Here is a 56,013-nt window from a genome sequence, read left to right on the forward strand (position 1 = left end):
GCGAAGCCGGCCGGGGCGGCGCCATCGTCAACATCGCCTCGATCCTCGGCCATCGAGTCGCGGGCGGCGTCGCGGCCTATGCGGCGTCCAAGGCGGGTGTCATCCAGCTCAGCAAGGCGCTCGCGCTCGAATGGGCGCGCGACGGCATCCGCGTCAATGCGCTCTGCCCCGGCTATATCGAGACTGACATCAACCGCGACTTCTTCGCCACCGAGCCCGGCCAGCAACTGATCCGGCGCATCCCGCAGCGCCGGCTCGGACAGCCCGAGGAACTCGATGGCGCGCTGCTGCTGCTCGCATCGGCCGCCGGCAGCTACATCACCGGCTCGACCATCGAGGTCGATGGCGGCCATCTCGTTTCGTCCTTGTGATCCTGCCCGTGAGCGTGCCGATGAATTTCGAGATATCCCCGCGCATCGAGGACTATCGCGGGCGCATCGCCGCCTTCGTCGAGAGCGAGATCATGCCGCTGGAGGCGGACCGTGCCTCCTACGACGAGCATGGCAACATCACCTTGCCCCTGCTGGACAGGATGCGGGCGAAAGCGCGGGCCGAAGGGCTCTGGTGCCTGCAGCTCAAGCCGGAGAACGGCGGGGCGGGCCTCGGCCGGATGGGCATGGCGGTTTGCTACGAGGAGATGAACCGCTCGATCTTCGGCCCCGCCGTCTTCAACTCGGCCGCGCCCGACGACGGCAACATGATGGTGCTGGAAGCTCTCGGCACGGACTATCAGAAGGAACGCTGGCTGAAGCCTATCGTCGAGGGCAAGGTCCGCTCCGCCTTCGCCATGACCGAGCCGCATCCCGGCGGCGGCTCCGACCCGTCGATGATCCTGACCCGGGCCGAGAAGCGCGGCGACCGCTATGTCATCAGCGGCCGCAAATGGTTCATCACCGGCGCGGAGGAGGCGAAGCACTTCATTATCGTCGCTCGCACCTCGGACGATCCGCGCAACGGCCTGACCGCCTTCCTCTTTCATGCAGACCAGCCCGGCTGGCGCATTACGCGCCGCATCGAGATCATGGGCCCGGAGGAGCATGGCGGCCATTGCGAGCTCGAATTCGATGGGCTCGAGATTCCGGCCGAGGATGTCTTCGCCGGCGAGGGCCGGGGCATGAAGATGACGCAGGTGCGGCTCGGCCCGGCGCGCCTGACCCATTGCATGCGCTGGCTCGGCCTCTCCAAGCGCTGCATCGAGATCGCGCAGGCCTATGCGGCCGAGCGCTACGGCTTCGGGGTGCGCCTCGCCGACCGCGAGAGCATCCAGGTCAAGCTCGGCGATCTCGCCATGCGCATCGAGATCGGCCGGCTTCTGGTGATGAAGGCGGCCTGGGAGTTGGACCGCGGCGGCTTCGCCCGCAAGGAGGTGTCGATGGCGAAAGTCCAGGTCGCCAATGTCCTCCACGATGCCGCCGACGTCGCGATCCAGGTCAACGGCGCGCGCGGCTATTCGAAGGACACCGTGCTGGAATGGATCTACCGCTATGCCCGCCAGGCGCGGCTGGTGGACGGTGCAGACGAGGTCCACAAGATGGTGCTGAACCGCTTCCTCACGGAGGAGGGGCGGGAGTTCTGGCGCTGGCCGGTCGCCGGCGCGGCGCAGGGCTGAGGCGATGGCGTCGGAGGGCAGGCTCGATTTCGACCCGGCCGCGCTCGCGGCCTTCCTGCGCGAGCGCCTCGGCGATGGCGAGCTTTCCGTCGAACGGATCGGCGGTGGCCAATCCAATCCGACCTATTTCGTTGGCTATGGAGCGCAAAGGCTGGTGCTGCGCAAGCAGCCGGCGGGGCCGATCCTGCGCGGCGCCCACGCGGTTGACCGCGAGTTCCGCGTCCTGCAGGCGCTGGCGGAAACCGATGTGCCGGTCCCTCGCGCCGTGCTCTTCCACGCCGAGCCCGAGCCGCTCGGCACACCCTTCTACCTGATGGAACGGCTGGAAGGCCGCGTCTTCTCGGATGCCGCGCTGCCGGGCCTCGAACCCGCCGAGCGGCGAGGCATCTATCTCGGCATGGCGGAGGCACTGGCGAAGCTCCATGCCGTCAGGCCCGAGACGGTCGGGCTCGGCGATTACGGCCGGCCCGGCAATTATTTCGAGCGCCAGATCGCGCGCTGGACGAAACAGCTTCGTGAATCGCCGGGCAACCGGATCGAAGCGCTGGAGACGGTCGCCGATTGGCTGCCGGCGCAGATGCCGCCCGATGACGGTCATGTCGCCATCGCCCATGGCGATTTCCGGCTCGGCAATCTGCTGTTCCATCCTGACAGGCCCGAGGTGGTCGGCATCCTCGACTGGGAGCTCTCGACGCTCGGCCACCCCCTCGCCGATCTCGGCTTCTGCGCCATGCCCTGGCACACCGCACCCGACGAATATGGCGGCATCCTCGGCCTCGACCATGTGGCGCTCGGCATCCCGACGGAGGCTGAGTTCCTCGCGCATTACTATGCCCATGCCGCGCCGACCGCGCCGCTCCAGCGCTTTCATCTCGTCTTCGCGCTCTTCCGCTTCGCGGTGATCTTCGTCGGTATCGCCGACCGGGTGCGTGCGGGCACAGCGGCTGCGGCCGATGCCGCGGATTATGCGCCGCTGGCCGAACGCTTTGCGCAGCGCGCGCGGGAGGCGATGGAGGGCGCGTAGGCTCGGAATGACGGCGTATTCCTGAAGCCCTACGGGGCGGCCAACCGAGGGCTCGTGCTGCTCGCGCTTTCGTCCTTGAGCGCGACGCCCGACAACCCGCGCGAAAGCGAGGCCTCGATCAGCCAGGCGGCGCGCGCCGCGGCCTCCGCCGGGCTCAACCCCGCACCATGGATGTTCGAGACGCAGTTGCGCTCGCCGTCGTTGCGGCCGGGGCGCGGCGCATGGGTGATGTAGAGTCCGAGGCTGTCGGGCGAGGACAGGCCCGGTCGCTCGCCGATGAGCAGCAGCGTCAGCCGCGCGCCGAGCAGCGCGCCGATCTCGTCCCCGATCGCGACCCGGCCCTGCGAGACGATCACCGCGGGCGAGAGCGACCAGCCATGCTGTTTCGAGAGCGGCAGGAAAGATGCGAGGAACGCCTCGGTCTGCGCCGTGACGGCGCTGGCCGAAAGCCCGTCCGCGATGACCAGCGCGATATCGCAACCTGCCTTCACTCTGGCTTCGACCGCAGTGCGGCTGGCTGCATCGAGGCTGCGGCCGAGATCCGGCCGCAGCAGGTAGGAGGCGCGCCCCGCCGCCCGGCTCGCCACGCGCAGACTGTCCAGCCCGAGCGTCCCGAGTTCGGCAGCCAGCCTGTCTTCGTCGAGCGCGGCATGGACGGCGTCGCGCGCCTGCGCATGGGCGAGCGCAAAGCGCAGCGTCTCATGCGTGCCAAGCCCTGATCCTGCACGCCCTAGGCCGATCCGGGCCGGCGTCAGCGCCGAAAGCCGCCCCCAGGGCTCGGAACGGGTATCGGGGGCGCTCACGCTACCAGCTCCGCCAGCGAGGATACGAGGCGCGGCGCGCCGGCCTGCGACAGCAGGCGTCCGTCGGTGCCGGTCAGGCCCTGCTCCTGCAGCCAGCGTTCGAATTCGGGCGCGCGCTTCAGGCCCAGCAGGTCGCGGATATAGAGCTGGTCGTGGAAGGAGGTGGACTGGTAGTTCAGCATCACGTCGTCGGCGCCGGGCACGCCCATGATGTAGGTGACGCCGGCGGCAGCGAGCAGCGTCAGCAGCCCATCCATGTCGTCCTGGTCGGCCTCGGCGTGGTTCGTGTAGCAGACGTCGCAGCCCAGCGGCAGGCCCATGAGCTTGCCGCAGAAATGGTCCTCGAGGCCGGCGCGGGTGATCTGCTTGCCGTCATAGAGATATTCCGGGCCGATGAAGCCGACGACCGTGTTGACCAGCAGCGGGTCGAAGGCGCGGCAGACCGCATAGGCCCGCGCTTCCAGGGTCTGCTGGTCGACGCCGTGATGCGCCTCCGCCGAGAGCGCCGAGCCCTGGCCGGTCTCGAAATACATCAGGTTCTGCCCGATCGTGCCGCGCTTCTGCGAAAGCCCGGCCTCATGGCCCTCGCGCAGCACGGCGAGGTCGATGCCGAAGGAGCGATTGGCAGCCTCCGTTCCCGCGACGGACTGGAACACCAGATCGACCGGCGCGCCGCGCCCGATCAGCTCGATCGAGGAGGTGACATGGGTCAGCACGCAGCCCTGCGTCGGGATGGCGTAGCGCTGGATCACCTCGTCGATCAGCTTGAGCAGGTCGGTCAGCACGCCGAGATTGTCCGAGACCGGGTTGATGCCGATCACGGCGTCGCCGCAGCCATAGGACAGCCCGTCGATGAGCGAGGCGGCGATACCGCGCTGGTCGTCGGCCGGATGGTTCGGCTGCAGGCGCACGGCCATGGTGCCGGGCAGGCCGATGGTGTTGCGGAAGCGCGTGACCACCCGGCACTTGCGCGCGACCGCGATCAGGTCCTGCAGCCGCATGATCTTGGAGACCGCCGCCGCCATCTCCGGCGTGATGCCCGGCGCAATCCGCGTGAGCGTCGCGCTCGTGGCCTCGTCCGAGAGCAGCCAGTCGCGGAAACCGCCGACCGTCAGGCTCGCGATCGGCGCGAAGGCCGCTGCATCATGCGAGTCCATGATGAGGCGGGTGACTTCGTCGGCCTCGTAGGGGATCAGCGCCTCATCGAGGAAGGTCTTCAGCGGCAGGTCGGCGAGCGCCATCCGGGCGGCGACGGATTCCTCCGCCGAAGCCGCTGCCAGCCCGGCGAGCTGGTCGCCCGAGCGCAGCGGCGTCGCCTTCGCCATGAGGTCGCGCAGGTCCTCGAAGACATAGCTCCGCGAACCGATGATATGGCGATAGACCACGCGCTTCACTCCCTACGGCCGGCGGTGGCTATGTCCGCCCGGCATCGGGATTTCCAGCACGAATCGTGCCGCCCGGCAAAGGCCGGGCGATGCCCGCGACTTACGGCCGGATTCCTGGCCGGAATGCTTCGAGCGCAACGCCGATCCAATGTTCGCGGATCGCGAATCCGGGCGAATACAAGAAAATCAGAGTATTCCTCTATTTAGAACAATTAAAAACAAGGAGATTTGCTTTGATGGTGGGGCGAAGATCGTGTTAGCGCGAGGGGCATTTCTCGACATGGACGGCCCAAAATGTTCGCTCTGTCCCGGCTGACGCGCCTTATCCCTGCTGTCGCGCTGTCTCTGGCGGTCCTCGCCGCCCCTCCCGCCCATGCTGAAACGATCGAGGTCACCGATCTCGCTGGCCGCGTGGTCAACGTCACGCGCGACCCCCAGAAGATCGTGCTCAGCGAAGGCCGGCAGCTCTACACGCTGGCGATGCTGGACCGCGACGACCCGTTCAAGCGCGTCGTCGGCTGGGGCAATGACCTGATCGAGAACGATCCGGGCGCCTGGCAGAAGTACCTGGCCAAGTTCCCGAAGGCCAAGGATGTCGCGAATATGGGCAACCCCTATGCCGCCGACGTCAGCATGGAGAAGATCGCCTCGCTCGGCACCGAGGTCTACATTCTCGATCTCTCCAACTACTTCAAGGCGCAGGAGACGGGCCTGCTCGGCAAGCTGGAGAAGGCCGGCATCACCACGGTCTTCGTCGATTTCCGCCAGGACCCGACCCAGAACGTGCTGCCGAGCGTCCAGCTGCTCGGCCGCATCCTCGGCCGCGAGAAGGAGGCCAATGCCTTCTCCGACTACTATATGCGCCAGACCCGCAGCATCTATGCCCGCGTCGGCGCGATTCCCGACAAGCAGAAGCCGATGGTCTTCGTCGAGCGCGCCGCCGGGCTGCTGCCCTGCTGCGCCACCTTCGGCCCCTTCAATTTCGGCCGCTTCATCGAGGAGGCGGGCGGGCGCAACTGGGGCAGCCAGTTCTTCACCGGCTTCCAGGCGCAGGCCGCGCAGGAGAAGGTGCTGACCGACAACCCGGACGTCTATTTCCTCACCGGCGCCAACTGGTACGGCAGCAATCCGGGCAGCAATGCCGTCAGCCTCGGCTATGACGCGACGCCGGAGAAGGTGCAGAAGGAAATCGCGGCGCTGATGCAGCGCCCCGGCTTCCCGCAGCTCAAGGCGGTGCAGGGCAAGAAGGTGATGGCCTTCTACCATCAGTTCTACGATGCGCCCTATTACTTCATCGCCGAGCTCGCCATGGCGAAGGAGTTCTATCCGGACCGGTTCAAGGACGTCGACCCGGAGGCGGTGTTCAAGGAATTCCACGAGAAGTTCCTGCCGATCACCTATTCCGGCGTATTCTGGGCAAAGCTGCAGTAAGGCGATGACGGCTGTCCTGCCCGTGCCGGCAAGCGCCACCGCGGATTACCGCCGGCGCAATGCGAAGCGGCTGAAGCTCGTCTTCTTCGGCGTGTTGGCGCTCGCCTTCGCGCTGTCGCTCGATGTCTCGATCGGGCCGGGCAACCTGCCGCTCGCCGATGTGCTGCGCACGCTCGTCGACCCGCAATCGGCGGCGCCCCGACTCTCCGTCATCGTCTGGGATCTGCGTCTCCCGATCGCGCTGATGGCGCTGGCGGTCGGCGCCATGCTGGGTCTCTCCGGCGCCGGCATGCAGACCATTCTCGCCAATCCGCTGGCCGACCCCTTCACGCTCGGTGTCTCGGCAGCCGCGACGGTCGGCGCTTCCGTCGCCATCGTCTTCGGCTGGAGCGTCGTGCCCGGCGCCGGGCCGTTCATCGTCACCGCGAATGCCTTCGTCTTCGCGCTCGCCGCCTCGCTCGTGCTGTTCTTCATGACCAAGCTGCGCGGCGTCAGCGCCGAGACGATGATCCTCGTCGGCATCGCCCTGCTCTTCACCTGCAACGCCATCACCGCATTGCTGCAGTACCGGTCCAACGAGGTGCAGCTCACCCAGATCGTGTTCTGGACGCTGGGCAGCCTCGCCCGCGCGACCTGGGGCAAGGTCGAGGTCGCCGCCGTCCTGATCGCGGTGGCGCTGCCCTTCTTCCTGATGCGCGGCTGGCAGCTCACGGCGCTGAGGCTCGGCGACGAGCGGGCCGAGAGCCTGGGCGTGCGCGTCGACCGGCTGAGGCTGGAAATCCTGGTCGCGACCTCGCTGCTGGCGGCGGTCTCGGTGTCGTTCGTGGGCGGCATCGGCTTCATCGGCCTCGTCGGCCCGCATATCGCGCGCCTCCTCGTCGGCGAGGACCAGCGCTTCTTCCTGCCGGTCGCGACCATCGCGAGCGCCGTCCTGCTCTCGCTCGCTTCGACGATCTCGAAGGTCATCACGCCGGGCGTGATCTATCCCATTGGCATCATCACGGCGCTGATCGGCGTACCTTTCTTCATCAGCCTTGTCATGTCCATTCGCAGCAGGGCGGTCTGAGCATGGCGCTTGCGATCCACGATCTCGATTTCCGCTATGGCGCCACGCCGATCCTGCAACGGCTCGGCACCGGCGAACTGCCGCGTGGCGAGCTGGCTGCGCTTGTCGGGCCCAATGGCTCCGGCAAGTCGACGCTTTTCCGCTGCGCCGCCGGTCTGCTGCGGCCTCAATCGGGCAATGTCAGCCTCGACGGGACGAGCCTCGCCGGGCTTTCGCAGCGGGAGCGGGCGCGCAGGGTCTTCTATCTCTCGCAGGACACCGAGGCGCGCGTCGCGCTCTCGGTCTTCGACATCATCCTGCTTGCCCGCAAGAGCCTGCATCGCGGCTTCGCACTGGCAGCCTCCGCTGAGGATACCCGCGCCGTCGAGGCGGTGATCGAGGAGCTCGGCCTCTCACCCTTCGCCTCGCGCGACATTGCCACGCTCTCCGGCGGCCAGCGCCAGCTCGCGGCCATCGGCCAGGCGCTGGTGCGCGAGCCCGACGTGCTGCTGCTCGACGAGCCGACCAGCGCGCTCGACGTGCGCCGCCAGCTCGACGTGATGGCGACGATTCGCGAGGCCACACGCCGGCGCGGCATCGTCACCGTGGTGGCGATCCACGACCTCTCCCTCGCCGCCCGCTTTGCCGACCGGGTCCTCGTCATGAATGAAGGGCGCATCGCCCAGGCCGGCGCGCCCGAGACAGTGCTTGCGCATCCCGCCGTCTCGGAGACATATGCGGTCGGCGTGCATCTGGAGCGCTCAGCCCGGGGCACGCTGCTGGTCGAGCCCTACATCCAGGTTCCGTGAGCCATGTCCTCCGCCGCTCCGCACGATAATTTCACGCTCAAGGAAGAGATCCGCGCCTATTGGTCGGCGCGCGCCGAGAGCTTCGATCTCTCCTATGGCCATGCCATCAAGTCGGACCGCGAGCTTCGCGCCTTCCAGCGCCTGCTCCGCGATTCCTTCGGGGCCGAGCCGCTCGACGTGCTCGACCTTGCCTGCGGCACCGGCGAGATCACCCGCGCGCTGCTCTCGCTGAAGCACCGCGTCACGGCGCTCGACTTCTCGGAGACGATGCTGGAGCGCGCCCGCGCCAAGCACGGCAAGGCGGCGCGCTTTCGGCTCGGCGATGCCGAAAACCTGCTCGACGCGGATGACAGCTATGATGCGCTCATCACCCGCCATCTCGTCTGGACACTGACCGATCCGGAAGCCGCCTTCACGCAGTGGTTCCGCGTGCTGCGGCCGGGCGGCCGGCTGCTGGTCATTGACGGCGACTGGGTCAACCGCAGCCGCTGGCAGGCACTGGTCAACCGCTTCGGCACCTGGCTGCGGGACCGGCGCGGCGCTCCGGCCCATCAGATCGACGCCGACACCCATGCCTCGATCACCAAGCGCTTCTATTTCAATGAAGGGCTCAGCCGGCAGCGCCTCGAGGACATGCTGACGGCCGCCGGTTTCACCGACATCGCCCCGGCCGATTACGGCCAGGTGGTGCGCGCCCAGCAGATGACCGCGCCGCTCCATGACGCGATCAGGCTCGGCTCCTCGACCCGCTTCGCGCTGCTCGCCCGCAAGCGGGCCTAAGCCTTCGCCATCTCCGCCTTCTTCGCGGCGGCGTGCTCCTCCTCGGCCACGCCCCGGCGCCAGTAGCTCACGACGAGGTGCTGGTCCCGCTCCGGCCTGAGCTTGGCGCGCGCGCCGGCACGGATCTCGCGGAAGGCGGCGTGCTCCATCGCGGCCCAGAGATACACGCTCGGGCCGTCGGCCGGCCATTCGAGCCTGGCGAAGACGTCCTGCAGCAGCGGCAGGCTGCCGGGCTCGGCCTCGCCGCGATGCAGCCAGGTGATCGAGATGCCGGGAGGGTGAGGCAGCCTCTGCTCCTCGCTCGCATCGGCGACCTCGATGAAGACCTCGCCCAGGGCCTCGGCGGAGAGCTTCTCCAGCATGCGCGCGACGGCGGGGATGCCGGTCTCGTCGGCGAGGAAGACATAGCGCTCGGCCGGCTTCAGCCCGCGCCCGCCCGGCCCGGCCATGCCGATCCGGTCTCCCGCCTTTGCGCGCATCGCGAAGGCCGAGCCGGGGCCGGCGTCCTCATGCAGCACGAAGTCGAGCGCGACGGTGCTGGCGGCGCTGTCGATCTTGCGGATCGTGTACTTGCGGACGACGGGCCGTTCCTCCGGTGGCGGCATGACCAGCAGCCCGTCCTCGCCGATCATCGGCCATGCGGGCTCGGCCAGCCCCTCGGGCGGGATGAAGAGCCTGACATGCAGCGCCTCGGTCTGCTCGAAGCGCGCGAGGTTCTCACCCCGGAAATGGATGCGGCGCATATGCGGCGTGATCGTCTCGACGCCGGCCACGGTCAGGACGCGGAAATCGGGGGGCAAAGCGGGGCCGGTCCCGTCGCCGCTCCAGCGGATCTGTGGAGCCTCGTCTTTCGGGGCGAATTCGACGACATGGCTCGCGATGGCGCGCTTCATCGCCTGCAGCGCCGAGACGTCCGGCGCCTCCACCACGACGTCGAGCGCTGCGGGCAAAAGGTCGAGGCGTGCTTTGGCTCCATCGAGCAGGATCAGGGTCACCCCCTCCTCCTCGGTGATGACGGCCTCATGCTCCGCGAGGTGCTCACAGAGCGGCCTGAGCACGCTTTGCGGATAGGCCAGCGCAATCTGCGTCCGGGTGGCGAGCATGCGGTCTTCCTCAGGGCTTCCCGGTCGCGATCCAGAGCGTGCCGTCGAGCGGAATGGCGGAGAAGCGCGCGCCTTCCGCCAGCGTGGCAGCCGGGTCGACATCGGCGAAACGCTCGGGATGCAGCCATTTCGCCAGCACCTCGATGGCGACGACATGCAGCGGCGTATCGTTGAACAGGTGCCAGAAGCCAAAGGCGCGGCGCTCGCGGATCGCGCCCAGCATCGAGAGAGTGGGCGTGGCGAGCAGCTTGGCGAAGCTCGCCTGCGCGTCGCTTTCGGTGACGCCAAGGCCGAGCACCAGCCCGCCCAGCTTCGTCAGATGCGTGCCGCCGGTGGCGATGTAGAGGTCGGGCTCGGCGGTGAGGAGCTGTTCCAGCCCGATCTGCCCCGTCGCGCCGGGCAGGATTGTCGCGCCGATGTTGCGGCCGCCTGCGGCATTGACGAACTCGTTGAAGGTGCCCTGGCCCGCCGTCATGCAGCAGTCGTAGCCGCCCGCATGGGCGTGGATGAAGACGGAGGGGCGCGGCGCGCCGGCGACGCGGCTCGCGATCCGGCGCATTCGCTCCTCGTAAAAGGCGATCAGCTTCTCGGTCTGGGTGTCCTGCCCGATGAGGCGCCCCAGCGCACGCAGGCTCGGCACGGTGTCGCGCAGCGGCTCCAGGTAGAAATCGACGACCGCGACCGGGATGCCGGCCGCCTCCAGCTTCTCGACGAGGTCGCCGGGGCCGCGGCGGGTGCCGGCGAGCGAGCGGCTGAGCACCACGAGATCGGGGCCGAGCGCGACCACCCGTTCCAGGGAGAAGCCGTTGGCCGTGTTGCCGTCGCCGATGATCGGCACGTCCTTGACCGCCGGGAAGCGTGCCTGGTAGCGCGCCAGCGCGTCGGCATTCTGGCGCTCCATGTCGTTCGCCCAGCCGGCCAGGATGCTGATGGGGTCGGGGTGGATCAGGCCCAGCGCGTTGATCTGGCGGCCTTGCCCCAGGACGATGCGCTTCGCCGGTGCCGGCAGCGTGACCGTTCGGCCGAGCACATCCGTTGCGGTGATCGGCCCGGCCGCCTTCACCGGCAGTGCGGCGCAGGCGAGCCCGGCCAGCAGCAGGGAGCGTCTGTCGATGGTCATGCGGCCGCGACCTTGTCCTGCGCCGTGCCTGCGAGAGCGAAGGCCACGGCGCGCGAGAGCATCGGCGGGATCACCGAGACATGGTTCTCGCCGGGAAACTCCACGAAGCTGCAGGCGACGCGGCCAGAGGCATCGAGGCGTGCCGCCATCTCGGCGGCATTGTCGCGCATCCGCGCCATGGCGAGTCGCTCGGCCCGCTGTGGCCGGATCGGAAGGCCAGCCTCCTGCTCGAGGCCGCCGACCGTGATCAGCAGCCGCCCGCGCTGCGCATCGCCTGCCCGGTGGAAGGCCTCCTCTCTCGCGAGGATGGCGCGATCCTGCCACCAGATCGAGGGGCTGCCGGCGACGTAGGCCTCGAACAGCCCCGCCCGGCTGAAGAGCGCGTTCAGCGTGAAGAGCCCGCCATAGGAATGGCCGGCGAGCGATCGCCTCGCCGGATCGAGCGGAGCGAGCTTCTCGACCGCGGGCAGCACCTCGCCGGCGAGCATGTCGAGGAAGCGCTCGGCTCCGCCCGGCACCGGCAGCAGGTCGCGCTGGCGGCGCTCGGCGTCGAAGGGCCGTTCGCCCGGATAGCCGATGCCGATGATGACGGCCGGCCCGATGCCGGTCGCCTCCGGCCGTTGTGCCTGAAGATGGGCCGTCGCCGTGGCGATCGGAAACAACGCATGCCCGTCGACCAGCAGCATCGAGGGGAAGCCGCGGGCCGGCGCCGGGCCCTCCGGCACGGAGATCAGCAGCCGGTAGCGCGAGCCGTCCTTCGCCGTGAAGTCGCGCTGCCAGGCTTGCGGCAGCGTGACCGGCTGGAGATCGGCGTCGGACCCGTTCGGCTGCGTCACGTTTCCCTCACCAGCGATAGGACAGCGTCGCCAGCACGGTGCGACGTAGGCCAAAGGAGCACTGCACGTCGCCATAGCAGCCCGAGACATACTCCTTGTCGAAGAGGTTCTGGGCGTTGACCTGCACCTTCCAGCCCTTGAGCGCCGGGTTGGCCACGCCGAACTCGTAGCTGATGGCGGCGTCGAACAGCGTGTAGTCGGGCGTAAAGAAGGTGTTGCCGGCGTTGCCTGCTCCCTCGCCGACATAGCGCACGCCGCCACCGAGCCCGAGGCCGGCGAAGAGGCCGCTCCTGAACGTGTAATGCGCCCAGAGCGACGCCATGTGGCGTGGCACCACCGGCGGGCGCTTGTGCAGGTCGACGCCGTTGCTCTTGGTCACTTCGGCGTCGGTATAGGCATAGGCCGCCACCAGATCGAGGTTCTCGAAGATGTTGGCGCGGGCTTCGAATTCGGCGCCGCGCGAGCGAACCTCGCCGGTCTGGACCTGGAAACCGGGGTTGACGGGGTCCGTCGTCAGCACGTTCGTCTGCGTCAGATCGTAGAGAGCGGCCTGCAGCGAGATCTTGCCGCCCGGCGGCTCGTATTTGAGGCCGACTTCGTATTGCTCGCCTTCGCTGGGCTTGGCCAGCCCGCCGCCGAAAAGAGCGCCGCTCTGCGGGTCGAAGGAAGTTGAATAGCTGGCATAGGGCGCGAAGCCATTGTCGAAGTTATACATCAGCGCCACGCGTCCGGTGCGGGCCGTGTCGTCCTGCTTGGTCGTCACGCCGGTAATCAGCGAACGGCTGTTCGTCTCGGCCCGGTCGAAGCGGCCGCCGACGAGCAGGGAGAGCCGGTCGAGCTTGATCTGGTCCTGCAGATAGACGCCGTACTGCGATGTCGTCTGCTTCACGCTCAGCGACAGCGGCGGCAGGGCGAAGGGCAGCCGGCCATAGATCGGGTTTGTGAAGTCGAGCGTCTGCACCGTGCCGCCGGCGCCGGTGAGGGCGGTGCCGTCCGTCCAGTAGCCGTCGACGCCGAACAGGACCTTGTGGGTCAGCGGCCCGGTGTGGAAATCGGCCTGGAGCTGGTTGTCCATGCCGGCGGTGCGCGCGGTTTCGTTCGACATGGTGACGCGGCGCGTCAGCGTCTTCTGATCTGCGCCGATGCTGGCCGCGGCGACCGTCCTGAACCGCGATTCGAGGTCGGAGAGCCGGACGTTCTGCCGGAAGGTGAAGATCTCGTTGAAGCGATGCTCGAAGGCCCAGCCGAGATTGGCCTGGTTGCGGCTGTAACCCTCGAAGCGCGGCTCGCCGGGGAAGAACTCGCTGCGGATGCGGCCGGCGCGGCTCGGGAGCACGCTGCCAATGGCCGGGATGAAGCCGTAGAAGCCGGTTTCCGGGTCGCGCTGGAAGGAGGCCATCAGCGTGAAGCTCGTTGCCCCGTTCGGCCGGTAAGTGACGGAGGGCGCGATGAAGATGCGCTCGTCCTTCGTGTAGTCGACCTGCGTGTCGGCGGTGCGGCCGAGGCCGACCACGCGATAGAGCCAGGTCTTCTCGGGATCGACGGGGCCGCCGATGTCGAAGGCCATCTCGGCACGCTGCCTGTTGCCGAACCGGAGCTGGACCTCGCCGTGCTTCTCGTCGAGCGGCCGCTTGCTGATCATGTTGACGAGGCCGCCGGGCTTGACCTGCCCGAAGACCACGGAGGAGGGGCCGCGCAGCACCTCGACGCGCTCCAGCCCCCAGGGCTCGAAGGACGGCACCAGGAAGTTGACGCCGCGCAGATAGCGCAGCCCGTCGAGGTTGTTGACGAAGCCGGCGCCCGATCCCGCGCCGCCGAAGCCGCGGATGAAGACGCTGTCGTAGCGGCCGCCGGAGGAGAGGCGCGTCTCGCCGAGCACGCCGGGCGTGTAGCGCAGCGCCTGGCTGACCGTGGTGGCGGCCTGGTCGTCCATCTGCTGGCGGGTGACGACGGAGACCGATTGCGGCGTCTCGATCAGCGGCGTGTCGGTCTTGGTGGCCGTGTCGCTGCGGCGGGCGACATAGCCGTCGACCGGTCCGCTGGCGCGTTCGCCCTGGACCTCGATCGTGTCGAGGCCGATGGCCGGCGCCGCCGGCGCGTTCTGGGCCAGGGCCGCGCCGGACCAGCCGGCGATGACGGCCGCCAGCGCCACGCCGGCCTTATGCGTCACGCGATGGGCCGCGCGGTTGCCGATGATGATCTGCGTCTTGGCCACGTGCTCAAATCCTGCCCCGGCGCCGTTGCGCGCCCCCTTTCGGGTTCTTTCAGGAAGGGCGGTCGCGCGGCAACGCGCCTGGCTTTCGATTCCCGCAGTATTTCTTTCGGACGAGTTTCGAATGCGTCCAAGCAGGATCGCCCAGCGGAAAACGCCCATGAATCAGCGCAGCGCGCTGGGCGCGATGCCGAAGCGCTTGCGGAAGAGACCGGAGAAATGGGCAGGGCTGTAGCCGACCCGGAAGGCGGCGACGGAAACGCTTACCTCTCCGCTCGCGATCATCGCATGAGCCTGTTGCAGGCGATGCTCCTGCAGATATTCGAAGACGCTCGCTCCGAATTCGGTGCGGAAAGCGGAGGTCAGCTTGGTCGGGTTGAGGCCGCTTAGCCTTGCGAGTTCCGCCAGGCTCGGCGGCTCCTGCACCGATTCCAGCAATCGGTCGCGCACCGCGTGGATCTGCTCGCGCAGGCGCGGATTGAGTCTCGCCGACCGGGCGGGCCTTTCGCCCAGCACCTCGTCGAGCACGAGGGCGCCGAGTTCCAGGGCCTTGCCGGCAAGGTAGAGCTGGCGCAACGCCGGGCCGACCGGGCATTCGGCCATCTGGAGCGCCAGCGCCCGGATCGGTGCGCTGGCCGGGCGCACCCACAGGCCAGCATCGCCCGAGCCGGCGAAGCGCGCCGCCCTTTCCGCGCCTGCGCCGAACTCGCGCGCGACGAAATCGAAGTCGAACTGCATCAGCGCATAACGCTGCGCCCCGTCGATAAGGGCCGTGCGCCGCTGAACATGCTCGCCGCCATTCGCCGCGACCAGAACGGTGGGCCCGTCGAGCAGCACGGGAGGCCGGTCGTCCAGCTCCACCGCCTGTCGGCCTTCGAGTATGACGGCGACCTTTAGGCCCAGCCGCATCGGCCCGACGACGCGCGCGCCCTGCTGGAGCGCGAAGGTGCCGGCGGAGAGGGTGAGTTGGCGCGAAAACAGTTCCAGGCTGGCAGCAGGCAGATGGGCTGAACCGGACGGCATCGCGACCTCTGTGAAGACGGCGAGACGTTACCGGTCGGAAGAAAGAAAAACAAGCAAAATCAATAGTTTATATGAATTCTAAGGTGTAGCCCGCCGTCATTCTCAAGCTTGCGCCGGGAGCTTCATGACCGGGCGGAGCCAGCCTCACAGATAGGGCGGCGAGCAGGCGCTCACGACGACGCAGCGCGCCGTGCCGATATTTCGGAAGCGATGCGGCACGCGGCTGTCGAAGAGATAGGCGTCGCCGGGCTTCAGCACCTTGATCTGCTCGCCGACGGTGATCTCGAGCTCGCCGGCCAGAACCACCCCGCCTTCGTGCGAATCGTGCTTCAGCATGGTGACGCCGGTATCGGCGCCCGGCTCGTAGGATTCGTGCAGGATCTGCAGGTTGTGCGCCTGCGCGTCACCGACCTGGCGGAAGGACATCTGCCCCCGGCTTCCCCCGCCATTGACCTTGTGCAGGCGTGAGGTCAGGTCGAGCAGATCCCCGGCCTCGAAGAAGACCTTGTCGAGGGGCGCGCGCGCTTCGTCAAAAAAATTGACCATCGACATCGGGATGCCGTCGAGGATTTTGCGCAGGGAGGCGACGGAGGGGCTGTTCCGGTTCTGCTCGATCAGCGAAATCAGGCTGTGGGTAACGCCGGAGCGGGTGGCGAGTTCGCGCTGGGAAAGCCCCACAGACAGCCTTATTTCCCGCAATCTGCCGCCCACGTCGAAGCCCATCGCCACCCTCCCCTTGTGCGCTTGCATACGTCCCGCAGAACCCCTGCGCCTTGCACGGGTGGTTCCTGCTTCGCGGCTCTTGCGCTGCTCAATATTCTGAGCAATGCTAGCACGAAGCCAGTAAGAAAAAAGTGGCAGGGGAACAGCGGAGCGGACCAATAATCGCGACCGGATCGTTGCATTTCGTGTCGAGAATCCAATCCGTTGAGTGCAGCAGTGTAGAATCGCATTGTCGGTTCTGCACTTCGATCGGCGTTGCCGGTCGTTACTTGACGACGGCGTCTGTGGCGTCAGTTGTTTCGTGAGAGCAGGGGTCGATGACGCGCGCCGATACTGTTTTGTTGAATGGCCGGATTTTCTGCGGCCTGGCGGAAGGATTCGTCGAAGCTCTCGCGATCGGTGACGGTAAGGTGCTCGCCGCGGGCTCGGTCGAGGAGATCGCTGCCCTGCAAGGCCCCGGCACGCAGGTCGTCGACCTTGCCGGCCGTGTCGCCATCCCCGGCCTCAACGACGCTCATATGCATCTGCTGCCGCTCGGCCTGGGCATGAGCGAGGTCAACCTGCGCCCCGAGGAGGGCGTGCGCAGCATCGACGAGATCCTGCGCCGCATCGCGGCCGCCGCGAAGGCCAAGAAGCCGGGCGAATGGGTCTTCGGCCGCGGCTACGACCACAACGAGCTCGCCGAGGGCCGCCATCCGACTGCTGCCGAGCTCGACCGGGTCGCGCCCGACAATCCGGTCTACATCAAGCGCACCTGCGGCCATGTCGGCGTCATCAACGGCAAGGCCATGCAGGCTGCCGGCATCGGCCACAACACGCTGAGCCCCGATGGCGGGCTGATCGAGCGGCGCGACAACCAGCTGACCGGCCTGCTGGCCGAAAGCGCACTGCGCATTGTCGTCGAGGCCATGCCGCGCCCGAGCCATGCCGAGCTGAAGGCCGCGATCGACAAGGCCGGGCACTATATGCTGGCGCAGGGCTTCACCAGCGTGATGGACGCTGGCGTCGGCATGACGGCCGGCATGGACGAGATCAAGGCCTATGAAGAGGCCGCCCGCGAGGGCGCGCTGCCGCTGCGGACCTGGGTCTGCATCTATGGCAACGCCGACGGCATTGGCGACGAGGCCCATGCGGCGGGCTATCGCTTCGGCCGCGAGGTCGGGCTGCTGCGCTATGGTGCGATGAAGGTGTTCGGGGACGGCAGTGCCGGCGGCCTGACGGCGGCGATGAGCGAGCCCTATATCGTCGGCGATCCCGACAACCGCGGCATCTTCATCTATTCCGACGAGAAGATGCACGGCTATCTCGCGCATTATCACCAGCTCGGCTACCAGCTCGCTATCCACGCCATCGGCGATGCCGCGATCGAGCAGGTGCTCTCCGGCATCGAGAAGGCGGAGAGCGCCGAGCACCCGATCCGCGGGCGCCGCCACCGCATCGAGCATTGCGGCTTCCTGACAGACGGCCAGCTCGCCCGCATGGCCGCTGCCGGCATCGACCCGGTGCCGCAGCCGGTGTTCATCTACGAGTTCGGCGATCTCTATGTCGTCAATCTCGGGGAGGAGCGCGCTGCCGCATCCTATCCGATGCGCAAATGGCTCGATGCCGGCCTCGCCGCGGCGGCAAGCTCCGATGCGCCGGTCTGCGCCACCGACCCGTTCAAGAACCTCTTCACCATGGTGACCCGCAAGACCAAGCGCGGCACCGTGATCGGTGGCGACGAGACGCTTTCTATGGCCGAGGCGGTCCATGCCTATACGGCGCTCGGCGCCTATACCCAGTTCGCCGAGGACCGGCTCGGCCGGCTCGTGCCGGGCCAGCTCGCGGACATCGCCGTGCTTTCGCATGACATCTTCTCGATTCCCGTCGAGGCGGTGGAGAACGACGTGCGCTGTGACCTGACCCTGCTCGGTGGCGAGGTGGTCTTCGACCGGCTCGGCCAGTTCGCGGCCGCTGCACAGTAGGAGACGAACTTATGCTGCGGCACACGCTGCAACGGCTCCTGCTGGTTCTGCCGGTCCTTCTCGGCGTGCTGCTGATCGGCTTCCTGCTGATGCAGGTGGTGCCGACCGACCCGGCCCAGGTGCGCGCCGGCCCCACTGCGACCCAGGACATCGTCCAGGCGATCCGCCAGGAGCTCGGTCTCGACCAGCCGCTCTGGAAGCAGTTCCTGATCTATATCGGGCGGCTGGTGCAGGGCGATCTCGGCGTCTCCATCATCAACAACGTGCCCGTCGCACAGGAGCTCGGCAACACCATCGGCCCGACGCTGGAGCTGATGTTCGCCTCGCTGATCTGGGCGATCCCGCTTGGCATGACGCTGGGCACGCTCGGCGCCTATTTCCGCGGCTCGCTGCTCGACCGCGCGATCATGGCTTTCTCGGTCGCCGGCGTCTCGCTGCCGGTGTTCTTTCTGGGCCTGGGCCTGATCTGGCTGCTCGGCTTCAAATATCCGATCTTCCCCTTCACTGGGCGCATCGGGCCGCTCTGGACCTGGGAAGGATTCCAGGGGATCGTCCTGCCGGCGCTGACGCTGGGCGGCGTCTTCGTCGGTCCCGTCGCCCGCATGACCCGCACCTCGGTACTCGACGAGCTCGGCAACGACCATGTCCGCACCGCCCGCGCCAAGGGGCTGAGCGAGGGCGTCGTCTTGCTGCGCCATACGCTCCGCAACGCGCTGGTGCCGGTCGTCACGCTGATCGGTCTGCAGATCGGCTTCCTGCTCGGCGGTGCGGTGGTGACCGAAACAGTGTTCAGCTGGCCGGGTATCGGCCGGCTCGCGGTCGGCGCCATCCTGTCGAGCGACCTGCCGATGGCCCAGGGCACGATCATCGTCCTGTCGCTCGGCTTCATCCTGATCAATCTCGCGGTGGATGTTCTTTATGCCGTGCTCGATCCGCGCGTGAGGGCGTCCTGATGAGCAGCGTCACCGATCAGGTCGACAAGGCCTCTGGCGCGGCGGATGTTGCTGCTGTCGTCGCCGCCTCCGCTCCTCGCCGCAAATCGGCGCTACGGATGCTGATCTCCGATACGGGCGCCTGCATCGCGCTCGCGCTCGTCGTGCTGGCGGTGCTCTGCGCTCTCTTCGCGCCCTGGCTCGCGCCGACCGACCCCTATGGCAACGATCTCGCCAACACGCTGAAGCCGCCGGGCGAAGGCGCGTTCCTCGGTACGGACGGGCAGGGGCGGGACATGATCACCCGCCTCCTTTTCGGTCTGCGTACGACGCTGATGATGGGGTTCGCCTCGGTCTCCTTTGGTTGCATCATCGGTGGCGTCATCGGCTTCGCCGCCGCCTATTACCCCAGTCTGTCCGGCATCCTGATGCGCCTGATGGACGTGCTGCTCTCCTTCCCGGCGATCCTGTTCGGTCTGGCCATCGCCGCGATCTTCGGCCCCGGCCTGACCGCGGTCATCATCGCGCTCTCCATCGCCACGGTGCCGCTGATGGCGCGTGTCGTGCGCGGCTCGGCGCTGGTCGTGCTGCAGCAGGGCTATATCGAGGCGGCGCGCTCGCTGGGCCTGAACGACTTGCGGATCATCCTGCGTTACGTCCTGCCGAACTGCCTTTCGGCCATGTTCGTCTTCGTCACGCTGCGCTTCGGCCAGGTCATCCTGCTCGGTGCCGCGCTGTCCTTCCTCGGGCTCGGCGCCCAGCCGCCGACGGCGGAGCTCGGCGCCATGGCGGCGGACGGGCGCAACTTCCTGTTCTTCGCCCCGCATGTCTCGGTTTTGCCGAGCCTCGTGATCTTCGCCGTCGTGCTGGCATTCAATGTGCTGGGAGACGCGCTGCGCGACGCGCTCGATCCCAAGCTGCGCCGATAGCCGCCAGTTCATCGCCACCAGTAAACATAAAAAGGGGACCTGCTCGAATGACCAAGCTTCCAAGCCTGCTTCTCGCCGGCGCTGCCGCCGCGACGTTCTTCGCCGCGCCGGCCATGGCGCAGCAGAAGGCGCCGCTCCAGATCCTGCGCGTCATCGACGCGGATCGCTACGACCCGATCCGCTCCACGGCGACCGCGGCCGCCGAGGTGCTCTACATGCTGGCGGATACGCTGGTGACGGTCGACTTCGACATGAAGACGATCAAGCCCGGCCTCGCCGATTCCTGGACCATCTCGCCGGACGGCAAGACCTACACCTTCAAGATCCGCAAGGACGTCAAGTTCTGCGACGGCCGGCCGATGACCATCGACGACGTGGTCTATTCGCTGAAGCGCTGGGTCGATCCCGCGAACAAGTCGCCCGTCTCCTTCCGCGGCGGCCAGGTCCAGGACATCCGCGCGGATGGCGATTCCACCCTGATCTATGAGCTGAAGGAACCCTACAGCGACCTGATCTTCCAGATGGCGCTGTCCTTCGCCTCGATCATCGACAAGAATTCGGTCGAGAGCCTCGGCGCGAATTTCGGCGTGCAGGGCTTCAACGGCACCGGCCCTTACTGCTGGGTCAAGTGGACCCCGCGTCAGGAGCTCGTGCTCAAGAAGAACCCGCACTACACCTGGGGCCCGCCGATCTACAAGGATCCGAAGCCGCAGATCGAGGACATCGTCTGGAAGATCATCCCCGAGCCGAACACGCTGATGGCCGCGATCCAGGCCAAGCAGGCGGACGTGACCTACTACACGCCCTATATCGCGCTCGACACGATGCAGAAGATCCCGGGCTTCACGGTGCAGCGCCAGGAAAACTACATCTACGACGTCTTCATGGGTTTCCGGGTCGACAAGCCCGTCGCGAACGACAAGGCGATCCGCCAGGCCGCCAACATGGCGACCAACAAGGAAGCCATCGCCAAGGCGATCTTCTTCGGCAAGGGCCAGACCCTGCCGTCGCTCCTGAACCCGAGCGTGCTCGACTACGACAAGTCTTCCGCCGACAAGATGCCGAAATACGATCCGGCCGGTGCGGCGAAGCTGCTCGACGCCGCCGGCTGGAAGCCGGGCGCCGACGGCATCCGCGAGAAGGACGGCCAGAAGGCGACCTTCACCGTCTACGGCATCCGCAACAGCGACAACCCGCGCATCTCCGAAGCGATGCAGGCTGATCTTCGCAAGGTCGGCATCGACATGAAGATCCAGCTCTGGGACGCGACGGTCGCCTGGGGCAAGCTCGCGACGCAGGAGTTCGACGCCTTCCTGATGTCCTACCCCTATGTGACGGCGACCGAGGCGCTGGGGCTCTATTTCCCGAGCCGCCAGATCCCGACGCCGAACCGCATGAACTGGAAGGACCCCAAGACGGATGATCTGATCCGCCAGGCGGCGACAGCCACCGACGATGCCACGCGCAAGCAGGCCATCGGCGCGGTCCAGAACCAGCTCACCGAGGCGAATGTCTGGGTGCCGCTGGTCACGCAGCCCCTCTGGGTCGTCGCGACCGACCGCGTCGAGGGCGCCCGCGCCCACGGCCTTTACGGCGCCGGCCTCTACAAGGGCCTCGACATCAAGCTGAAGCGCTGACGCCTTCAGGACGCCGCGCGGAGTGATCCGCGCGGTGTCTTTGCCTTTCAAGCAGCCTTTTTCTGTAGCGGGTGACACCATGACGATCACGGTCATCAAGAACGCCGACATTGTTGTTGCCTGGGATGCCGAGGCTTCCCGCCATGTCTATCTGCACGGCGCCGATGTCGCCTTCGAGGGCGGGACGCTGCGCTATGTCGGCCCCCGCTACGAGGGCAAGGCGGACGAGACCATCGACGGCAGCGGCCGCATGGTCATGCCCGGCCTCGTCAACATCCATTCCCATCCTTCGAGCGAGGCGCTGAACAAGGGCTTCCTCGACGAGCTCGGCTCGCCCGCGCTCTACAATTCCTCGCTCTATGAGTACATGCCGATCCTGCGGCCGGACGCCGAGGCGGTGCCGGACTGCGTCCAGGTCGCCTATTCGGAGCTGCTGCTCTCCGGCGTCACCACCGTCGCCGACATGTCCGTCGCTCACCCCGGCTGGATCGACCTTGCGGCGAATAGTGGCCTGCGCGTCTGCCTCTCGCCGATGTACCGCTCGGCCCGCTGGTACACGAAGAACGGCTATATCGTCGAATACGAGTGGGACGAAAAAGCCGGCGTCGCGGCCATGGAGAATGCCTTCGCTGTCATCGAGCAGGCACAGAAGCATGAGTCCGGCCGGCTCTTCGCGATGGTTTCCCCGTCGCAGATCGACACCTGCAGCGAAGGCCTGATCAAGGACAGCTATGCCGAGGCCCGCCGCCGTGGCCTGCCCTGGCAGATCCATGCCGCGCAGTCGACGGTCGAGTTCCACGAGATCACCCGTCGCCATGGTGTCTCCCCGATCCAGTGGCTCGAGAAGCTCGGCGTGCTGGGCGACACCAGCATCGTCGGCCACGGCATCTTCCTCGACGACTATCCGCGCGTCGCCTGGCATACCCGCCGTGATCTCGCACTACTCGCCGAGACCGGCACGACCGTCGCCCATTGCCCGACCGTCTTCCTGCGCCGCGGCATCGCGCTCGACGATTTCGGCCGCTATCGCCGCGCCGGCGTCCGCATCGGCCTCGGCACGGACACCTATCCACACAACATGCTCGAGGAGATGCGCCATGTCGGCTATGTCGCCCGGCTGATGGCGGAGACCCCGCATACGTTGAAGACCACCGACATCTTCGAAGCCGCCACTACGGCGGGCGCTGCCGCGCTCGGCCGCAGCGACATCGGCAAGCTCGAAGCGGGCTGCAAGGCCGATATCGTGATGGTCGATCTCGCCCATCCGATGATGCAGCCGCGCCGCGACCCCGTCCGCAGCCTCGTCTATGCCGCGGCCGAGCGCGCGGTCGACCGCGTCTATGTCGACGGCCGGCTCTGCGTGCAGGACGGCACAGTGCTGACGATGGACTATCCCGCCGCTGCGCTGCGCCTCACCGAGGCCCAGAAGCGCACCGAGGCCGCCGCGCCGGCCAATGACTGGGCCAAGCGGCCGGTGACGGACTACTCGCCGCTCACATTCCCGGTGAAGTGAGGTAAAGGCTCCTTATTTCGCAAGGAACCACGCCGTCATTCCGGGCGGGCCGAAGGCCTGAGCCCGGAACCCCGAAACGATGCGCTTCCCGAAAGAAGCGTTCGCTCGCGGCGCCTGTCCCACGAACCGCATCGGTTCTGGGTTCTGGGCTCTTCGCTGACGCGAAGCCCCGGAATGACGAGGGTTGTTTCCAGCCCCGGCTGGAATCCTCCCCTCCCCACATCGTTACGACCCTGCGTCACGCCGCCCGCTTCCGGCCGGGGCGGCGGGACGATAAGATGCGTGCATGACGCAGACGGACCCGACAACAGAGGCTGAAGCGGGCTCTTCGAGCCGCGCCGGGCTCATGCTGCTCGGCGGGGGCTTCGTCGCCCTGCTGTTCGCCGGCCTGCTGCTGTGGTGGCGTGAGGGCGATCGGCTCTTCACCGACGGGCTCATCGCCGCCATCGTCGCCTGTTTTTAGGGCCAGACCCTTAGCCCCCGGCCGAAAAGAAGCCTCCCCGTGAATCGTCGCCTTCTCCTGCCCCTCATCGTGTTCTTCGCCGGCGCGCTCGCGCTGGCCGTGGCCGCCTTCCTGACCTTCTCGCCCAATCGCCAGGGTGGCGGCAGCGGTGTGGCGAGCGTCGGCGGTCCCTTCACCCTCACGACGCAGGAGGGCAAGCCGCTCTCGGACACGGATCTGAAGGGCTCGCCCTTCCTGGTCTTCTTCGGCTTCACCCATTGTCCGGATGTCTGCCCGACCAAGCTCTTCGAAATCTCGGAAGCGCTGCGCGCCGCCGGCGAGGGAGAAAAGGCGAAGAAACTCAAGGCGCTGTTCATCTCGGTCGATCCCGAGCGCGACACGCCCGAGACGATGAAGAGCTATCTCGGCTCCTTCGATCCCCGCATCGTGGGCCTGAGCGGCGACAGGGCCGCAGTGGACGCCGTCATCAAGGCCTATCGCGCCTATGCCAAGAAGGTGCCGCTCAAGGACGGCGACTACACGATGGACCACACCGCGCTGGTCTATCTGATGGGCAAGGACGGCAGCTTCATCGGCGCCTTCAATATCGAACAGCCTCCGGCGCAGGCGGCAGCGGAATGGCTGCGTCATAGCTGACAGCCTCGGCAGGTGCCGGTGGCGCCCTCCGGCGCGCCAGGCCGTGTTCCGTCTTGTTCCAGGTAAAGCGCCGGTCGAAGTACTCGTAGAGTGCCATCCAGGCCGCGATCGAGACCAGCGCGTAATAGAGCGGCAGGAGCGGTAGCAGCTTCAGCAGGCCCGGGCGTCGCAATGCGGCGAGGGCAGGTGGCAGGAAGAGCGCGAGCGTGCCGAAAAGCCAGATCGCCAGGGCGAAAGCCGCGGTAAAAGTCGCGAAGGCGTCGGCCGGGGCGAAAAGCGAGCCATCCCAATACGCGAAAGCGGCAGCGATCGCGAAGAACGGGTAGCCGAGCGCCGTCACGATCGTGCCCAGAGCCAGCGAGGCGAAGGCGAAGGTCGCGGCGAAACCAGCCTCGCGCAGGAGCGTGAGGGGCCTGCGCGAATGCGTCACGACCGTCTGCATGTAGCCCTTGATCCAGCGCGAGCGCTGCCGGAGCCACGCCCCGACCGTGACAGGCGCCTCCTCGCGCGTCTCTGAAGGCAGGTCGCCGATGCGATAGCCGGCCCTGGCGAGCCGCACCGCGAGGTCGGCGTCCTCGGTGACGTTCCAGGCATCCCAACCGCCCAGCGCCCTGAGCACCTCGGTGCGGAAATGGTTCGAGGTGCCGCCGAGCATGATCGGCAGCCCCGCGCGCAGGAGTCCGGGATTGATCACCTCGAACAGCCCGGCATATTCCAGCGCGAACAGGCTTGGCAGCAGGCCCTCTTCGGCATGATCGATCACCAGCCGGGCCTGCAGGCAGGCCAGATCGTCCGGCGCCCGATGGAAACGTGCCGCCGCCAGCCGCAACTGCTGCGGATCGGGAATATCCTCGGCGTCGAAGATGGTGAAGAGCGTTCCGCGCGCTTCGAGCAGGGCGACGTTCAGGGCTCGCGGCTTGGTTCGCGGTTCGCCGGGCGGCACGACCGTGACCGAGACATGCGCCGGCAGGTGCATGCGCGCGAGCTCAGTCCGCATGCCCGTATCATCGGCTTCGATCAGCAGCCGGATATCGAGTTTGGCCGTGGGGTAGTCCAGCGCCGACAGTGCCCGCAGCATCTGCCGCAGAACCCTCTCCTCCCGGTACATCGGCACGGCGACGGTGTAGACCGGCAGCCGGCTGTCATCGAGGCGCCAGCGCTGCGTGCGCCAGAGATCGGGCCAGGAGCGCTCCACCGCCGCGGCCAGGCGCAGCAGGATCAGCCCGAGGAAGATCGGGCCGAGCAGCAAAGCGAGTGCGAAGAAACTCTGCAGCGGCGCGAAGATGCCGCCAAGCGCCGCCGCGGCAAGGCTGATGCCGGTCGCCACGACCTGGCCACGGCTGGCCCCCGTGCGGGCGCTGTCGCGGACGAGCCCAGCCTCGTCGAGCCCGGCCGCGTGCTGCGCGATAGCGGGGGCGTTGGCGGCGCGCAGGCCGCTCTCGAAAAGCCGTGGCGTCGTGATCGCGACATCGCCCTGCCGGGGCGGTCCGGATTGGAGCAGCCGGCGCAGGCTCGGTCCTTCGGGCGCTATGACGAAGCGAAAGCGGGGATCCCCGGCCGCAGGCGCCATGCCCCCGCGCAGGATGGCCCCGTAGCTGCCGCCGGCCCGCAGCATCGGTCTCTCCGCCAGGAAGGGCAGGACGAGTTCCGTCGCGAGGGCACGGTAGAAGCTGTCCTCGTCGATCAGGCCCAGCCCGATCGCCTCGCGGACGGGCTCGCTACGGCCGCGTGCCGCCCGCGCGGCGGCCTGCGTGAGCCCGGGCAGGGCAACGCCATGGCGTGCCAGAAACGCCAGCTCCGGCGGCAGGCCGGCTGGGCCGCTCCCGGCCATCGCCGGGCTACCATCGTCGCCGTTGCCCCCCACCGGCCCCGGTCTCCACGCCACGCATCACTGTCCGGCAAGAATATCCCGGATGACGTTACGTTAGCGTATCCGCGAGGCGAGTCGAGAGCGGGCTCGTCCGACTTTTGGCGGGGCCGTCGGATCAGCGGCTGGCGAGGATTTCGGCCACCTGGGGGATGTCCTTGTCGCCGCGTCCCGACAGGTTGACGACCATCAGATGGTCCTTCGGCTTCTGCGGGGCGAGCTCGGCGACGCGCGCCAGCGCATGCGCGGACTCCAGCGCGGGAATGATGCCTTCCAGCCTGGAGATCAGCTGGAACGCCTCCAGCGCCTCCTCGTCCGTGGCGGAGAGGTACTTCACCCGGCCGACATCATGCAGCCAGGAATGCTCCGGGCCGATACCGGGATAGTCGAGTCCGGCCGAGATCGAATGGGCGTCCTTGATCTGCCCGTCATCGTCCATCAGCAGGAAGGTGCGGTTGCCGTGCAGCACGCCCGGCCGCCCGCCGGTCAGCGAGGCGGCATGCATGCCGCTCGGGATGCCGTGGCCTGCGGCCTCGACGCCGTAGATCTCGACGGACGGATCGTCGAGGAAGGGGTGGAACAGCCCCATCGCGTTGGAGCCGCCGCCGATGCAGGCGATCAGCGAGTCCGGCAGGCGCCCTTCGGCCTCCTGCATCTGCTCGCGGGTCTCCTTGCCGATGATCGACTGGAAGTCGCGCACCATGGCCGGATAGGGATGCGGGCCGGCGACGGTGCCGATGCAGTAGAAGGTCGTCGCGACATTGGTCACCCAGTCGCGCAGCGCCTCGTTCATTGCGTCCTTGAGCGTCTTGGTGCCGGATTCGACGGGCACGACGGTGGCGCCGAGCATCTGCATCCGGAAGACGTTCGGTGCCTGCCGGGCGACGTCGACCGCGCCCATATAGACGATGCATTCCAGCCCATAGCGTGCGCACAGCGTCGCGGTGGCGACGCCGTGCTGGCCGGCGCCGGTCTCGGCGATGATGCGCTTCTTGCCCATGCGCCGTGCCAGCAGAATCTGGCCGAGCACGTTGTTCACCTTGTGGGAGCCGGTGTGGTTCAGCTCCTCGCGCTTGAGGTAGACCTTCGCTCCCCCGAAATGCTCGGTCAGCCGCTCGGCGAAATAGAGCGGAGAGGGCCGGCCGACATAGTGCTTCAGCCCGTCGTTCATCTCGGCGTAGTAGGCCGGGTCTGCCTTGGCGGCGTTGTAGGCCTCTTCCAGCTCGAGGATGAGCGGCATCAGCGTCTCGGCGACGAAGCGGCCGCCGAACATTCCGAAGCGGCCGTTCTCGTCGGGGCCGTTGCGATAGCTGTTGGGGCTGGAAGGCGCGTTCATGCCGGTGAACCTTTTTGTATGGCCGCAGCGGCTTTGCGGGCTGCCGCGATGAATTCCGCGATCCGGGCCGGATCCTTGACGCCCGGCGCGCTTTCGACGCCGCTTGATACGTCGATGCCCTGCGGATGGGTCACCTGGATCGCCTCGGCGACATTGGCCGGATCGAGCCCGCCCGATAGCATGAAGGGAATGCCGGGGTCGAGATCGGCGAGCAGGCCCCAGTCGAAGGGCCGGCCATGGCCGCCGGGATAGGCGGCATCCTTCGGGGGCTTGGCGTCTAGCAGGATGCGGTCGGCGGCGTCGCGATAGCTGGCGACGGTCTTCAGGTCCGCGGCCTCGGAAATGCCGAGCGCCTTCATCACCGGCAGCCCGCCGGCGCGGCGCATCGCGGCGGTCTGCTCGGGCGTCTCGCGGCCGTGGAGCTGCAGCCAGTCGGGCTTCAATGCTTCGACGAGTTCTGCCGCCTGCCGCTCGTCCCAGTCGACGATCAGCGCCACGATCTCGGCCCTGCCGCGCGCGATCTCGGCCAGTTCGATCGCGCGCTCCAGCGTCACGAAGCGCGGGCTCTTCGGATGGAAGTTGAGCCCGATCATGTCCGCGCCGGCGTCGAGCGCCGCGCGCAGCGTCTCGGGCGTCGAGAGCCCGCAGATCTTGATCGCGAAGGCAGAGGAATTCGGCATCGCCAGCGCTTTAGAGCATCGGGCCGGAAAGGAAAGGAGAATCCGGTCACGACGGGCCTGGTTCCGCAGCTGCCGCACTTGCGACATGATCGCGAAGGAAGCCATGCTGCACGGGTGAGGTGGGGATTGCGGCTTTGATGCGGCTCGGCATGGGCAGGCGCGGTCTGGCGCTCTTGGGGGGCTTCATGGCCCTCGGCGGCCTTGTCGCGGCGACCTTCTATTATCTGAACCAGCCGCGCACGCTGCGGCTCGCCGTCGGTCCGCTCGGCTCCGAGGATGCGCGCATGGCGGCGGCCTTCGTCCAGGGTCTGAACCGCGACAAGGCGTCGATCCGCCTGCGCCTCATCATGACGGAAGGCTCTGCCGACAGCGCCCGGAAGATCGATGCCGGCGAGGCCGATCTCGCCATGCTGCGGCCGGACATCGCCATCCCCTCCACCGCCGATACGGTGCTGGTCACGCGGCGCACCTTTCCCTTCTTCATCACCACGAAGGAAACCGCCATCGGCCGCATTGCCGATCTGCGCGGCCGAAAGGTCGGGGTGGTCCGCAGCCCGTCAGGCAATGTCGCGCTGCTGAAGCGCGTGCTGGCGCAGTACGAGGTCCGTGCCGAGGAGGTCGAGATCGTCGGTCTCGGCCAGGACGAGGTCCTGCCGGCCGCGAAGGAGAAGCGCATCGACGCCTTCTTCTCGATCAATGCTGTCGGCTCTCACACCAACAACGAGGGCCTGCGCCGGCTGCGCTCCGCCTGGGGCGAGGATCCGGTCCTGATCCCGGTCCGCGAGGCGGCGGCGCTCGCGGCGCATGACCGCGCCGTCGAGACGGGCGAGATCGTGCGCGGCGCGCTGGGCGGCGATCCGCCTCGGCCGGCGGAAAGCCTCCAGACCATCTCGATCACCTCGCGTCTCTTCGCTTCCCAGAGCCTCGACGACAATCTGGTCGGCGAGCTGACCAAGGACATCCTGGGCCTGAGGCTGACGCTCGCGGCGGAGTTGCCCTCGATCCAGGCACTGGAGACCCCCTCCACTGACAAGGATGCGCCGCTGCCGGTCCATTCGGGCGCTGCCGCCTATATCGACGGCGAGCAGGAGACCTTCTTCGACCGCTATGGCGACTGGTTCTATATCGGCGCCATGGCGCTCTCGGCGCTCGGCACGGGCGGGGCGGCGGTGTTCAGCCGCGAGAGCGCCAATCGCCGCCGCCGCGCCATGGCGGGCCTCGACGAGTTGCTGGTGCTGCTGGCCACGATCCGCTCCACCGAGGACGAGGCGGAACTCTCCCGGCTCGGCCGCGAGGCCGATCTGATCCTGACCCGCGTGCTCGGCGACTACGCCAAGGGCGACCTCGACACCGCCGCGCTCGCCGCATACCGGCTCGCCATCGATCAGGTCGGCCGTGCGGTGGCGGAACGGCAGCGGGCGCTGGCCGAAGACTAGAGCCGGATCCGATCAGGTTAAATCAACCTGATCGGTGAATCCGCCTCTACACTCTTGAGCGAGAACGCGTGATCCGATCGGATTCCTGCGCAATCTGATCGGCGCGTGCTCTGGCGCATTCACCTTTCGATGAAGCGCAGGTCATCGGCGCGGTTGCCGAAACGGCCGCCAGCGTTTATGTGCAGCGCAGCGAATTCCAGATTCTCAAATCTAAGGGCTGCGCCGACCGGGTTGGGACCTGGCCGGCTCGTGGCCATGAAAGCAAGGCTACACACGCATGTCCATGCGCAACATCGCCATCATCGCCCACGTCGACCACGGCAAGACCACGCTCGTCGACAAGCTGCTGCAGCAGTCCGGCGCCTTCCGCGACAACCAGCGTGTCGCCGAGCGCGTGATGGACTCCAACGACCTCGAGAAGGAGCGCGGCATCACCATCCTTGCCAAGGCGACCTCGGTCGTCTGGAAGGACACGCGCATCAACATCGTCGACACCCCCGGCCACGCCGATTTCGGCGGTGAGGTCGAGCGCATCCTGAACATGGTCGATTCCGCCATCGTGCTGGTCGATGCCGCCGAGGGTCCGATGCCGCAGACCAAGTTCGTGGTCTCGAAGGCGCTGAAGCTCGGCCTGCGTCCCATCGTGGCGATCAACAAGGTCGACAAGCCGGACGCCCGCACCACCGAAGTCATCAACGAGGTGTTCGACCTGTTCGCGGCGCTCGACGCCACCGACGAGCAGCTCGACTTCCCGATCCTCTACGGTTCGGGCAAGCAGGGCTGGATGGCCGACTCGCCGGAAGGCCCGCAGGACCAGGGCCTGGCCCCGATGTACGACCTCATCCTGAAGCATGTGCCGGCGCCGAATGTCGAGGAGGGCCCGTTCCGCATGATCGGGACGCTGCTCGAGGCCAACCCCTATCTCGGCCGCATCATCACCGGCCGCGTCACCTCCGGCACCGCGAAGCCGAACCAGACGATCAAGGTCCTCTCGGGTGACGGCTCGACCGTCGAGACCGGGCGCATCTCCAAGATCCTCGCCTTCCGCGGCATCGAGCGCCAGCCGATCGAGGAAGCCGTCGCGGGTGACATCGTCTCGATCGCGGGCCTGGTGAAGGGCACTGTCGCCGACACCTTCTGCGACCCGTCGGTGACCGAGCCGATCAAGGCTCAGCCGATCGACCCGCCGACCGTCTCCATGACCTTCTCGGTCAACGACTCGCCGCTGGCCGGCACCGAGGGCGACAAGGTCACCACCCGCGTCATCCGCGACCGTCTGCTCAAGGAGGCCGAGGGCAATGTCGCGCTGAAGATCGAGGAAGCGACCGACAAGGATAGCTACATCGTCTCCGGACGCGGCGAACTCCAGCTTGCCATTCTGATCGAGACCATGCGCCGCGAGGGCTTCGAACTCGGCGTCTCGCGTCCGCGCGTCGTGCTGAAGCGTGACGAGGCCGGCCAGCTTCTCGAGCCGATCGAGGAGGTCGTGATCGACGTCGACGAGGAGCATTCCGGCGTCGTCGTGCAGAAGATGGCCGAGCGCAAGGCCGACATGCTGGAGATGCGTCCCTCCGGCGGCAATCGCCTGCGCCTCGTCTTCCATGCTCCGACCCGCGGCCTGATCGGCTATCAGGGCGAGTTGCTGACCGACACGCGCGGCACCGCGATCATGAACCGGCTGTTCCACGCCTATCTGCCCTACAAGGGCGAGATCGCCGGCCGCCGCAATGGCGTGCTGATCGCGATGGAGACGGGCGAGGCCGTGGCCTACGCGCTGTGGAACCTCGAGGATCGCGGCCCGATGATGATCGAGCCGGGCTGGAGGGTCTATCAGGGCATGATCGTCGGCGAGCACACCCGCGAGAACGATCTCGAGGTGAACGTGCTCAAGGGCAAGAAGCTCACCAACATCCGCACCACCTCCAAGGACGAGGCCGTGCGCCTCACCCCGCCGATCCGCATGACGCTCGAGCGCTCGCTGGCCTGGATCGACGATGACGAGCTCGTCGAGGTGACGCCGAAGTCGATCCGCCTGCGCAAGGGCGTCCTCGACCCCAACGAGCGCAAGCGCTCGCAGAAGCAGAAGGCCGAAGTGGCCTGAAGATGATCGGGCCGCCCTTCTGGGCGGCCCTTTTCATGTCTGCGCCGGTCAGTGGCTCATCAGGATCGGCGCCGGCGTGGACTTCAGCAGCGACTGGGTGACCCCGCCGAGCAGCCATTCGCGCAGCCTGGAGTGCTGGTAGGCCCCGCAGACGATGAGATCGGCGCGGAAGGCCTTGGCCGCCTTGCGGATCGTCTCCGCCACGTCGGCCCCTGCCGACAGCGAAACGTTGCTGACGGTGACGGACGCGCCGTGTCGCGACAGATGCGGCGCGAGCTCCGCCCCGGCCACGACCCGCGACAGATCCTTCTCGCCGGTCACGGACAGAATCTCGACCTCGGAGCCGGGCAGGAAGGGTCGCGCCTCGCCGACGGCGGCGGCCGCCGCGGCGCTGCCGTCCCAGGCGATGAGGATGCGCTTGGCCGTGAAGGTCTCGATGCCGGGCGGCACGATGATGACAGGCCGGCCGCTTTCGAACAGCGCGGCCTCGATCAGCCCGCGGTCGCGCTCCGCCGCATTCTTCTCCTGGTCCAGAACGCTGAGGTCGTGGATGCGCGCCTGGGCGACGAGCCGCTCGCTCAGCTCGGCATAGACGAGTTGCGGCGTCTCGATGGAGGTGGCGACGCCGGCGAGATCGGCGCTGGTCCTGGCGAGCGCTGCGAAGCGGTCGGCCAGCTTGCCGATGCGGCGGTTCTCGGCGCTGATGAAGGCGGTGCCGAAATCGCCGATGAGCGTGGCCGGCACGGCATAGCGCATGGCCGCCGCCTGGATCGTCAGATGGGCCCCGGCCCGCTGCGCCAGCGACAGCGCATAGCCGACGGCGAACTCATGCTCGCCCTCGCCTTCCTCGGTATAGGCGGTGAAGACGCTCTTGATCGATAGGGCCATTGTTGTCTCCGTCCGTTTTGCCTTTTTCTGGGAGCCACCTTGGCAGATCATCCTGCCATCGCTTTGCGCTGGGTCAAAATGCGGCCGGGCTCGGTCTGCGCGGGGCTCAGCCTTGCGCCCGGCGCAGTGCGCCGATGACGGCGGGCGCGCTTGCCGCCCCGCTCCCGCTCTGGTCCTGTGTGCGCCTTCCGGAGGAGGATCACTGCCATGCAATTTCGCAATCTCGGCCGCTCGGGCCTGCGCGTCTCGCTCGTCGGCCTCGGCTGCAATAATTTCGGCGGGCGGATCGACCTCGAAGCCACCCGCAAGGTCGTCGATGCCGCCATCGAGCACGGCATCACGCTGTTCGACACTGCCGACATCTACGGCGTCGAGGGCGGCTCGGAGACCTGCCTCGGCCAGGTTCTGGGCGCCCGCCGCAAGGACATCGTGCTCGCCACCAAGTTCGGCATGAAGATGTTCCATGGCGGCGAGGGCGGCTCGCGCCGCTACATCATGAACGCGGTCGAGGAATCGCTGACCCGGCTCAAGACCGACTGGATCGACCTCTACCAGTTCCACAAGCCGGACCCGCTCACCCCCATCGACGAGACGCTCCGCGCCTTCGAGGACCTCGTGACCCAGGGCAAGGTCCGCTATATCGGCTGCTCCAACATGCCGGCCTGGCAGGTCGCGGATGCGCAATGGACCGCGCGCGATCTCGGGCTCAATGGCTTTGCCTCGGCGCAGGACGAATACAGCCTGCTGAAGCGCGGCGCAGAAGCCGACCTGATCCCCGCCATCGCCCATTACGGCATGGGGCTGCTGCCCTATTTCCCGCTCGCCAACGGCGCGCTCACCGGCAAGTACAAGCGCAATGCCCCGATGCCGGAAGGCGCGCGCCTGACCAAGCTGCCCGAGCGCGCCGGCCAGATCTTCAGCGAGGATAACTGGCGCCGGATCGAAGGGCTGACCGCCTTCGTAGAGGCGCGCGGCAAGACGCTGGTCGAGCTCGCCTTCTCCTGGCTGGCGGCCCAACCCGTGGTGTCGAGCGTCATCGCCGGCGCGACCAAGCCCGAGCAGATCGCCGCCAATGTGAAGGCCGCGGATTGGGCGCTGACGGCGGAAGAGTTGGCCGAGATCGACGGGATCGTGAAATAAGGCCGATCGTCATTCTCGGGCCGCGCACAGCGCGGACCCGAGAATCTCAGGCCGGAGGATGCTCCAGAGACTCCTTGTCCAGAGATGCTCGGGTCAAGCCCGAGCATGACGGCGGGCTGTCATTCCTGACAGCTTCGTGCACAGGCATGCCCGCCCGCCATGGACCGGCCGCGCCGGCCCGCTTATGGTCCGCGCCATGAGCGATGCAGCCTCCACCGCCCCCGCCCTGAAGCCCGGCGACCACCTCTTCCTGGTGGACGGCTCGAACTTCATCTTCCGGGCCTATTTCCAGTCGATCAACCAGGACCGGAAATACAACGCCCGCTCGGACGGATTGCCGTCAGGCGCGGTCCGGCTCTTCGCGACGAAACTCTTCCAGTTCGTGCGCGAAGGTGTGCTCGGCGTCAGGCCGACCCATCTCGCCATCGTCTTCGACAAGTCGGAGAACTCCTTCCGCAAGGCGATCTACCCGGCCTACAAGGGCAACCGCTCCGAACCGCCGGCCGATCTGATCCCGCAGTTCCCGCTGATGCGCGAGGCCGTGCGCGCCTTCGGGCTCATCCCGGTCGAGCAGGATGTCTACGAGGCTGACGACCTGATCGCGACCTATGCGAAGCAGGCGCGCGAGGCCGGCGCCGACGTCCTGATCGTCTCGGCCGACAAGGATCTGATGCAGCTCGTCCGGCCGGGCGTCGCCATGTACGATCCCGCCTCCGGCGACCAGAAGAAGGGTGCGGGCTTCCGCGCCGAGCGCCGCATCGGCGAGCCCGAGGTCGTCGAGTATTTCGGCGTCATGCCCGACAAGGTCACGGATGTGCAGGCGCTGGCGGGTGACGCCACCGACAACGTGCCCGGTGCCCCCGGCATCGGCATCAAGACGGCCGCGCAGCTCATCGGCGAATATGGCGATCTCGAAACGCTTCTTGCGCGGGCCGGCGAGATCAAGCAGCCCAAGCGCCGCGAGACGCTGACCAACCCCGAGGTGGTCGAGAAGGTCCGCCTCTCCCACAAGCTCGTCAGCCTCGTCGACGACGTGAAGGTCGAGACGCCGCTGGAGCACCTGACGCTCGAACAGCCGGATCCGGCGAAGCTTGTCGCCTTCCTCAAGGCGATGGAGTTCACCACCATCACCAAGCGCGTCGCGGAGGCCTATGAGGCGGATGCGGCGGCGATCGACGCCGACCCGGCGCTGGCGCCGGGCGGCTCCCGCGCGGCCGAGCTCAAGGCGCTCTATGCCGGTGCGGACGCGATCGAGGATGCCGTCTCGGACACCACCCCGGCCATGCCTTCGCCGACGGCGACGCTTCCCGAGGCGACGGGCGGGGCCGCCGGCTGGATGAAGCCGACCGATCTCGCCGCCGCGCGGAAGAACGAGGCCGTCGCCGCCAGGATCGACCGCTCGACCTATGAATGCGTGCGCACGCTCGCCGATCTCGAACGCTGGATCGGCTGGGCCTATGAAGCCGGCCATGTCGCGCTCGACACCGAGACCAACTCGCTCGACGCGATGCAGGCCGATCTCGTCGGCGTCTCGCTTTCGGTCGCGCCCGGCCGCGCCTGCTATATCCCGCTCCAGCATCGCGCCGGTGATGGCGGGCTCTTTGACGAGGGGCTTCTGGCCGACCAGATCCCGCTCGCGGAAGCAGTCGCGGCGCTGAAGCCGCTGCTCGCCGACGCAGGCGTGCTCAAGATCGGCCAGAACCTGAAATATGACCTGCTGGTGCTGGCGCGCCACGGGCTCGACGTGTTCCCGATCGAGGACACGATGCTGATCTCCTATGCGCTCGATGCCGGCAACAACAGCCACGGCATGGACAAGCTCTCGGAGCTCCATCTCGGCCACGAGACGATTCCCTATGCGCAGGTCGCCGGCACCGGCAAGGCGCAGATCACTTTCGACAAGGTGCCGCTCGACAAGGCGACGGAATATGCCGCCGAGGATGCCGACGTCACGCTCCGGCTCTGGCTCGCGCTGAAGCCGCGGCTGGCGGCCGAGAAGAAGACGGCCGTCTACGAGGTGCTGGAGCGGCCGATGGTCGCCGTGCTCGCCAATATGGAGAAGCGTGGCATCGCCATCGACCGGCAGATCCTCTCGCGCCTTTCCGGCGATTTCGCCCAGGGGCTGGCCCGGCTGGAGGACGAGATCTACGAGATCGCCGGCGAGAAGTTCACCATCGGCAGCCCCAAGCAGCTCGGCGACATCCTCTTCGGCAAGATGGGACTGGCCGGCGCCAAGAAGACCGCGACCGGCCAATGGGCGACGGGTGCCGGCGTGCTGGAGGAGCTCGCCGAGCAGGGCCATGCGCTGCCTTCGAAGATTCTGGAATGGCGCCAGCTCGCCAAGCTCAAGTCGACCTATACGGATTCGCTGCCGGGCTACGTCAACCCGCAGACGGGCCGGGTCCATACCTCCTTCGCGTTGGCGGCGACGACCACGGGCCGGCTCTCCTCATCCGAGCCGAACCTGCAGAACATCCCGATCCGCACCGATGCCGGCCGCAAGATCCGCACGGCCTTCGTGCCTGCGAGCGGCTACAAGCTGGTCTCGGCCGACTACAGCCAGATCGAGCTGCGTATCCTCGCCCATATCGCTGAGATCCCGCAGCTCCGTCAGGCCTTCGCCGACGGCATCGACATCCATGCGATGACGGCGTCCGAGATGTTCGGCGTGCCCGTCCAGGGCATGCCGAGCGAGGTGCGCAGGCGGGCCAAGGCGATCAATTTCGGCATCATCTACGGCATCTCGGCCTTTGGCCTCGCCAACCAGCTCGGCATCGGCCGTGAGGAAGCGGGCGCCTATATCCGCAAGTATTTCGAGCGTTTCCCCGGCATCCGCGACTACATGGACCAGACCAAGACCCATGTCCGCGTCCATGGCCAGGTCACGACGATCTTCGGCCGCGTCTGCCATTTTCCGGCTGTCGAATCGAAGAACCCGTCCGAGCGCGCTTTCGTCGAGCGCCAGGCGATCAATGCGCCGATCCAGGGTTCGGCCGCAGACATCATCCGCCGCGCCATGGTCCGCATGGATGCGGCGCTCGCCGCCAGCCGGCTCAATGCCCGCATGCTGCTGCAGGTCCATGACGAGCTGGTCTTCGAGGTGCCGGAGGATGAGGTCGAAAAGACCTTGCCGGTGATCGAGAAGGTGATGGTCGATGCGCCGCATCCGGCCGTCACGCTCAAGGTCCCGCTCGCCGTCGAGGCGCGGGCCGCTGCAAACTGGGACGAGGCGCACTGATCCGGAAGCCGGAACCAGCGGCTCCCTCCGGCGTTTAACCTTCCGGCGTGCGAGAGAGCGCGCAGCGGGGGGCGCGCGCGGCGCGCTGAAAAAAATGCTCAGCTCATCGGCCTGGAGGCCGTTTCCGCGCTATCTCGCGGAGCCGGAGCCCGCGGAGGAAACCGAGGAGGTCACGCCCTATGAGCACGATCTCATCGTCCGCTATGCTATCGTTGGCATCTTCGTCATCCTGGCGACAGCGTCGCTGGCCCTGACGAAGACCGTCGCCATGCCGGTGGTGGCCGGCGTGATCTTCGGCCTCGTGCTCGGCCCGCTGGTGGATTGGCTGGTTCGTTACGGCGTGCCGCAGCATGCCGCGGCCGCCATGGTGGTCCTGCTCTTCATCGGCCTGTTATTCGGCGCGGTCGGTGTCTTGGCCGTGCCTGTCGCCGGCTGGAGCGACCAGGCGCCGGCCATGTTGGCCGCGTTCGAGTCCAAGCTCGCCGGCGTCTTCGCCTTCATGGACGAATTCAAGCGCGGTATCGCCTCGATGACCGGCAAGGGCGCCGAACTCAGCGTCTCGCAGGGCAATCCTCTCTTCGACATCGCGCTGACCTCCTCGACGGCTGCGGGCGGCCTGCTGATCTTCGTCGCCACGGTCTATTTCTGGCTGGCGACGCGGCGCCATCTCAAGGCGCGGGTTCTGCGCCTGTGCCTGGGGCGCGACGCGCGCCGGTCCGCCGGCTCCTTCTTCGAGGAGATCGAGGCCCGCGTCGCGCGCTACTTCGGGCTCGTGACCGTGATCAATTTCGGCATGGGCGTGCTGACCATGGCGATCGCCTGGATGGCGGGGCTGCCTTTTCCGCTGTTCTGGGGAGCGCTGGCGTTCCTGCTCAACTATCTCGCCTTCATAGGACCGGTCGTCGTCGCGGTGCTGCTGCTGGCGGGCGCGTTGATCGATGCACCCACACTGCTCGCGGCGCTCTGGCCGGCGGCGGCCTATTACGTCTTCCACCTGATCGAGGGCAACGCGGTCACGCCCGTCTTCGTCGGCAATCGGTTGACGATCTCGCCCTTCCTGGTCTTCATCGCCTTCATCTTCTGGCTCTGGCTCTGGGGGCCGATCGGCGCGGTCTTGTCCACGCCCATCGTGATCGTCGGGATGGTGGCGCAGGAGGAATTCGCTCGTTATCGTCGCGAGAAGGCCAGTGCCGAAGCCGGGGAACAGGCCGCGACCGCTTGATTGACCTGCCGGGAACAGAAGCTGCCGAAGCGGCGTTGCCGAGCTGACGGGGCTCTGCTTGCGGCAGGTGTTTCCGATAAATTTGCTCCACACACGAACGACGGGGATTTGATCGTCATGGCGACCACGACATCCGCGAAACGTCAGGCGGCGGCCGCTGCCAAGCGCGCGAAGGCCGGTATCGAAACGGCCGAGGGGCTCGCGGAGGAGGCGACGTCCCAGGCGCGCCGCGCCGGAACCCGCGCCAAGCGGCAGGCGAGCGTCCTGGAGGACACGCTGACGCGCAGCGCCGAGGACATCGCGGCTACGGTCACGGATCGGCTCCGCGCGGTCGGCGTCGATACCGACCGGATGGCCGATATCGCCCGCGAGCAGGCGAGCGAGCTGCAGCAGCTGATCGAGGACGAGATCCGCGAGCGGCCGATGCGGGCGCTGGGCCTGGCGGCGGCCGTGGGCCTCTTCATCGGTTACCTTTCGGCGCGCTGACCGATGCTCGGGGGGATCGGATCTTTCATTACCTCGGAGATCTCCGGCACGGTGAGGCGCAACCTCGTCGTGCTGGGGCTCTATGGCTTTGGGGTGCTTCTGCTGATCTGCGCCGGCGGCTATGCGCTGCATGCCCTGCATGTGCTGCTGGAGCTGCGCTACGGCGCGATCGCCGCGAGCCTCTGGATCGCCGGCGGCCTTCTCGGCGGCGCGCTGATCGCCTTTCTCACGGCCCTCTTCGTCAAGAGCCACCGCCGGCCGCCGCGCCCGGCTGTCTCGACGGCCGCCTTCGCTGCCGCGCCGCTCGCGGCAAAGCTGCTCGGCTCGCGCCGGGGCTTGCGGATCGCTCTGGCTGGTGGCGTCGTGGTGCTGGGGGCGATCCTGGGCCGCCAAATCGTCGCCGGCGGTGACGATGGCGACGAGGAGGCCTGACGGGCTCAGCCGGCCCGGTCACGGTAACGCCGCTTTCTTTGTTAGGGTCTGTGCTCATGACGGGCACCGACCTCAGGGATGTCGGCATGCATCCTTTGGCAGGGCTGGCATGTCCGGGCAGGTGAAACTGCTCAGCCGCCTCTCGCTCCCGGCCTTTCCGGCCTTCGGCATGCGGCTCCGCTCCGCGACGCCTACGATCATCGCGATCGGCGTCGTGGCGGTTGCCGTCGTGCTCGCGGCCTGGATCAATCGGCAGGCGCGCCAGACGGCTGACCTCGTCTCCCATGCGATCGAGACCCGCGAGCGCGCAGAGCGTTTCCTTGGGCGCATCCGCGATGCCGAGACCGGCCAGCGCGGCTATCTTCTGACCGGTCAGGCAGATTACCTCGACCCGTTCACGGAGGGGCGCGCCGCGGCGGGGCCCGAACTCGACATCCTCGCCGCCCTCGTCGAGGCCGATCCGTCCCAGCAGGAACGCGTGGCACGGCTGCGAGAGGCCATGCGCATCAAGTTCGAGGAGCTCGACCGCACGATCACGCTGGTGCGGGCGGGGCGCCGTGACGAGGCGCTGGCGCTCGTCGGCGACGAGAGCGGAAGCGCAGCCATGGGCCGGATGCGCGACACGGTGCAGGAGATCCAGCAAAACGAGAACATCCGCCTGATGTCGCTCTATCGACGAGAGGAGCGGCGCCGGCTCTGGGGTTCGAGCGGCATCGTCGTCGCGCTGGCCGGGCTCGCCTTCGCCGCCTGGCAGCAATTGCGCCGCCGCCAGCGCCGCAGCGCGGCCCTTGCGATGAACAATGCCGAGCTGGAGCAGATCGTCGGCGAGCGCACCCGCGAGCTCGAGGGCGAGCGCCTGCGCATCGAGGCACTGCTGCGCGACGTCAATCACCGCGTCGGCAACAACCTCGCCATGGTCTCGGCGCTGCTCAGCGTGCAAAGCCGGCAGTCACGCGAGCCCGCGGTCAAGGCCGCTCTCGCCCAGGCCCAGTCGCGCATCCAGGCGATCGCTGCCGGCCAGCGGCGCCTGCGCCTCGATATCGAGACCGACGAGATCGATGCCCGTCCCTATATGGAGGACCTGCTGGCGGAGATCGGCAAGGCGGCCGAGGGCCGGCCGATCCGGATCGAACTCGACATGGAATCGATCCGCCTGCCCGGGAGAGACGCCGTCTCCTTCGTCGTCATCGTCAACGAGCTCGTGACCAACGCGATCAAGCACGCTTTCCCCGAGGGCATGTCGGGCCGGATCACCATCCGCCTCGCCTGGGCCGGGAGCGAGGACGGGCCGGCGCTCGCAATGTCCATCGAGGATGACGGTGTCGGCCTGCAGTCCGAGGTCGACAACAAGGGGCTGGGCCAGACCGTGATCGCGAGCCTGCTGCGCAGCATGCGCGGGACGATGAGCGTGCAGCCCCTTCGGGAGGATGCGGAGCGGCCCGGCACGCGCGTCTTGGTGACCTTCCCCAAGAGGGCGAGCCCGGTGACGCAGGCGAAAGCCGACATTGCGCGCTGACCCGCGGGGTTCAGCGGCAGGCGCTCAGGCGCTCGTGTTCAGGCGGTCTCGGCCTGCCCGCTGCCGATGACGCTCGTCACGAAGGCGGTGATCTCGTGGGTGGAGAAAGGCTTGCGCAGGAACCGGGCAGCCCGCAGCGCCGGCGGAAGCTCGTGCGGCGCGGAACCGGAGACGAACGCGAACGGCGTACCACGCTGCAGCAGCGCGCTGGCGACGTCATAGGTCTTGCCGCCGACGACATCGATGTCGAGCAGGGCGCAGGAGCAGCCCTTGTCGGCAGCTCGCTTCGCCTCCGCGACGGATTCGACGACGATCAGCTCGGCGGCGTCGCCAAGCTGCTCAGCCACCGCGGACTCGATGTCCATGGCGATGAAGGGATCATCCTCGACAATCAGAACGCTAATAGCCATCGATCGGCTTCTCGCTCACTCGCAAACCTGTCACGTCACCCCAACGTCACAGGATCGGCGATGTTCCTGCCCGGGGCTGACCAAGGCAAAAAGCACCGAGCCGGGCTGATTCTGCCGGAGCGAGATTAGCAAAAGGTAATTCTTCTCCCCGAGCCGCGATCAACGCCTGCGGCTGGGCGGAATCAGCGTGAGTTCGAGAGCGTTCACGCCAACGGCGGCATTGACCCCGCGGTTGCTCTGGAAGGGCGCCGGACGCAGCGTCACGGCGTTATCCGCGCCGCCGGTCAGATTGCCGCCTCCGGCCGGTGCGCCCTTGTAGGATCCGGCCAGTGCGCCGAGCGAGGCGCGGGCGTAAGGGCCGTGGACGCGCCAGGCCATGATCGGGTTCCGGATCGATCCGAGGTCCAGCCCGAAGCCCTGGACGATGCCGGTATAGTGCTGGATCGGCCCGCGGCGGGGGCGGAACCGGCATTCCATCGGCTTCTGTGCCGTGGTGATGGGGGTGAGCGCGCCGCCGACGGTGCAGGAAAGCCGGCCGGCGGAAGGGCCGTCAGTCTGTGCCTCAGCGGCAGACGGCAGCCCCAGCAGTCCGAGCAGGGCCATGGCGGTCACGAGACGGGGGCGGCCGATTTTCATCTCATAGGTTCCTAGGACGCGGCCAAATGAAAACGCCTCAACATACCCACAGTTCCGGTCTAGGGGGAACTGTAAGACAGCTGTCGCGTTGGCGCTTCATCTTGGGATGGGAACCTCGATGTCCGTGAGCCGCCTCCTTGGGGAAACATCGACATTCGCCGCTCCGGCCGGCGAGGCCGAGGCGTTGCTGCCGCCGTTCTGGGAACTCGAGGACCTGATTTCGAGCGGGCTCGATCGCGAGGCGGCGCTGATCGTCATGGCTGCGCGTCGGGCTGGTCCGCGCCTCGTCGGCGAGCCGGCGCCGGAGGAAGCCCTCCGGGAGCGCTTCCGGCTCAGTGCAAACGAATTGAAACCCTGATCCGGCGAAGGCGGCGCGGCGCGACGGGATGCTGTGGCGGAGCCTTGCCGTCAGCCGTCGAGAGCTGATGCGCCGGCGATGGTGATGCCGGTGAGGCCGGCCAGCGCCAGCGAGAGAATCTCCGATCCCGGTGCCCCGGGCTGAATGATTCCGGAGAACAGCGCTGTCGCGATCGAAGTTGCCGCGATCGCCGCTGAAACGCAGGTCATCGCCATCTCTACGCCTCCCGCACAACCAACTCGAACTGACACGCGCAACGCCGTTGAACCCGGCTTGTTCCCGCGCTCATGCAGGAACAAAGCCTAATATCGAGATAAAGAAAAGCCCGCGGCGAACCGCGGGCTTCACAAGCTTCGGAGCGTGCCGTTTCAGGCGGCCTTGCGGCCGGCGCGCCGGTCGAAAAAGAGCGCTTGGCTGATCGCCGCCTTCACCGCCTCGGGCTGGAACGGCTTGGTGATCAGGAAGGCCGGCTCGGGGCGGTCGCCGGTCAGCAGACGCTCGGGATAGGCGGTGATGAAGATCACCGGCACGTCGATCGAGGTCAGGATTTCATTGACGGCATCGAGCCCGGAACTGCCATCGGCGAGCTGGATGTCGGCGAGCACCAGCCCGGGGCGCTTCTTGGCGACCAGCGCGATGGCCTCGCGCTGCGTGCGCGCGACGCCGGTGACGGTGTGGCCCAACTCCTCCACCATGGTCTCGATGTCGAGCGCGATGATGGGCTCGTCCTCGATGATCAGCACATCGGTGGCGACCTGCTCTGCGATCTCCTGCCCCGCGGTCTGGACGAGCGTCGCGGCTTCGCTGGTGCTGACGCGCATGATCGTCGCGACCTCGTCGAGCGAGAAGCCTTCGACGGTGCGCAGCAGGAAGGCCTGGCGCGGGCGGGGCGTCAGCGCTTCGAGGTTGCGCTCGGCCGGCGCGCGCGACAGCTCGACCACCGAGCCTGTCAGCTCGACGCTCGCCGATGACCAGAGCTTAAGGAATATCTGGTAGAGCCCGATCCGCGGGTCGATCCCGCGCGGGAAACTCGAAGGATCGGCGACCAGCGCTTCCAGCATGGCGACCACATAGGCATCCCCGCTCGGCTGCGTGCCGCAGAGTGCGCGGGCAAAGCGGCGCAGATAAGGAAGATGAGGCGCAATTTCTTTTGCAATCGACATTGAACGCGTCCCGTTTTTCGTGGTGGAATAATGGCTTAGGATGCGCGCTGGACAAAGAAATTTATTTTTCGCGAGGCATGGAACCTTTACGGGTGGGGCCTGTTGTTAAGGCGCATTGGTGTCGCCACCGCCGTCTGGCCCTGGTTTCGCCGAGAGAAGAACGAAGCCTGGGAACCGCTGCAAAAGCGGGCGTGGCGGAGTGCGAGGGCTGAAATGAACCGTGTGGATGCAGCAATGCCGGAAACAGGCGAAGGCGATAACGACGACTTCGATATGGTTCTGGATCCGAAGGTGCAGGAATCGATTGGCCGTTCGCTGAAGGCTCACTACGACGATATCGTCAACGCCCCCGTGCCGGACAAATTTCTCGTGCTGCTGGCTCAGCTCGAGGCGACCGAACAGCGCGCAGCCGGAGCGTCGACCGATGAGCGCAACTGAAACCGCCCCCCGAACCACCGAGCGGACCGAAGCGCAGGCCAAGGACTTCAAGGACGGCCTGATCCGCGAGATTCCCAATCTGCGCGCCTTCGCCGCCTCGCTCTCGGGCTCCATGCAGCTCGCCGACGATCTCGTGCAGGATACGCTGCTGAAGGCCTGGGGCAATTCCGACAAGTTCGAGCCGGGAACGAGCCTGCGCGCCTGGCTCTTCACCATCCTGCGCAACACCTATTACTCGCTCTATCGCAAGCGTGGCCGCGAGGTGCAGGACAGCGAAGGCACCTATGCCGAGCGCATGGCCACCCATGGCAACCAGGAAAGCCATCTCGACCTCGCCGACTTCCGCAAGGCCTTGGCGAAGCTCCCCGAGGAGCAGCGCGAGGTCCTGATCATGGTCGGCGCGACGGGGCTGTCCTACGAGGAGGCCGCGGAGATCTGCGGCGTGGCGATCGGTACGATCAAGAGCCGCGTCAACCGCGCCCGCACCAAGCTCGCCGAGCTGCTTTCGATCGGCGGTGTCGACGACCTGGGGCCGGATCGCACCAGCGCGGCCGCCATGCAAAGGGTTGGTTCCGAAATCATCGGCTCATAAGGCAATGCGTCTGGCGCGGTTCACGACGGTCAGGGGGCGGCTTCTGGCCCTTCTGGTTGTGATTGCCGTCCCCGTGGGTTGCGTGACCGCTCTGGCGGCTTTCGCGACCTACCGCGCCGCGATCGCCGCCATCGAGGTTTCGCAGGCGCGGGCGATCGACGATTTCGCCGTTCGCACGCGCGTCTGGTATCGCGGGGCGTTGCGCTCTCTGCTGGCCTTCGGGACGGTGGCGAGCGACCCGCGCGTCGAATCCACCATCTGCGCGGATGCCGGCCGCGCGACGATGGCGCGCGTGATCGGTTTCCGGGCCTTTCTGCTGCGCACCGCAGACGGGCGCCTCTGTACGGGGGCGCTCGATGACGGGCCCTCGGAAGAAGAGCTGAACACCATAGCCGCGCAGCTCGCGGCGCGCCCGTTTGCCCCGGTCTGGAACGGCGCCGATCTCGGCAGGATTCGCTATGATCAGGTGACTTTGGGGAGCCGGCGCTATCTCGCCGTGCTGGCCGTGAACCCCACTGCAACGGGCAGCACTCTGCGGGAGGCGCTGCTCCTCACCAATCCGGACCTTCTTGAGAACGTGTTCGACCTCGGCGGCGAGGGGCTGGGCATGAACGTTGCGTTGATCGGCCGTGGCACCGGCGTCGTGGTGAGCCGGGGGCCGGAAAGCGATGTCTCGTGGCTGCCTGCGCGGGACCGCATCCCCGAAGGCCGCGAGCGCTGGACGGCGTCGAGCCGGGCGGGAATCGAGCGAGTCTACGCCGCACGGATGGTCGCCGAGCCCGATTTTTACGTGGTGGCCAGCTTCGATCACGGGCCGGAGCGGGCGGCGCGGCTGCAGTTCTACGTCCTGCTGCTGGCGCCGCTGCTGACGCTGGCATTGCTCTGCTTCGTCTACCTGCGCGCCATCGACAAGCATTGCGTCCGCTGGCTGCGCGGCATCGAGGCGGCGGCGAGGGCGCGGACCTACTCGGCTTCGGCGCGCGCGGCGGTCTCTGCGGACATGCCGAACGATATCCGCAGCGTCGCCGAGGCCTTCAACGCCATGGTCGATGAGCAGGAGGTGCGCCAGCGCCGGCTGCAGACGGCGCTCGACGACAATCGCTTCCTGGTGCGCGAGCTGCATCACCGGGTGAAGAACAGCCTGCAGGTCGTCCAGAGCTATATCGGCCTCAGCAAGCGGGACTATCGCGACGAAGCCCGCCTCGCTTTGGCCGATGCGGAATGCCGCGTCCATGTGCTGTCGGCGGCCTATCGCTTCACTTTGGCCGATGGCGAGATGCAGCCCGTCCGGGTCGATCTCTTCCTCGCCGACGTCGTCTCGATGATCTCCAACCTCATCCGGGGCCGGGAGCAGCATGTCACAGGCGTGATCGATACTGCGGCCACCCTCTCGGTCGACCGCATCATTCCGCTCGGCTTCCTGGTGGCCGATGTGGCCTCGCGCGCCCTGCGCAGCACGCCGGGCACCGCGATCACCGTGACGGTGATCGATATCGACGAGAATACGATCGAGGTCGGGCTTGATGCCGACCGCCCGATCAGCCACGCCGCGCCGCCGCGTCTCTTTGCCGGCCTGCTCGCGCAGATCGAGGCGGAGCAGACCGCGGAGCCGGACGGAATGCGGCTGGGGCGCTGGCGCCTGCGGCATGGCGCCTGAGCGCCTGCGGGCGCTGGAATGCGGAGCGTCCTAGGGCGGCGCTCTGGTCAGGGCGTATCGGCCGGCTCGATCGTGACGCCGACGCTCAGGCCGAGGAACGAACCGGCCGGCCCGGTGAAGCTGCCGGTGACCGGCGAGGCATCCTCCGGCACGCGTGCGACCGCGACGCGCAGGAGTTGGCGATCGGCGACGAGGTCGTTCGTCGGGTCGAATTCGACCCAGCCGTCGCCGGGAATGAAGACCTCCGCCCAGGCATGGGTCAGTCCCACCGCGCTCACGAGCCCGCCGCCCTGTTCCGGCCGGTCATGGATGTAGCCCGTGACGAAGCGCGCGGCGAAGCCCATGCGCCGGGCGAGCTCGATGAACAGCCAGGCATAGTCGCGGCAGGAGCCGCTCCCGAGGTCGAGCGTGTCGAGCGGATGCTGCGTGCCCTCGTCATAACGCAGCGCATAGCCCAGCCCGTCATGGATCGCATGGGCGAGGTCGCGCAGGAGATGGCCGGAGCCCTGGCCGATCCGTGCACGGAAATCCTCGAGCCAGCGGTCGAGCCGCCCGTCTGGATCGGCCGCGGCGAGCGTGAGGAAGGGCTGGAGCACCGCTCTCTCGCTCTCGCTGTAGACCACGCCCGTCAGCACCGCCTCGGGCTGGATCTCCGCCCGGGGCAGGGCCGGGCCGAATCGCTGCAAGGTGAGCATGCTGACGATTTCCAGCGTGTCGGCCTCGCGCGCGAAATTGGCGATGGCGACGGGGTTGCCATAGGCATCGTGCATCCAGCGCAGGCTCGCCTGTGGAGAGATCGACAGGGCCGTGTCGACCACGCGCAGGTCGAATGAGTCGCGCGGGCGCAGCATCAGCCGGTGAGGGCCGAAGGCGACAGGGGCACCATAGCGATAGGTCGTCGCGTGTCGGATGTGCAGAAGCATGCGGTGTTGCCGGGGGCCAAAAAAATAAGCCGCCAGAGGCGGCTCTTGAAGTTCGGCGCGAGGGCCGCGCCATGTTTGAAACGTGCGAGAAAGCTCTTGGTTCCCGCAATGACTTTTGCTTCCCGAACGAAACGAGACGTCTGATTTACCGAATGACGCCCGCCTCGATCGAACCGGCCATCGCCTGTTGCGTCGGCGAGGCGATGGAGCGCCGAGCGATGTGCTGGCCGCGGTCGACGGGAGCGGCGGCGAAGCGCAGGTCAGCGCCCTGTTCGCCGCGATCGCCCTTGGCGAGGGCGACGGTGGTCGAACTCTGGTCGGTCGGCAGCTGCAGATCGGCCCCGAGCGTCAGGCCGGTGACGGCCGCGCCCATGAACCCGAAGAAAAGGAAAGCTCGCGCGGCGGGGGCGAGGCTGCTCTTCAGCATGTGTGTCTCCCATCGCATTCCAGCCCGGAACGGGCCGTTTCTCATGCATAAAACGCCCGACTGCCGCTGCGGTTCCGCCGGTCTGTGGAAGAGCTGCGAGCGCCGCCGCAGCTCCGGCGCCGCGGAGGGGAGCGAAAAGGGCTTGGCGTGCGCCCGTACTTGACCCCATATGGCGCGCAGGTAACGTTCGGCCGCGTCAGGCGCGCGCTCGGCGGTCAAGGGGTGTCATGACTTCGACGGTTCGTCATCGATCTGCGCGTGCCACGTCCCTCGCGGCCCGCCTCGGCCAGAGCCGTGTTGCGGCCCGGCTGGAAGGCGAGATGCGGGTGACCGCCGCCGATCTGGTCGATAGCGTCGCCGAGGCCCGCCTCAAGGTGACGGCGGTTCGCTACAAGGTCGAGAGCGAGGTCCGCAACACCGCCGAGAAGGTCCGGAGCCGATTCAGCGAGGCTAAGGTCAAGCTTGGCGACGAGGCCCGTTTCATCAAATCCTGGATCGACAATCCGCTGCGCACCGGCTCGGTGACGCCGTCCAGCCCGGCGCTGGCGCGGCGCATGGCCTCCTTCGTCGATCCCGAGCTGCCCGGGCCGGTGATCGAGATCGGGCCGGGAACTGGCCCTGTCACCGAAGCGCTGATCGAGCGCGGCATCGCAGAGGAACGGCTGATCCTCGTCGAATACAGCCCCGAATTCTGCGCGCTGCTGCGCGAGCGTTTTCCGCGGGCCACCGTGGTTCAGGGCGATGCCTATGCCCTCTCGACGACGCTCGCCGGTCATCTCGACGAGAAGGCGATCGCGCTCGTCTCCAGCCTGCCGCTGGCCACGCGCCCGCCGGCTGTCCGGGCGGCGCTGGCGCGCGAGGCCTTCCCGCTTCTCGTCGAAGGGGCGCCCTTCATTCAGTTTACCTATTCGGTGATCTCGCCGGTGCCCCGCAAGGGATCGGGCCTCAAGGCCTTCGTCTCGGACTGGGTGCTGCGCAACATCCCGCCGGCCCGCGTCTGGGTCTACCGGCAGGCGCGCTGAAGCCGCTTCGCACAGGATCGGTAGCGATCCGCGCCATTCCTCATACCGATTGGTAAGGTCTCGCTGTTACCCAGCGGCAGCGCGGGGAGAATGCCGCCCGCTCGCCCGCCGAGGAGCCGGACCGGCCTATGACGCCCCCCGTCCACCGTTTCAGCCTGCCTCGCTGGCGCCTGACGCGCTGGCTGGCTGATTCGGGCCCGGACGTCCCGCCGGACATACGAGGGGCGCTCGTCGCCAGCCTGTTCGGAACGCTTCCGATCTTCGCCGGCGGCGTCATCAACTCCCTGGCCGTCTCCGTCCTGATCGCCTGGCGCATCCCGACGCTGCCCTTCGTGCTCTGGTGCGCCTTCGAGATCGTCTGCTGCGCGCTGCGCCTCATCGTGCTGGTGGCGGCGCGCCGCCGGGCCGCCCGGGGCGAATCGACGCCGACCGACATCTACCTCCTGCTCGGCGTCGCCTGGGCCGCGGGCGTCGGCGTAGGCACCTTCCTGAGTCTGACGAGCGGAGACTGGGTCGTGGGCGCGCTGGCCTGCCTCTCCGCGGCTGCGATGGTGGGTGGCATCTGCTTCCGCAATTTCGGCGCGCCGCGCATGGCCGGGGCCATGATCGTGCTGACGCTCGGCCCCGTCGCCCTGGCCGCGCCCTTCGCCGGCGAGCCGATCATGCTGGTCAGCCTGATGCAGGCGCCGCTGTACCTCGTCAGCATGATGGCGGCTGCCTACAAGCTGAACGCGATGTTGATCTCGACCATGCGCTCCGAGCGCGAGAACGCCTTCCACGCGCGCCATGACATGCTCACCGGCCTCTCCAACCGGGCCGGACTGGCCAAGGCCTTCGCCACGCGCTTCGGCGCCGAAGCGGCCCCGCGCGGTCTGGCGCTGGTCTATCTCGATCTCGACGGCTTCAAGGCCGTGAACGACAACTACGGTCACATGGCGGGCGACGCGCTGCTGCAACTGGTCGCCGAGCGGCTGCGCGGCCTCGTCCGCAGCTCGGACATCGCGGCCCGCATCGGCGGCGACGAGTTCGTCGTGCTCTCCGAGCAGACCGAGCGTGTCCAGCTTCAGCGCTTCGGCGAACGCATCGTCAGCGAGGTCTCCAAACCCTATGAGCTCGACAGTGGCGATACGCTCAATATCGGCGCCTCCGTCGGCATCGCGCTCGCGCCCGAGCATGGCCGGGACATGACGAGCCTGATGGCCGCCGCCGACGGGGCGCTCTATCAGGCGAAGTCGCGCGGCAAGTCGCTCTGCGTCATCGCTTCACAGCGTGCGGTGATCGATGGCCGCGCGGCCGGCGGTGGTCCGCTGCGCCTGCAATAGAAATCCTGGCTTGATCTCGCAGGCGTCGCTCGCCCGCGCTTGACCTCTGCGGCCGCTTCCGGCTTGGCTGGCGGCCGCATGGGGTAGCCGGGAGCTGGGACGTGCCGGACATCGCGCGGCTCGTCCGCGACATCGCCGAGGAGATGCGGGGCGCCGAGGAGCGCGGCAAGGTCGCGACCTATATTCCGCCGCTCGCGCTGGTCGATCCCGGCCATTTCGGACTCTGCGTCGTCACAGCCGATGGCGAGGTCCATGCCGCCGGCGACAGCGAGGAGCCCTTCTCGATCCAGAGTGTCTCCAAGGTCTTCGCGTTGACGCAGGCGCTCGGCAAGGTCGGCGACACGCTTTGGCGCCGGGTCGGTCGCGAACCCTCGGGCACGCCGTTCAACTCCATCGTCCAGCTCGAGCGCGAGCAGGGCGTGCCGCGCAACCCCTTCATCAATGCCGGCGCCCTCGTCGTCGCCGACGTCAACCTCGCCGGCCACCAGCCGCGCGTCGCCATCGGCGAATTGCTGCGCTTCGTGCGCTATCTCGCCGACGACGAGACGATCACCGTCGACGAGGTGGTGGCGCGGGCGGAGCAGGCCACCGGCTTCCGCAATGTCGCTCTCGCCAACTACATGAAGGCCTTCGGCAACATCACCCATGCGCCCGAGCTGACGCTCGGCGTCTATTTCCACCAATGCGCCATCGCCATGAGCTGCCGCCAGCTCGCCATGGCCGGGCGCTTCCTGATGCATGGCGGGCTCTATGAGCCGGGCGGGCCGCGCGTCGTCTCGGCGCAGCGGGCGCGGCGCATCAACGCGCTCATGCTGACCTGCGGGCATTACGACGCATCGGGGGATTTCGCCTTCCGCGTCGGCCTGCCGGGCAAGTCCGGCGTCGGCGGCGGCATCCTGGCGGTCGCGCCGGGGAAGGCCGCAATCGCCGTCTGGTCGCCGGGGCTCAACGATGCCGGCAACTCCATGCTCGGCACCTTCGCGCTGGAGCGCCTGGCCGAGGCGACGGGCTGGTCGGTGTTCGCGCCTTGAATTCAGGACGTCATGCTCGGGCTTGACCCGGGCATCTCTGAAACCAGTGTCCTTTCGTCCCGAGATTCTCGGGTCTGCGCTTCGCTTCGCCCGAGAATGACGAGGCCGCTCAGGCCGTGATCGAAGCGCTGCGCGCCTCGGCCGCCCGCAACAGCTCGGTGGGGGCGAGCGCGATCTGCAGGCCGCGCTGGCCGCCATTCACATAGACCAGCGTCTCGGCCTCGGCCGCATCGTCGACGAGGGTCGGCAGCTTGCGCTTCTGGCCGAAGGGGCTGACGCCGCCGACCTTGTAGCCGGTCAGCCGCTCGGCATCCGGCACCGGCATCATCGCCGCCACCTTGCCGCCGAAGGCTGCCGCGACCTTCTTCATGCTTGCCTCGCGGTCGGAGGCCAACACGATGCAGACCGGCTTGCCGTCGACCTGCGCGATCAGCGTCTTGAGCACACGCTGTGGCGGCTCGCCCAGCGCCTCGGCCGCCTGCAACCCCACGCGCTCGGCGTTGGGGTCGTAGGCATAAGTGTGCAGGGCGAAGGCGACGTCGAGCTTCTTGAGCGCCAGCGTCGCAGGCGTGGTCTGCGCCATCGCGATCCGTTCAGATGTCGACGGTGGCGTTCAGCGCGTTGGTCTGGATGAACTCGCGCCGCGGCTCGACCACGTCGCCCATCAGCTTGACGAAGAGATCGTCGGCCTCGTCGTTCTGGTCGTTCTTGACGCGCAGCAGCGAGCGCACGTCGCGATCCAGCGTGGTTTCCCAGAGCTGGTCGGGGTTCATCTCGCCCAGGCCTTTGTAGCGCTGCAGCGCGACGCCTTTCTTGCCGATGGCCGAGACGGCTTCGAACAGATCGCTCGGCCCGTTGACCGCGAAGGTGTCGCCCTTGCGGCTGAGCGTGCCCGGCCGCGTATAGGCTTCCTGCAGGGAGACCGCCGCCGCATGGAGCTTGCGCGCCTCGGCGCTGGCGAGCAGCCCGGTATCGATCGTCGCTGCCTGCTTCACGCCGCGAACCATGCGGGTGAAGACAAAGCTGCCGTCCGCGACGCTGCCTTCCCAGCCGCGCTCCAGCTCGTCGGAGATCGCGTCGAGCCGGCTTGCCACGGCCGCGGCGATGGCATTGGCCTCGGCTTCGCTGTCCTCGCTGAACGGATGCAGCGCGCCGGCGATCGCCATCTGCTCGACCACGCGCCTGTTGTAGCGCGAATGCAGCTGCTGAAGCGCGTTGCGGACGTTGCGTGCCTCCTCGATCAGCGCGCGCAGATCGGCGCCGCCGCGCTCGGCGCCGTCGCTGGTGCGGAAGGTCGCGCCGTCGACGGCGGAATCGATCAGGTATTCCTCCAGCGCCCGCTCGTCCTTGAGATAGACATGGCTCTTGCCGCGCGCCGCCTTGTAGAGCGGCGGCTGGGCGATGAAGAGATGCCCGGCTTCGATCAGCTCCGGCATCTGCCGGTAGAAGAAGGTCAGGAGCAGCGTGCGGATATGGGCGCCGTCGACGTCGGCGTCCGTCATGATGATGATCTTGTGGTAGCGCAGCTTGGCCAGGTTGAAGCCGCCCTGATCGGCCTCGGCCCGGCCGATGCCGGCGCCGAGCGCGGTGATCAGCGTGCCGACCTGATCCGACGAGAGCATCTTGTCGAAGCGCGCCCGCTCGACGTTGAGGATCTTGCCGCGCAGCGGCAGCACGGCCTGGTATTCGCGCGCCCGGCCCTGTTTCGCCGAGCCGCCGGCCGAGTCACCCTCGACGATGAAAAGTTCGGATTTCGCCGGGTCCCTCTCCTGGCAGTCAGCCAGCTTCCCCGGGAGTGACGCGATGTCGAGCGCGCCCTTGCGGCGGGTGAGGTCGCGTGCCTTGCGGGCGGCCTCGCGGGCGGCAGCGGCTTCCGCGACCTTGCCGACGATGGTCTTGGCCTCGCCCGGATGCTCTTCCAGCCACTCGGACAGCGCCTGGTTGACGACGTTCTCCACGACGGGGCGGACTTCGGAGGAGACGAGCTTGTCCTTGGTCTGCGACGAGAATTTCGGATCGGGCACCTTGACCGAGACGATAGCTGTGAGGCCCTCGCGGCAATCATCGCCGGTGAGCGAGACCTTCTCCTTCTTGGAGATGCCCGAGCTTTCGGCATAGCCGGTGATCTGGCGCGTCAGCGCGGCGCGGAAGCCGGCGAGATGGGTGCCGCCGTCCCGCTGCGGGATGTTGTTGGTGAAGCAGAGCACGTTCTCGTGGTAGCTGTCGTTCCACCACAGCGCGACATCGACGGTGATGCCGTCCTTCTCCGAGGTCAGCATGATCGGCTTCTCGATCACCGAAGACTTGGCGCGGTCGAGATAGCGCACGAAGGCCTCGACGCCGCCGTCGTACATCAGCTCCTCGCGCACGATCTCGGCATGGCGCGCATCGGTCAGCACGATGCGCACGCCCGAGTTCAGGAAGGCGAGCTCGCGCAGGCGGTGCTCCAGCGTCTTGTAGTCGAACTCCACCATGGTGAAGGTCTCCTGCGAGGGCAGGAAGGTCACCTCGGTGCCGCGCCTGTCGCCCTGCGGGCCGACGACGGCGAGCGGGGCCACCGCGTCGCCATGGCGGAACTCCATGAAATGCTCGTTGCCGCCGCGCCAGATGCGCAGCTTCAGCGAGACCGAGAGCGCGTTGACGACGGAGACGCCGACGCCGTGCAGGCCGCCCGAGACCTTGTAGGAATTCTGGTCGAACTTACCGCCGGCATGGAGCTGGGTCATGATGACCTCGGCCGCCGAGATGCCTTCCTCGCTGTGGATATCGGTCGGGATGCCGCGGCCATTGTCGGTCACCGTCACCGAGCCGTCGGCATTGAGCGTCACCGTGACGAGGTCGGCGTGCCCCGCCAGCGCCTCGTCGATGGCGTTGTCGACGACTTCGTAGACCATGTGGTGCAGGCCCGAGCCGTCATCGGTGTCGCCGATATACATGCCCGGCCGCTTCCGCACCGCGTCCAGGCCCTTGAGAACCTTGATGGAATCGGCGCCGTAGTCATCGGGTTGGGCGCTGAGCGCGGCATCGGTCATGAAGTTGTCCCTGAACGGGCGAGCGAACGCCCGCGATGATCCTGATTCGAAACGACAATATAGGGTGAGACGATGGCTTTTTCACGCGTATACGCACGCGTGCGCGAGCAGGCGCGTTTTCAGCCCCGGAAGCCGGCGATCGCCTCGACGAAGGTCTCGCCATATTGCGCGAGCTTGCGCTCGCCCACGCCTTCGATGCCGCGCATCTCCTCGAGGCCGAGCGGCCGCTCGCGCGCCATGGCGATCAGCGTCCGGTCGGTGAAGATGATGTAGGCCGCCACGCCCTCGGTGCGCGCGAGTTCGAGCCGCAGCTTGCGCAGATGCTCGAACAGCGCGGCGGTGCCCTCGTCGAGCCCGTCGGCCCGGGCGGCCTCGCGTTCCGAGCGACGCAGGCGGCGCTCCGCGAAGGCATCGGCCCGAAGCGCGATGCTCTCGCGGCCGAACAGGATGTCCTCGCCCTTGGGCGTCAGCCGGAAGCCGCCATGCTCGACGCTCGCCTCGGCAAGAGCGCCCGCGGCGAAGAGCTTGCGCGTCAGCCCGACCCAGGCGGTCTTCGGTTTGTCGGCGCCGACGCCGAAGGTCTTGAGCCCGTCATGATTCTGGCGGCGGATCGTCTCGCTCGTCGTGCCGGTTAGGATGTCGGCGAGATGGCCGGCGCCGAAGCGCTCGCCCGAGCGGATCACGGCGGAGAGCAGCTTGCGCGCATCGAGCGTCGCGTCCTGGAGCGCCGGCGCCTCCGCTCCACAGAGGTCGCAGCGGAACGGCGCCTGTCCGTGCCGGCAGGGGGCTGTCTCCTCGCCGAAATAGCTGAGCAGCGCGCTGCGCCGGCAGAGCGCGTTCTCGCACAGGTCGATCATCGCGTTGAGGCGCTTGTGCTCGATGCGCTTGCGCTCCTCGTCGACAGGCTTCTCGTCGATCTGCCGGCGGCGCAGCGCCATGTCGTCGACGCCGTAGAGCGTCAGCGTGTCGGCCGGCAGGCCGTCGCGCCCGGCGCGGCCGATCTCCTGGTAATAGCCCTCGATCGAGCCCGGCATGTCGGCATGGACGACGAAGCGGACATCCGGCTTGTTGATGCCCATGCCGAAGGCGATGGTGGCGCAGACGACGACGCCGTCTTCCTGCAGGAAGATGTCCTGGTTGCGGTTGCGCTCCCCCTGCTCAAGTCCGGCGTGATAGGGCAGGGCATTCCAGCCCTTTTCGCGCAGGCCCGCCGCGAGCCGCTCGGTCTTGCTGCGTGACGAGCAGTAGACGATGCCCGATCCATTGCGGTGGCGGCGCAGGAAGTCGTCGATCTGCCGGCGTGGCTGGTCCTTCGGCGCGAAGGACAGCTTCAGGTTCGGCCGGTCGAAGGAATGCACCACCATCTGCGGCGGCTCGGGGAAGAGCTGCTGGGCGATGTCGGCCTGGGTCTGCCGGTCGGCGGTCGCGGTCAGCGCCGTCACCGGCACGCCGCCCAGCGCCTCGCGCGCCTTGGCCAGAAGCCGGTATTCCGGCCGGAAGTCATGGCCCCATTGCGAGACGCAATGCGCCTCGTCGATTGCGAGCCGCGTCACGCCGAGGCGCTTGAGCCGTCCGACCAGCCCCTCGCCCGCCAGCCGCTCGGGCGAGACGAAGAGCAGCCGCAGCTCCCCGGCGTTCAGCCGGTCCCAGGCCTCAGTCGCCTCGCTTTCACTGTTCATCGAGTTCAGCGAGGCCGCCGACACGCCGGCCCGGACGAGCTGGCCGACTTGGTCCCGCATCAGCGCGATCAGCGGCGAGACGACGAGGGTGAGCCCGCCCGCAACCAGCGCCGGCAGCTGGTAGCACATCGACTTTCCGGAGCCGGTCGGCATCACCGCGAAGACATCGCGCCCGGACAGCGCGGCCTCGATCACCTCCCACTGGCCGGGGCGGAAATCGTCATAGCCCCAAACCGATTTCAGGATCGCGCGGGCTTCTGATTCGCGGGATTGCGACATGGCTAGCGGTGTGCCGCAGCCGGGGGCTCTTGGCCAGAATAAAGCACTGAAGCCGGTGGATCAGCCGGCTTGGACGGTGATGATGCTGCCGTGTCGTTCGGCGCGCGCGGAGGCGACCTCGCCGAGGAAGCCTCCGATCGATTGGTCGAGCTGCTGCGCGAGGCTGGAGGCGGCCTTGACGTGCCCGTCCATGTCGCGCGCCAGCGTCGCGGCCTCGGCGGCGAGTCCCTCGACCAGCGCCGCATGGCGGGCGATCGCATCGACGCCGACCGAGGAGGCTTCCGCCTGCGTCGTGATGTCCTGGATCCGCTCGGATTGCCCGGCGGCGGATTCCGCGACGATGCGGGCGCTGTCCTGCAGCACCTGCATGGTCTGCGCGAGCTTGGCGACGGCGCTCTCGATGGTGCGGCTGGCGCCGACGACCTCCTCGATGCCCTCGCGAATGGTCTCGGTCGCGCTGTTGGTGGCGGTGGCGAGCGATTTCACCTCCGCCGCCACCACGGCGAAGCCGCGCCCGGCTTCGCCGGCCCGCGCCGCCTCGATGGTGGCGTTGAGCGCCAGCAGGTTGGTCTGGGCCGCCAGGCTGCGGATGAGCTCGACCACGCTGCCGATGCGCTGGTTGGCCTGCTGGAGATCGGCGACGCTGCCGGCGATGCCCTGGCATCCGGCTTCCGCCTCATCGACGGCCAGGCGGGAATTATCGGCCTCCAGCATGATCGCGGAGC

General features: G+C 67.6%; 51 protein-coding genes (2 of these 51 only partly in view). 29 read left to right on the top strand and 22 right to left on the bottom strand.

What is annotated here, in order from left to right; all coding sequences use genetic code 11:
- The 3 genes in view from BoBH3_RS17485 to BoBH3_RS17495 are tightly spaced (at most 20 nt apart) and all read left to right on the top strand, a layout consistent with a single transcriptional unit that may run on beyond the window.
- Positions 1-371, top strand: the final stretch of a protein-coding gene (locus tag BoBH3_RS17485) for an SDR family NAD(P)-dependent oxidoreductase (RefSeq protein WP_262332113.1). 376 nt of this gene lie to the left of the window's left edge; 371 of the gene's 747 nt are visible here — the last part of the coding sequence; its start codon lies beyond the left edge, outside the window; its stop codon occupies positions 369-371.
- Positions 372-391: 20 nt separating this feature from the next.
- The gene (locus tag BoBH3_RS17490) at positions 392-1,609 is read left to right on the top strand and encodes an acyl-CoA dehydrogenase family protein (RefSeq protein WP_262332114.1); all 1,218 of its coding nucleotides are present in this window, start codon (positions 392-394) and stop codon (positions 1,607-1,609) included.
- Between the two features lie 4 nt (positions 1,610-1,613).
- On the top strand, positions 1,614-2,633 hold the full coding sequence (locus BoBH3_RS17495) for a phosphotransferase family protein (protein ID WP_262332115.1): 1,020 nt from the start codon (positions 1,614-1,616) through the stop codon (positions 2,631-2,633).
- A gap of 29 nt (positions 2,634-2,662) precedes the next feature.
- Here BoBH3_RS17495 and eutC read toward each other — a convergent pair whose 3' ends face one another.
- Together eutC and BoBH3_RS17505 are read right to left on the bottom strand one after the other, a co-directional pair.
- Positions 2,663-3,436, bottom strand: a complete 774-nt coding sequence (gene eutC, locus BoBH3_RS17500; protein ID WP_262332116.1) for an ethanolamine ammonia-lyase subunit EutC — start codon at positions 3,434-3,436, stop codon at positions 2,663-2,665.
- Entirely contained in the window at positions 3,433-4,821 is a 1,389-nt protein-coding gene (locus BoBH3_RS17505; protein WP_262332117.1) for an ethanolamine ammonia-lyase subunit EutB, read from the bottom strand. The genes eutC and BoBH3_RS17505 overlap by 4 nt, the downstream gene beginning before the upstream one ends.
- Before the next feature lie 294 nt (positions 4,822-5,115).
- Here BoBH3_RS17505 and BoBH3_RS17510 point away from each other — a divergent pair, with 294 nt between their 5' ends.
- Genes BoBH3_RS17510 through BoBH3_RS17525 form a run of 4 tightly spaced genes read left to right on the top strand, consistent with a single transcriptional unit; the run spans position 5,116 to position 8,886 of the window.
- A complete protein-coding gene (locus BoBH3_RS17510; protein ID WP_262332118.1) occupies positions 5,116-6,252 on the top strand; it encodes an ABC transporter substrate-binding protein in 1,137 nt (378 codons plus the stop codon).
- 4 nt (positions 6,253-6,256) lie between these two features.
- Positions 6,257-7,318 (top strand): FecCD family ABC transporter permease, encoded by a 1,062-nt coding sequence (locus tag BoBH3_RS17515; protein ID WP_262332119.1) that lies wholly within the window; start codon positions 6,257-6,259, stop codon positions 7,316-7,318.
- 2 nt (positions 7,319-7,320) lie between these two features.
- Entirely contained in the window at positions 7,321-8,106 is a 786-nt protein-coding gene (locus BoBH3_RS17520; RefSeq protein ID WP_262332120.1) for an ABC transporter ATP-binding protein, read from the top strand.
- Between the two features lie 3 nt (positions 8,107-8,109).
- A complete protein-coding gene (locus tag BoBH3_RS17525) occupies positions 8,110-8,886 on the top strand; it encodes a class I SAM-dependent methyltransferase (protein WP_262332121.1) in 777 nt (258 codons plus the stop codon).
- Here the strand turns inward: BoBH3_RS17525 and BoBH3_RS17530 are convergent.
- The 6 genes from BoBH3_RS17530 to BoBH3_RS17555 form a co-directional block, all read right to left on the bottom strand.
- Positions 8,883-9,989: a siderophore-interacting protein gene (locus BoBH3_RS17530; protein ID WP_262332122.1), complete on the bottom strand. Its 1,107-nt coding sequence runs from the start codon at positions 9,987-9,989 to the stop codon at positions 8,883-8,885. The two genes, BoBH3_RS17525 and BoBH3_RS17530, sit on opposite strands and share 4 nt — an antisense overlap.
- Positions 9,990-9,999: 10 nt before the next feature.
- Positions 10,000-11,109 carry an ABC transporter substrate-binding protein gene (locus tag BoBH3_RS17535; protein WP_262332123.1) on the bottom strand — a complete coding sequence of 370 codons (1,110 nt, stop codon included), beginning with the start codon at positions 11,107-11,109 and terminating at the stop codon, positions 10,000-10,002.
- On the bottom strand, positions 11,106-11,945 hold the full coding sequence (locus tag BoBH3_RS17540; protein WP_262332124.1) for an alpha/beta hydrolase: 840 nt from the start codon (positions 11,943-11,945) through the stop codon (positions 11,106-11,108). The genes BoBH3_RS17535 and BoBH3_RS17540 overlap by 4 nt, the downstream gene beginning before the upstream one ends.
- A gap of 7 nt (positions 11,946-11,952) precedes the next feature.
- The gene (locus tag BoBH3_RS17545) at positions 11,953-14,160 is read right to left on the bottom strand and encodes a TonB-dependent siderophore receptor (RefSeq protein ID WP_262332125.1); all 2,208 of its coding nucleotides are present in this window, start codon (positions 14,158-14,160) and stop codon (positions 11,953-11,955) included.
- A 162-nt stretch (positions 14,161-14,322) separates the two neighbouring features.
- On the bottom strand, positions 14,323-15,180 hold the full coding sequence (locus BoBH3_RS17550; RefSeq protein ID WP_262332126.1) for a helix-turn-helix transcriptional regulator: 858 nt from the start codon (positions 15,178-15,180) through the stop codon (positions 14,323-14,325).
- A gap of 144 nt (positions 15,181-15,324) precedes the next feature.
- Positions 15,325-15,903 (bottom strand): cupin domain-containing protein, encoded by a 579-nt coding sequence (locus tag BoBH3_RS17555; protein ID WP_262332127.1) that lies wholly within the window; start codon positions 15,901-15,903, stop codon positions 15,325-15,327.
- Positions 15,904-16,220: 317 nt separating this feature from the next.
- On the opposite strand from BoBH3_RS17555, the gene BoBH3_RS17560 reads away from it, so the two are divergent.
- The 7 genes from BoBH3_RS17560 (at position 16,221) to BoBH3_RS17590 (ending at position 23,977) form a co-directional block, all read left to right on the top strand.
- A complete protein-coding gene (locus BoBH3_RS17560; RefSeq protein WP_262332128.1) occupies positions 16,221-17,867 on the top strand; it encodes an amidohydrolase in 1,647 nt (548 codons plus the stop codon).
- Between the two features lie 11 nt (positions 17,868-17,878).
- A complete protein-coding gene (locus BoBH3_RS17565; RefSeq protein ID WP_262332129.1) occupies positions 17,879-18,820 on the top strand; it encodes an ABC transporter permease in 942 nt (313 codons plus the stop codon).
- Positions 18,820-19,728 carry an ABC transporter permease gene (locus BoBH3_RS17570; protein WP_262332130.1) on the top strand — a complete coding sequence of 303 codons (909 nt, stop codon included), beginning with the start codon at positions 18,820-18,822 and terminating at the stop codon, positions 19,726-19,728. The genes BoBH3_RS17565 and BoBH3_RS17570 overlap by 1 nt, the downstream gene beginning before the upstream one ends.
- 47 nt (positions 19,729-19,775) lie before the next feature.
- Entirely contained in the window at positions 19,776-21,365 is a 1,590-nt protein-coding gene (locus BoBH3_RS17575; RefSeq protein ID WP_262332131.1) for an ABC transporter substrate-binding protein, read from the top strand.
- A 79-nt stretch (positions 21,366-21,444) separates the two neighbouring features.
- Complete coding sequence (locus BoBH3_RS17580; RefSeq protein WP_262332132.1) at positions 21,445-22,878, top strand: amidohydrolase family protein; 1,434 nt, start codon at positions 21,445-21,447, stop codon at positions 22,876-22,878.
- Between the two features lie 286 nt (positions 22,879-23,164).
- Entirely contained in the window at positions 23,165-23,341 is a 177-nt protein-coding gene (locus BoBH3_RS17585; protein WP_262332133.1) for a hypothetical protein, read from the top strand.
- A gap of 39 nt (positions 23,342-23,380) precedes the next feature.
- A complete protein-coding gene (locus tag BoBH3_RS17590; protein ID WP_262332134.1) occupies positions 23,381-23,977 on the top strand; it encodes an SCO family protein in 597 nt (198 codons plus the stop codon).
- Here the strand turns inward: BoBH3_RS17590 and BoBH3_RS17595 are convergent.
- The 3 genes from BoBH3_RS17595 to BoBH3_RS17605 form a co-directional block, all read right to left on the bottom strand.
- Positions 23,922-25,862: a glycosyltransferase family 2 protein gene (locus BoBH3_RS17595; RefSeq protein ID WP_262332135.1), complete on the bottom strand. Its 1,941-nt coding sequence runs from the start codon at positions 25,860-25,862 to the stop codon at positions 23,922-23,924. The two genes, BoBH3_RS17590 and BoBH3_RS17595, sit on opposite strands and share 56 nt — an antisense overlap.
- Positions 25,863-25,962: 100 nt before the next feature.
- On the bottom strand, positions 25,963-27,180 hold the full coding sequence (gene trpB, locus BoBH3_RS17600) for a tryptophan synthase subunit beta (protein WP_262332136.1): 1,218 nt from the start codon (positions 27,178-27,180) through the stop codon (positions 25,963-25,965).
- On the bottom strand, positions 27,177-27,860 hold the full coding sequence (locus tag BoBH3_RS17605; protein WP_262332137.1) for a phosphoribosylanthranilate isomerase: 684 nt from the start codon (positions 27,858-27,860) through the stop codon (positions 27,177-27,179). The genes trpB and BoBH3_RS17605 overlap by 4 nt, the downstream gene beginning before the upstream one ends.
- Before the next feature lie 149 nt (positions 27,861-28,009).
- Here BoBH3_RS17605 and BoBH3_RS17610 point away from each other — a divergent pair, with 149 nt between their 5' ends.
- Together BoBH3_RS17610 and typA are read left to right on the top strand one after the other, a co-directional pair.
- On the top strand, positions 28,010-29,296 hold the full coding sequence (locus BoBH3_RS17610; RefSeq protein WP_262332138.1) for a TAXI family TRAP transporter solute-binding subunit: 1,287 nt from the start codon (positions 28,010-28,012) through the stop codon (positions 29,294-29,296).
- A gap of 277 nt (positions 29,297-29,573) precedes the next feature.
- The gene (typA, locus tag BoBH3_RS17615; RefSeq protein ID WP_262332139.1) at positions 29,574-31,397 is read left to right on the top strand and encodes a translational GTPase TypA; all 1,824 of its coding nucleotides are present in this window, start codon (positions 29,574-29,576) and stop codon (positions 31,395-31,397) included.
- Between the two features lie 48 nt (positions 31,398-31,445).
- On the opposite strand, the gene BoBH3_RS17620 is transcribed toward typA, so the two are convergent.
- On the bottom strand, positions 31,446-32,285 hold the full coding sequence (locus BoBH3_RS17620) for a universal stress protein (protein ID WP_262332140.1): 840 nt from the start codon (positions 32,283-32,285) through the stop codon (positions 31,446-31,448).
- A gap of 207 nt (positions 32,286-32,492) precedes the next feature.
- Here BoBH3_RS17620 and BoBH3_RS17625 point away from each other — a divergent pair, with 207 nt between their 5' ends.
- The 6 genes from BoBH3_RS17625 to BoBH3_RS17650 all read left to right on the top strand — a co-directional run bounded on the left by BoBH3_RS17625 (position 32,493) and on the right by BoBH3_RS17650 (position 40,319).
- On the top strand, positions 32,493-33,425 hold the full coding sequence (locus BoBH3_RS17625; protein WP_262332141.1) for an aldo/keto reductase: 933 nt from the start codon (positions 32,493-32,495) through the stop codon (positions 33,423-33,425).
- A gap of 196 nt (positions 33,426-33,621) precedes the next feature.
- Positions 33,622-36,663, top strand: coding sequence for a DNA polymerase I (gene polA, locus BoBH3_RS17630; RefSeq protein WP_262332142.1), 3,042 nt, complete (start codon positions 33,622-33,624; stop codon positions 36,661-36,663).
- A gap of 94 nt (positions 36,664-36,757) precedes the next feature.
- Positions 36,758-37,885, top strand: a complete 1,128-nt coding sequence (locus tag BoBH3_RS17635; protein ID WP_262332143.1) for an AI-2E family transporter — start codon at positions 36,758-36,760, stop codon at positions 37,883-37,885.
- A 117-nt stretch (positions 37,886-38,002) separates the two neighbouring features.
- On the top strand, positions 38,003-38,371 hold the full coding sequence (locus BoBH3_RS17640) for a DUF883 C-terminal domain-containing protein (protein WP_262332144.1): 369 nt from the start codon (positions 38,003-38,005) through the stop codon (positions 38,369-38,371).
- A 51-nt stretch (positions 38,372-38,422) separates the two neighbouring features.
- Positions 38,423-38,803 carry a hypothetical protein gene (locus BoBH3_RS17645; RefSeq protein ID WP_262332145.1) on the top strand — a complete coding sequence of 127 codons (381 nt, stop codon included), beginning with the start codon at positions 38,423-38,425 and terminating at the stop codon, positions 38,801-38,803.
- Positions 38,804-38,912: 109 nt separating this feature from the next.
- Positions 38,913-40,319, top strand: a complete 1,407-nt coding sequence (locus tag BoBH3_RS17650) for a sensor histidine kinase (RefSeq protein ID WP_262332146.1) — start codon at positions 38,913-38,915, stop codon at positions 40,317-40,319.
- Positions 40,320-40,357: 38 nt separating this feature from the next.
- Here BoBH3_RS17650 and BoBH3_RS17655 read toward each other — a convergent pair whose 3' ends face one another.
- Both BoBH3_RS17655 and BoBH3_RS17660 read right to left on the bottom strand, forming a co-directional pair.
- Entirely contained in the window at positions 40,358-40,729 is a 372-nt protein-coding gene (locus tag BoBH3_RS17655) for a response regulator (RefSeq protein WP_262332147.1), read from the bottom strand.
- 159 nt (positions 40,730-40,888) lie between these two features.
- Positions 40,889-41,365, bottom strand: a complete 477-nt coding sequence (locus BoBH3_RS17660; RefSeq protein WP_262332148.1) for a DUF992 domain-containing protein — start codon at positions 41,363-41,365, stop codon at positions 40,889-40,891.
- A 118-nt stretch (positions 41,366-41,483) separates the two neighbouring features.
- Between BoBH3_RS17660 and BoBH3_RS17665 the strand changes: the two genes are divergently transcribed.
- Positions 41,484-41,723 carry a hypothetical protein gene (locus BoBH3_RS17665; protein WP_262332149.1) on the top strand — a complete coding sequence of 80 codons (240 nt, stop codon included), beginning with the start codon at positions 41,484-41,486 and terminating at the stop codon, positions 41,721-41,723.
- A 50-nt stretch (positions 41,724-41,773) separates the two neighbouring features.
- Here BoBH3_RS17665 and BoBH3_RS17670 read toward each other — a convergent pair whose 3' ends face one another.
- Together BoBH3_RS17670 and BoBH3_RS17675 are read right to left on the bottom strand one after the other, a co-directional pair.
- Positions 41,774-41,932, bottom strand: coding sequence for a hypothetical protein (locus BoBH3_RS17670; protein ID WP_262332150.1), 159 nt, complete (start codon positions 41,930-41,932; stop codon positions 41,774-41,776).
- 159 nt (positions 41,933-42,091) lie between these two features.
- Positions 42,092-42,886, bottom strand: a complete 795-nt coding sequence (locus BoBH3_RS17675; protein WP_262332151.1) for a response regulator — start codon at positions 42,884-42,886, stop codon at positions 42,092-42,094.
- A gap of 213 nt (positions 42,887-43,099) precedes the next feature.
- Here BoBH3_RS17675 and BoBH3_RS17680 point away from each other — a divergent pair, with 213 nt between their 5' ends.
- From BoBH3_RS17680 to BoBH3_RS17690, 3 genes are all read left to right on the top strand, one after another.
- A complete protein-coding gene (locus BoBH3_RS17680) occupies positions 43,100-43,324 on the top strand; it encodes a NepR family anti-sigma factor (protein WP_262332152.1) in 225 nt (74 codons plus the stop codon).
- Positions 43,311-43,916: a sigma-70 family RNA polymerase sigma factor gene (locus BoBH3_RS17685; RefSeq protein WP_262332153.1), complete on the top strand. Its 606-nt coding sequence runs from the start codon at positions 43,311-43,313 to the stop codon at positions 43,914-43,916. Before BoBH3_RS17680 ends, BoBH3_RS17685 begins: the two co-directional genes overlap by 14 nt.
- An 82-nt stretch (positions 43,917-43,998) precedes the next feature.
- Entirely contained in the window at positions 43,999-45,573 is a 1,575-nt protein-coding gene (locus BoBH3_RS17690) for a histidine kinase dimerization/phosphoacceptor domain -containing protein (RefSeq protein ID WP_262332154.1), read from the top strand.
- A gap of 47 nt (positions 45,574-45,620) precedes the next feature.
- On the opposite strand, the gene BoBH3_RS17695 is transcribed toward BoBH3_RS17690, so the two are convergent.
- The gene (locus BoBH3_RS17695) at positions 45,621-46,496 is read right to left on the bottom strand and encodes a transglutaminase family protein (protein WP_262332155.1); all 876 of its coding nucleotides are present in this window, start codon (positions 46,494-46,496) and stop codon (positions 45,621-45,623) included.
- 145 nt (positions 46,497-46,641) lie between these two features.
- On the bottom strand, positions 46,642-46,923 hold the full coding sequence (locus BoBH3_RS17700; RefSeq protein ID WP_262332156.1) for a hypothetical protein: 282 nt from the start codon (positions 46,921-46,923) through the stop codon (positions 46,642-46,644).
- Between the two features lie 320 nt (positions 46,924-47,243).
- Between BoBH3_RS17700 and BoBH3_RS17705 the strand changes: the two genes are divergently transcribed.
- The 3 genes from BoBH3_RS17705 to BoBH3_RS17715 all read left to right on the top strand — a co-directional run bounded on the left by BoBH3_RS17705 (position 47,244) and on the right by BoBH3_RS17715 (position 50,298).
- Complete coding sequence (locus BoBH3_RS17705; protein WP_262332157.1) at positions 47,244-47,945, top strand: class I SAM-dependent methyltransferase; 702 nt, start codon at positions 47,244-47,246, stop codon at positions 47,943-47,945.
- A gap of 128 nt (positions 47,946-48,073) precedes the next feature.
- Positions 48,074-49,267 (top strand): GGDEF domain-containing protein, encoded by a 1,194-nt coding sequence (locus BoBH3_RS17710; protein WP_262332158.1) that lies wholly within the window; start codon positions 48,074-48,076, stop codon positions 49,265-49,267.
- Positions 49,268-49,368: 101 nt separating this feature from the next.
- The gene (locus tag BoBH3_RS17715) at positions 49,369-50,298 is read left to right on the top strand and encodes a glutaminase (protein ID WP_262332159.1); all 930 of its coding nucleotides are present in this window, start codon (positions 49,369-49,371) and stop codon (positions 50,296-50,298) included.
- A gap of 109 nt (positions 50,299-50,407) precedes the next feature.
- On the opposite strand, the gene ybaK is transcribed toward BoBH3_RS17715, so the two are convergent.
- From ybaK to BoBH3_RS24495, 4 genes are all read right to left on the bottom strand, one after another.
- A complete protein-coding gene (ybaK, locus tag BoBH3_RS17720) occupies positions 50,408-50,881 on the bottom strand; it encodes a Cys-tRNA(Pro) deacylase (RefSeq protein WP_262332160.1) in 474 nt (157 codons plus the stop codon).
- A 10-nt stretch (positions 50,882-50,891) separates the two neighbouring features.
- On the bottom strand, positions 50,892-53,330 hold the full coding sequence (gene gyrB / locus BoBH3_RS17725; RefSeq protein WP_262332161.1) for a DNA topoisomerase (ATP-hydrolyzing) subunit B: 2,439 nt from the start codon (positions 53,328-53,330) through the stop codon (positions 50,892-50,894).
- A 119-nt stretch (positions 53,331-53,449) separates the two neighbouring features.
- On the bottom strand, positions 53,450-55,288 hold the full coding sequence (gene recQ, locus BoBH3_RS17730) for a DNA helicase RecQ (RefSeq protein ID WP_262332162.1): 1,839 nt from the start codon (positions 55,286-55,288) through the stop codon (positions 53,450-53,452).
- Between the two features lie 60 nt (positions 55,289-55,348).
- Positions 55,349-56,013: the 3' portion of a methyl-accepting chemotaxis protein gene (locus tag BoBH3_RS24495; RefSeq protein WP_316045113.1), read on the bottom strand. 664 nt of this gene lie beyond the right edge of the window; only the last 665 of its 1,329 coding nucleotides appear in the window; the start codon falls outside the window, past its right edge; its stop codon occupies positions 55,349-55,351.

It is taken from the genome of Allobosea sp. BH3 (genome assembly GCF_025499465.1).
In the GTDB taxonomy this organism is placed as follows: domain Bacteria; phylum Pseudomonadota; class Alphaproteobacteria; order Rhizobiales; family Beijerinckiaceae; genus Allobosea.

Excerpts from the sequence above, each read along its gene's own strand:
- BoBH3_RS17490 (WP_262332114.1), top strand. The coding sequence starts at position 392 with ATGAATTTCGAGATATCCCCGCGCATCGAGGACTATCGCGGGCGCATC.
- BoBH3_RS17495 (WP_262332115.1), top strand. The coding sequence starts at position 1,614 with ATGGCGTCGGAGGGCAGGCTCGATTTCGACCCGGCCGCGCTCGCGGCC.
- BoBH3_RS17510 (WP_262332118.1), top strand. The coding sequence starts at position 5,116 with ATGTTCGCTCTGTCCCGGCTGACGCGCCTTATCCCTGCTGTCGCGCTG.
- BoBH3_RS17515 (WP_262332119.1), top strand. The coding sequence starts at position 6,257 with ATGACGGCTGTCCTGCCCGTGCCGGCAAGCGCCACCGCGGATTACCGC.
- BoBH3_RS17520 (WP_262332120.1), top strand. The coding sequence starts at position 7,321 with ATGGCGCTTGCGATCCACGATCTCGATTTCCGCTATGGCGCCACGCCG.
- BoBH3_RS17525 (WP_262332121.1), top strand. The coding sequence starts at position 8,110 with ATGTCCTCCGCCGCTCCGCACGATAATTTCACGCTCAAGGAAGAGATC.
- BoBH3_RS17530 (WP_262332122.1), bottom strand. The coding sequence starts at position 9,989 with ATGCTCGCCACCCGGACGCAGATTGCGCTGGCCTATCCGCAAAGCGTG.
- BoBH3_RS17535 (WP_262332123.1), bottom strand. The coding sequence starts at position 11,109 with ATGACCATCGACAGACGCTCCCTGCTGCTGGCCGGGCTCGCCTGCGCC.
- BoBH3_RS17550 (WP_262332126.1), bottom strand. The coding sequence starts at position 15,180 with ATGCCGTCCGGTTCAGCCCATCTGCCTGCTGCCAGCCTGGAACTGTTT.
- BoBH3_RS17555 (WP_262332127.1), bottom strand. The coding sequence starts at position 15,903 with ATGGGCTTCGACGTGGGCGGCAGATTGCGGGAAATAAGGCTGTCTGTG.
- BoBH3_RS17560 (WP_262332128.1), top strand. The coding sequence starts at position 16,221 with ATGACGCGCGCCGATACTGTTTTGTTGAATGGCCGGATTTTCTGCGGC.
- BoBH3_RS17565 (WP_262332129.1), top strand. The coding sequence starts at position 17,879 with ATGCTGCGGCACACGCTGCAACGGCTCCTGCTGGTTCTGCCGGTCCTT.
- BoBH3_RS17570 (WP_262332130.1), top strand. The coding sequence starts at position 18,820 with ATGAGCAGCGTCACCGATCAGGTCGACAAGGCCTCTGGCGCGGCGGAT.
- BoBH3_RS17575 (WP_262332131.1), top strand. The coding sequence starts at position 19,776 with ATGACCAAGCTTCCAAGCCTGCTTCTCGCCGGCGCTGCCGCCGCGACG.
- BoBH3_RS17580 (WP_262332132.1), top strand. The coding sequence starts at position 21,445 with ATGACGATCACGGTCATCAAGAACGCCGACATTGTTGTTGCCTGGGAT.
- BoBH3_RS17585 (WP_262332133.1), top strand. The coding sequence starts at position 23,165 with ATGACGCAGACGGACCCGACAACAGAGGCTGAAGCGGGCTCTTCGAGC.
- trpB (WP_262332136.1), bottom strand. The coding sequence starts at position 27,180 with ATGAACGCGCCTTCCAGCCCCAACAGCTATCGCAACGGCCCCGACGAG.
- BoBH3_RS17605 (WP_262332137.1), bottom strand. The coding sequence starts at position 27,860 with ATGCCGAATTCCTCTGCCTTCGCGATCAAGATCTGCGGGCTCTCGACG.
- BoBH3_RS17610 (WP_262332138.1), top strand. The coding sequence starts at position 28,010 with ATGGGCAGGCGCGGTCTGGCGCTCTTGGGGGGCTTCATGGCCCTCGGC.
- typA (WP_262332139.1), top strand. The coding sequence starts at position 29,574 with ATGTCCATGCGCAACATCGCCATCATCGCCCACGTCGACCACGGCAAG.
- BoBH3_RS17620 (WP_262332140.1), bottom strand. The coding sequence starts at position 32,285 with ATGGCCCTATCGATCAAGAGCGTCTTCACCGCCTATACCGAGGAAGGC.
- BoBH3_RS17625 (WP_262332141.1), top strand. The coding sequence starts at position 32,493 with ATGCAATTTCGCAATCTCGGCCGCTCGGGCCTGCGCGTCTCGCTCGTC.
- polA (WP_262332142.1), top strand. The coding sequence starts at position 33,622 with ATGAGCGATGCAGCCTCCACCGCCCCCGCCCTGAAGCCCGGCGACCAC.
- BoBH3_RS17635 (WP_262332143.1), top strand. The coding sequence starts at position 36,758 with ATGCTCAGCTCATCGGCCTGGAGGCCGTTTCCGCGCTATCTCGCGGAG.
- BoBH3_RS17640 (WP_262332144.1), top strand. The coding sequence starts at position 38,003 with ATGGCGACCACGACATCCGCGAAACGTCAGGCGGCGGCCGCTGCCAAG.
- BoBH3_RS17650 (WP_262332146.1), top strand. The coding sequence starts at position 38,913 with ATGTCCGGGCAGGTGAAACTGCTCAGCCGCCTCTCGCTCCCGGCCTTT.
- BoBH3_RS17655 (WP_262332147.1), bottom strand. The coding sequence starts at position 40,729 with ATGGCTATTAGCGTTCTGATTGTCGAGGATGATCCCTTCATCGCCATG.
- BoBH3_RS17660 (WP_262332148.1), bottom strand. The coding sequence starts at position 41,365 with ATGAAAATCGGCCGCCCCCGTCTCGTGACCGCCATGGCCCTGCTCGGA.
- BoBH3_RS17665 (WP_262332149.1), top strand. The coding sequence starts at position 41,484 with ATGTCCGTGAGCCGCCTCCTTGGGGAAACATCGACATTCGCCGCTCCG.
- BoBH3_RS17670 (WP_262332150.1), bottom strand. The coding sequence starts at position 41,932 with ATGACCTGCGTTTCAGCGGCGATCGCGGCAACTTCGATCGCGACAGCG.
- BoBH3_RS17675 (WP_262332151.1), bottom strand. The coding sequence starts at position 42,886 with ATGTCGATTGCAAAAGAAATTGCGCCTCATCTTCCTTATCTGCGCCGC.
- BoBH3_RS17680 (WP_262332152.1), top strand. The coding sequence starts at position 43,100 with ATGAACCGTGTGGATGCAGCAATGCCGGAAACAGGCGAAGGCGATAAC.
- BoBH3_RS17685 (WP_262332153.1), top strand. The coding sequence starts at position 43,311 with ATGAGCGCAACTGAAACCGCCCCCCGAACCACCGAGCGGACCGAAGCG.
- BoBH3_RS17695 (WP_262332155.1), bottom strand. The coding sequence starts at position 46,496 with ATGCTTCTGCACATCCGACACGCGACGACCTATCGCTATGGTGCCCCT.
- BoBH3_RS17700 (WP_262332156.1), bottom strand. The coding sequence starts at position 46,923 with ATGCTGAAGAGCAGCCTCGCCCCCGCCGCGCGAGCTTTCCTTTTCTTC.
- BoBH3_RS17705 (WP_262332157.1), top strand. The coding sequence starts at position 47,244 with ATGCGGGTGACCGCCGCCGATCTGGTCGATAGCGTCGCCGAGGCCCGC.
- BoBH3_RS17710 (WP_262332158.1), top strand. The coding sequence starts at position 48,074 with ATGACGCCCCCCGTCCACCGTTTCAGCCTGCCTCGCTGGCGCCTGACG.
- ybaK (WP_262332160.1), bottom strand. The coding sequence starts at position 50,881 with ATGGCGCAGACCACGCCTGCGACGCTGGCGCTCAAGAAGCTCGACGTC.
- gyrB (WP_262332161.1), bottom strand. The coding sequence starts at position 53,330 with ATGACCGATGCCGCGCTCAGCGCCCAACCCGATGACTACGGCGCCGAT.
- recQ (WP_262332162.1), bottom strand. The coding sequence starts at position 55,288 with ATGTCGCAATCCCGCGAATCAGAAGCCCGCGCGATCCTGAAATCGGTT.